This is a genomic window from Burkholderia sp. MSMB2157WGS (genome assembly GCF_001532755.1).
In the GTDB taxonomy this organism is placed as follows: domain Bacteria; phylum Pseudomonadota; class Gammaproteobacteria; order Burkholderiales; family Burkholderiaceae; genus Burkholderia.
Window position 1 is genome coordinate 115,343 of sequence record NZ_LPJG01000029.1, and the last position, 57,101, is coordinate 172,443.

At 67.4% G+C, this 57,101-nt stretch carries 52 protein-coding genes and 1 other RNA gene (2 of these 53 running past the window's edge); 38 read left to right on the plus strand and 15 right to left on the minus strand.

Translation table 11 applies throughout. The features are described from left to right. On the plus strand, positions 1-46 hold the final stretch of the coding sequence (locus WT53_RS18330) for a molybdenum cofactor biosynthesis protein MoaE (protein WP_034207473.1). It extends 431 nt beyond the left edge of the window; only the last 46 of its 477 coding nucleotides appear in the window; its start codon lies beyond the left edge, outside the window; it ends in the stop codon at positions 44-46. Between the two features lie 62 nt (positions 47-108). Here WT53_RS18330 and WT53_RS18335 read toward each other — a convergent pair whose 3' ends face one another. Then, a complete protein-coding gene (locus tag WT53_RS18335) occupies positions 109-669 on the minus strand; it encodes a group III truncated hemoglobin (protein ID WP_060260962.1) in 561 nt (186 codons plus the stop codon). A 241-nt stretch (positions 670-910) separates the two neighbouring features. Between WT53_RS18335 and WT53_RS18340 the strand changes: the two genes are divergently transcribed. Together WT53_RS18340 and clpB are read left to right on the plus strand one after the other, a co-directional pair. Continuing rightward, complete coding sequence (locus WT53_RS18340) at positions 911-1,429, plus strand: Rrf2 family transcriptional regulator (protein ID WP_060260966.1); 519 nt, start codon at positions 911-913, stop codon at positions 1,427-1,429. Positions 1,430-1,588: 159 nt separating this feature from the next. After that, positions 1,589-4,186, plus strand: a complete 2,598-nt coding sequence (clpB, locus tag WT53_RS18345; RefSeq protein ID WP_034207470.1) for an ATP-dependent chaperone ClpB — start codon at positions 1,589-1,591, stop codon at positions 4,184-4,186. Between the two features lie 122 nt (positions 4,187-4,308). On the opposite strand, the gene WT53_RS18350 is transcribed toward clpB, so the two are convergent. Both WT53_RS18350 and WT53_RS18355 read right to left on the minus strand, forming a co-directional pair. Further along, positions 4,309-4,740: a YidB family protein gene (locus WT53_RS18350; RefSeq protein WP_034207469.1), complete on the minus strand. Its 432-nt coding sequence runs from the start codon at positions 4,738-4,740 to the stop codon at positions 4,309-4,311. Positions 4,741-4,828: 88 nt separating this feature from the next. After that, positions 4,829-5,437 carry a helix-hairpin-helix domain-containing protein gene (locus tag WT53_RS18355; protein ID WP_034207468.1) on the minus strand — a complete coding sequence of 203 codons (609 nt, stop codon included), beginning with the start codon at positions 5,435-5,437 and terminating at the stop codon, positions 4,829-4,831. A gap of 275 nt (positions 5,438-5,712) precedes the next feature. Here WT53_RS18355 and WT53_RS18360 point away from each other — a divergent pair, with 275 nt between their 5' ends. Together WT53_RS18360 and WT53_RS18365 are read left to right on the plus strand one after the other, a co-directional pair. Next, positions 5,713-6,174 (plus strand): MerR family transcriptional regulator, encoded by a 462-nt coding sequence (locus WT53_RS18360; RefSeq protein ID WP_034207467.1) that lies wholly within the window; start codon positions 5,713-5,715, stop codon positions 6,172-6,174. Beyond that, entirely contained in the window at positions 6,158-6,592 is a 435-nt protein-coding gene (locus tag WT53_RS18365) for a carboxymuconolactone decarboxylase family protein (protein ID WP_034207466.1), read from the plus strand. The genes WT53_RS18360 and WT53_RS18365 overlap by 17 nt, the downstream gene beginning before the upstream one ends. A 19-nt stretch (positions 6,593-6,611) precedes the next feature. Here WT53_RS18365 and WT53_RS18370 read toward each other — a convergent pair whose 3' ends face one another. Further along, entirely contained in the window at positions 6,612-8,531 is a 1,920-nt protein-coding gene (locus WT53_RS18370; protein WP_034207465.1) for a sigma-54-dependent Fis family transcriptional regulator, read from the minus strand. Between the two features lie 520 nt (positions 8,532-9,051). Here WT53_RS18370 and WT53_RS18380 point away from each other — a divergent pair. From WT53_RS18380 to lipA, 5 genes are all read left to right on the plus strand, one after another. Then, the gene (locus WT53_RS18380; RefSeq protein ID WP_034207463.1) at positions 9,052-10,110 is read left to right on the plus strand and encodes an ATP-NAD kinase family protein; all 1,059 of its coding nucleotides are present in this window, start codon (positions 9,052-9,054) and stop codon (positions 10,108-10,110) included. 68 nt (positions 10,111-10,178) lie between these two features. Beyond that, positions 10,179-11,162, plus strand: coding sequence for a thiamine pyrophosphate-dependent dehydrogenase E1 component subunit alpha (locus WT53_RS18385; protein ID WP_034207462.1), 984 nt, complete (start codon positions 10,179-10,181; stop codon positions 11,160-11,162). Between the two features lie 54 nt (positions 11,163-11,216). After that, positions 11,217-12,221, plus strand: a complete 1,005-nt coding sequence (locus WT53_RS18390) for an alpha-ketoacid dehydrogenase subunit beta (protein ID WP_034207461.1) — start codon at positions 11,217-11,219, stop codon at positions 12,219-12,221. 4 nt (positions 12,222-12,225) lie between these two features. Further along, entirely contained in the window at positions 12,226-13,341 is a 1,116-nt protein-coding gene (locus tag WT53_RS18395) for an acetoin dehydrogenase dihydrolipoyllysine-residue acetyltransferase subunit (protein WP_034207460.1), read from the plus strand. A gap of 2 nt (positions 13,342-13,343) precedes the next feature. Next, positions 13,344-14,309 carry a lipoyl synthase gene (gene lipA, locus WT53_RS18400; RefSeq protein ID WP_034207459.1) on the plus strand — a complete coding sequence of 322 codons (966 nt, stop codon included), beginning with the start codon at positions 13,344-13,346 and terminating at the stop codon, positions 14,307-14,309. Between the two features lie 11 nt (positions 14,310-14,320). Here the strand turns inward: lipA and WT53_RS18405 are convergent, their stop codons facing one another. From WT53_RS18405 to trxA, 8 genes are all read right to left on the minus strand, one after another. Continuing rightward, entirely contained in the window at positions 14,321-15,676 is a 1,356-nt protein-coding gene (locus tag WT53_RS18405; RefSeq protein WP_034207458.1) for an MATE family efflux transporter, read from the minus strand. Positions 15,677-15,678: 2 nt separating this feature from the next. After that, a complete protein-coding gene (locus WT53_RS18410) occupies positions 15,679-17,511 on the minus strand; it encodes a glycosyltransferase family 39 protein (RefSeq protein WP_034207457.1) in 1,833 nt (610 codons plus the stop codon). A gap of 142 nt (positions 17,512-17,653) precedes the next feature. Then, positions 17,654-17,920 carry a type B 50S ribosomal protein L31 gene (locus WT53_RS18415; protein ID WP_011549676.1) on the minus strand — a complete coding sequence of 89 codons (267 nt, stop codon included), beginning with the start codon at positions 17,918-17,920 and terminating at the stop codon, positions 17,654-17,656. A gap of 157 nt (positions 17,921-18,077) precedes the next feature. Then, positions 18,078-18,911 (minus strand): zinc-dependent peptidase, encoded by an 834-nt coding sequence (locus tag WT53_RS18420; RefSeq protein WP_034207456.1) that lies wholly within the window; start codon positions 18,909-18,911, stop codon positions 18,078-18,080. A 38-nt stretch (positions 18,912-18,949) separates the two neighbouring features. Next, positions 18,950-20,506 carry an MFS transporter gene (locus tag WT53_RS18425; RefSeq protein WP_034207455.1) on the minus strand — a complete coding sequence of 519 codons (1,557 nt, stop codon included), beginning with the start codon at positions 20,504-20,506 and terminating at the stop codon, positions 18,950-18,952. Beyond that, entirely contained in the window at positions 20,503-21,003 is a 501-nt protein-coding gene (locus tag WT53_RS18430) for a MerR family transcriptional regulator (protein WP_034207454.1), read from the minus strand. The genes WT53_RS18425 and WT53_RS18430 overlap by 4 nt, the downstream gene beginning before the upstream one ends. A 127-nt stretch (positions 21,004-21,130) precedes the next feature. Beyond that, positions 21,131-22,393 carry a transcription termination factor Rho gene (gene rho / locus WT53_RS18435; RefSeq protein WP_006478662.1) on the minus strand — a complete coding sequence of 421 codons (1,263 nt, stop codon included), beginning with the start codon at positions 22,391-22,393 and terminating at the stop codon, positions 21,131-21,133. 195 nt (positions 22,394-22,588) lie between these two features. Beyond that, on the minus strand, positions 22,589-22,915 hold the full coding sequence (trxA, locus tag WT53_RS18440) for a thioredoxin TrxA (protein WP_006402348.1): 327 nt from the start codon (positions 22,913-22,915) through the stop codon (positions 22,589-22,591). 387 nt (positions 22,916-23,302) lie between these two features. Here trxA and ffs point away from each other — a divergent pair. From ffs to WT53_RS18495, 10 genes are all read left to right on the plus strand, one after another. Further along, positions 23,303-23,401: signal recognition particle sRNA small type (gene ffs, locus WT53_RS18450), an RNA gene on the plus strand. Between the two features lie 127 nt (positions 23,402-23,528). Further along, positions 23,529-25,895, plus strand: a complete 2,367-nt coding sequence (locus WT53_RS18455; RefSeq protein ID WP_034207453.1) for a DNA polymerase III subunit gamma/tau — start codon at positions 23,529-23,531, stop codon at positions 25,893-25,895. 95 nt (positions 25,896-25,990) lie between these two features. Further along, positions 25,991-26,317: a YbaB/EbfC family nucleoid-associated protein gene (locus tag WT53_RS18460; protein ID WP_006482124.1), complete on the plus strand. Its 327-nt coding sequence runs from the start codon at positions 25,991-25,993 to the stop codon at positions 26,315-26,317. A gap of 31 nt (positions 26,318-26,348) precedes the next feature. Next, complete coding sequence (gene recR / locus WT53_RS18465; protein ID WP_034207452.1) at positions 26,349-26,945, plus strand: recombination mediator RecR; 597 nt, start codon at positions 26,349-26,351, stop codon at positions 26,943-26,945. 48 nt (positions 26,946-26,993) lie between these two features. Beyond that, complete coding sequence (locus tag WT53_RS18470) at positions 26,994-28,199, plus strand: CaiB/BaiF CoA-transferase family protein (RefSeq protein ID WP_034207451.1); 1,206 nt, start codon at positions 26,994-26,996, stop codon at positions 28,197-28,199. Positions 28,200-28,416: 217 nt separating this feature from the next. Further along, positions 28,417-29,178: a 5'/3'-nucleotidase SurE gene (gene surE / locus WT53_RS18475; RefSeq protein ID WP_034207450.1), complete on the plus strand. Its 762-nt coding sequence runs from the start codon at positions 28,417-28,419 to the stop codon at positions 29,176-29,178. Further along, positions 29,175-30,107, plus strand: a complete 933-nt coding sequence (locus WT53_RS18480) for a protein-L-isoaspartate(D-aspartate) O-methyltransferase (protein ID WP_034207919.1) — start codon at positions 29,175-29,177, stop codon at positions 30,105-30,107. Before surE ends, WT53_RS18480 begins: the two co-directional genes overlap by 4 nt. Positions 30,108-30,112: 5 nt before the next feature. Further along, entirely contained in the window at positions 30,113-31,015 is a 903-nt protein-coding gene (locus tag WT53_RS18485) for a peptidoglycan DD-metalloendopeptidase family protein (protein WP_034207449.1), read from the plus strand. An 11-nt stretch (positions 31,016-31,026) separates the two neighbouring features. After that, positions 31,027-32,115, plus strand: a complete 1,089-nt coding sequence (gene rpoS, locus WT53_RS18490; RefSeq protein WP_034207448.1) for an RNA polymerase sigma factor RpoS — start codon at positions 31,027-31,029, stop codon at positions 32,113-32,115. Positions 32,116-32,118: 3 nt separating this feature from the next. Further along, positions 32,119-32,895 carry a 3'-5' exonuclease gene (locus WT53_RS18495; RefSeq protein WP_034207447.1) on the plus strand — a complete coding sequence of 259 codons (777 nt, stop codon included), beginning with the start codon at positions 32,119-32,121 and terminating at the stop codon, positions 32,893-32,895. Positions 32,896-32,926: 31 nt separating this feature from the next. On the opposite strand, the gene WT53_RS18500 is transcribed toward WT53_RS18495, so the two are convergent. After that, positions 32,927-33,781 carry an endonuclease/exonuclease/phosphatase family protein gene (locus tag WT53_RS18500; protein ID WP_034207446.1) on the minus strand — a complete coding sequence of 285 codons (855 nt, stop codon included), beginning with the start codon at positions 33,779-33,781 and terminating at the stop codon, positions 32,927-32,929. Between the two features lie 221 nt (positions 33,782-34,002). Between WT53_RS18500 and rlmD the strand changes: the two genes are divergently transcribed. Then, positions 34,003-35,400, plus strand: a complete 1,398-nt coding sequence (gene rlmD, locus WT53_RS18505; protein ID WP_080747776.1) for a 23S rRNA (uracil(1939)-C(5))-methyltransferase RlmD — start codon at positions 34,003-34,005, stop codon at positions 35,398-35,400. 64 nt (positions 35,401-35,464) lie between these two features. Here the strand turns inward: rlmD and WT53_RS18510 are convergent, their stop codons facing one another. Then, positions 35,465-36,163, minus strand: a complete 699-nt coding sequence (locus WT53_RS18510; protein WP_034207445.1) for a Bax inhibitor-1/YccA family protein — start codon at positions 36,161-36,163, stop codon at positions 35,465-35,467. Between the two features lie 249 nt (positions 36,164-36,412). On the opposite strand from WT53_RS18510, the gene ndk reads away from it, so the two are divergent. The 17 genes from ndk (at position 36,413) to WT53_RS18595 (ending at position 55,126) form a co-directional block, all read left to right on the plus strand. Further along, positions 36,413-36,838 (plus strand): nucleoside-diphosphate kinase, encoded by a 426-nt coding sequence (gene ndk / locus WT53_RS18515; protein WP_034207444.1) that lies wholly within the window; start codon positions 36,413-36,415, stop codon positions 36,836-36,838. Between the two features lie 55 nt (positions 36,839-36,893). Continuing rightward, complete coding sequence (gene rlmN / locus WT53_RS18520; protein ID WP_034207443.1) at positions 36,894-38,033, plus strand: 23S rRNA (adenine(2503)-C(2))-methyltransferase RlmN; 1,140 nt, start codon at positions 36,894-36,896, stop codon at positions 38,031-38,033. Positions 38,034-38,196: 163 nt separating this feature from the next. Next, the gene (locus tag WT53_RS18525) at positions 38,197-39,213 is read left to right on the plus strand and encodes a helix-turn-helix domain-containing protein (protein WP_034207442.1); all 1,017 of its coding nucleotides are present in this window, start codon (positions 38,197-38,199) and stop codon (positions 39,211-39,213) included. A gap of 112 nt (positions 39,214-39,325) precedes the next feature. Then, positions 39,326-40,630 (plus strand): flavodoxin-dependent (E)-4-hydroxy-3-methylbut-2-enyl-diphosphate synthase, encoded by a 1,305-nt coding sequence (gene ispG, locus WT53_RS18530; protein ID WP_034207441.1) that lies wholly within the window; start codon positions 39,326-39,328, stop codon positions 40,628-40,630. 20 nt (positions 40,631-40,650) lie between these two features. Further along, positions 40,651-41,991, plus strand: coding sequence for a histidine--tRNA ligase (gene hisS / locus WT53_RS18535; protein ID WP_034207440.1), 1,341 nt, complete (start codon positions 40,651-40,653; stop codon positions 41,989-41,991). A 55-nt stretch (positions 41,992-42,046) separates the two neighbouring features. Then, the gene (locus WT53_RS18540; RefSeq protein ID WP_059504921.1) at positions 42,047-42,676 is read left to right on the plus strand and encodes a tetratricopeptide repeat protein; all 630 of its coding nucleotides are present in this window, start codon (positions 42,047-42,049) and stop codon (positions 42,674-42,676) included. Positions 42,677-42,717: 41 nt separating this feature from the next. Continuing rightward, positions 42,718-43,863, plus strand: coding sequence for an outer membrane protein assembly factor BamB (gene bamB, locus WT53_RS18545; RefSeq protein WP_034207438.1), 1,146 nt, complete (start codon positions 42,718-42,720; stop codon positions 43,861-43,863). A 247-nt stretch (positions 43,864-44,110) separates the two neighbouring features. After that, a complete protein-coding gene (gene der, locus WT53_RS18550) occupies positions 44,111-45,448 on the plus strand; it encodes a ribosome biogenesis GTPase Der (protein ID WP_052100298.1) in 1,338 nt (445 codons plus the stop codon). Between the two features lie 141 nt (positions 45,449-45,589). Then, complete coding sequence (gene hfq, locus WT53_RS18555; RefSeq protein ID WP_006399927.1) at positions 45,590-45,829, plus strand: RNA chaperone Hfq; 240 nt, start codon at positions 45,590-45,592, stop codon at positions 45,827-45,829. A gap of 72 nt (positions 45,830-45,901) precedes the next feature. Then, complete coding sequence (hflX, locus tag WT53_RS18560; protein ID WP_179949028.1) at positions 45,902-47,074, plus strand: GTPase HflX; 1,173 nt, start codon at positions 45,902-45,904, stop codon at positions 47,072-47,074. A gap of 47 nt (positions 47,075-47,121) precedes the next feature. Further along, the gene (gene hflK, locus WT53_RS18565; protein ID WP_034207435.1) at positions 47,122-48,468 is read left to right on the plus strand and encodes an FtsH protease activity modulator HflK; all 1,347 of its coding nucleotides are present in this window, start codon (positions 47,122-47,124) and stop codon (positions 48,466-48,468) included. Positions 48,469-48,483: 15 nt separating this feature from the next. Beyond that, entirely contained in the window at positions 48,484-49,383 is a 900-nt protein-coding gene (gene hflC / locus WT53_RS18570; RefSeq protein WP_034207434.1) for a protease modulator HflC, read from the plus strand. Positions 49,384-49,419: 36 nt separating this feature from the next. After that, the gene (locus WT53_RS18575; protein WP_034207433.1) at positions 49,420-49,611 is read left to right on the plus strand and encodes a DUF2065 domain-containing protein; all 192 of its coding nucleotides are present in this window, start codon (positions 49,420-49,422) and stop codon (positions 49,609-49,611) included. A gap of 111 nt (positions 49,612-49,722) precedes the next feature. After that, on the plus strand, positions 49,723-50,871 hold the full coding sequence (locus tag WT53_RS18580; RefSeq protein ID WP_034207432.1) for an ATP phosphoribosyltransferase regulatory subunit: 1,149 nt from the start codon (positions 49,723-49,725) through the stop codon (positions 50,869-50,871). A gap of 113 nt (positions 50,872-50,984) precedes the next feature. Continuing rightward, positions 50,985-52,331, plus strand: coding sequence for an adenylosuccinate synthase (locus tag WT53_RS18585; protein ID WP_034207431.1), 1,347 nt, complete (start codon positions 50,985-50,987; stop codon positions 52,329-52,331). A gap of 7 nt (positions 52,332-52,338) precedes the next feature. After that, complete coding sequence (locus tag WT53_RS18590; RefSeq protein ID WP_006485899.1) at positions 52,339-52,935, plus strand: phosphoribosyltransferase; 597 nt, start codon at positions 52,339-52,341, stop codon at positions 52,933-52,935. A gap of 274 nt (positions 52,936-53,209) precedes the next feature. Further along, a complete protein-coding gene (locus WT53_RS18595; protein WP_034207430.1) occupies positions 53,210-55,126 on the plus strand; it encodes a potassium transporter Kup in 1,917 nt (638 codons plus the stop codon). A 113-nt stretch (positions 55,127-55,239) separates the two neighbouring features. On the opposite strand, the gene WT53_RS18600 is transcribed toward WT53_RS18595, so the two are convergent. Beyond that, positions 55,240-57,101: the 3' portion of a Tex family protein gene (locus WT53_RS18600; protein ID WP_034207429.1), read on the minus strand. Its footprint extends 463 nt past the window's final position; only the last 1,862 of its 2,325 coding nucleotides appear in the window; its start codon lies off the right edge, out of view; it ends in the stop codon at positions 55,240-55,242.

A 57,101-nucleotide genomic window follows, 5' to 3' on the forward strand; every position in this document is an offset into this window, starting at 1 on the left:
CGCGCTCGCGCGCTGGGGCATCGAGTCGGGCAACGCGCCGCGCTGAGCGCGGCACCCGGGCGATGCGGCGAGGTGCCGCATGCGCGCCATCGTCGTGCGTGACGGGCGTTACGCGTCCGGGTCGACGCCGCGCCCGATGATCTTCGCCGGAAACGGCTCGCCGCGGGCGCGCGACGGCAACCCATGCGGATCGTCGCCCGTATCGCGGCGGCGCGGCGCGATCGCGTCGAGAAGCGCCTGCTGCTCGGGCGGAATCCGGTAGTCCCAACCGAACCGGCTCAACTGCAGGCTCTGCGCGATCCGCAATGCAGGCTCCATGAAACGGATCGCCGCGGGCGGCGCGTAGCGCGCGTCGACGGTCTTCAGGAACAGCGACAGCCAGCGGCTGAAATGGGCCGGCTCGATCCCGTCGAGCGGCTGGTGCGCTTGCTGCACGTTGCCGCGATAGCCCTTGGTGCCGAGCACGAGGCTCGACCAGAACGTCACCATCTTCGGCAGATGATCGTCCCAGCGCCCGGCCAGCTTCGCGTCGAACACGGGCCCGAGCAGCGGATCGGCGCGCACGCGGTCGTAGAACGCGTAGACGAGGTCGCGGATGTTGTCTTCGGTCGGCTCGGCGTCGCGAGGGCGGGCCGGTGCGGGTTCGGGTGAGGCGGGCAGGGCAGTCATGACAAAAAAGGGGCCGGTGGATCGGGGCGGCGGCGCGGGCGACGAGCAGGACGCCGGCCGGATTTTGACGCAAAATAGCGTCCTGTAGCCCCTGAAAACGTGTAGATACTGCGCATCTTATTGCGCGCACGCGCTTCCGGCAACCCGCGGCCGCGCCACGGCACCGTCATCGGCCCTGCACGCATCGAGAGCCGCCCGGCTGAGGTAATCGGGGCGCGATCGATCTTTCCCGTATTCGCTCATGAGACTCACCGACTACACCGACTATTCGCTACGCGTGATGCTGTACCTGGCCGTGCGCGGTGAAGGGCTCGCGACCATCCAGGAGATCTCGGACGCGTACGACATCTCGAAGAACCATCTGATGAAAGTCGTCCAGCGGCTCGGCGAACTGGGCTGGGTCGACACCGTTCGCGGCCGCAACGGCGGGTTGCGGCTGTTTGCCGATTCGCTGGAACTGACGGTCGGCCAGGTCGTGCGGGCGACCGAGAACGACTTCGCGCTGGTCGGCTGCTTTTCGCCCGACGGCAGCGAGTCGCGCGGCTGCGTGATCGAGCCGCAGTGCCGGCTGAAGGGTGTGCTGGCGGCCGCGCGCGATGCGTTCTTCGCGGAACTCGATCGTCACACGCTGGGCGACCTGGCCGAGCCCGCGTCACCGCTCATGGCGCTGCTCGGCATCCGTCCGGTCGCGCTCGTGCGTGCCGCGCCGGAGCCGGACGACGCGCCGGCCGCCGCCGAGCCGTCGTCGAAGGCCCACTGACACACGGGCGCCGCGCGCCGACTCCGCCCCCCTCATCACACCGCTGGACCGTTTTCAGGCTATCCGGCAATTTTTGCGCTGAATCAACCCGAATTTCGCTTGAAAGCCGCATGACCATCCTCATCTTGGTGGTAATCGAAAATTGGAGGTCTCGACTAAATGAGAATCGACAAGCTCACCACCAAGTTCCAGGAAGCACTCGCGGACGCGCAAAGCCTTGCGGCCGGCCGCGACAATCAATACATCGAACCCGTTCACGTGCTGGCGGCGCTCGTCGCGCAGCAGGACGGCTCGGCCCGCTCGCTGATGTCGCGCGCGGGCGTGCACGTGCAGGCGCTGCAAGGCGCGCTGAACGAAGCGATCTCGCGCCTGCCGCAAGTGACGGGCACGGGCGGCGACATCCAGATCGGCCGTGAATTGGCCGGGCTGCTGAACCAGGCCGACAAGGAAGCGCAGAAGCTCAACGACACGTTCATCGCGAGCGAGATGTTCCTGCTCGCCGTGTCCGACGACAAGGGCGAGGCCGGCAAGCTCGCACGCCAGCACGGCCTCACGCGCAAGTCGCTCGAAGCCGCGATCGCCGCGGTGCGCGGCGGTTCGCAGGTGCACAGCCAGGACGCGGAAAGCCAGCGCGAGGCGCTGAAGAAATACACGGTCGACCTGACCGAGCGCGCCCGCGCGGGCAAGCTCGATCCGGTGATCGGCCGCGACGACGAAATCCGCCGCTCGATCCAGATCCTGCAGCGCCGCACCAAGAACAACCCGGTGCTGATCGGCGAGCCGGGTGTCGGCAAGACCGCGATCGTCGAAGGGCTCGCGCAGCGGATCGTCAACGGCGAAGTGCCCGAGACGCTGAAGGGCAAGCGCGTGCTGTCGCTCGACATGGCCGCGCTGCTCGCCGGCGCGAAGTATCGCGGCGAGTTCGAGGAGCGCCTGAAGGCGGTGCTCAACGACATCGCGAAGGACGAAGGGCAGACGATCGTGTTCATCGACGAGATCCACACGATGGTCGGGGCAGGCAAGGCCGAAGGCGCGATGGACGCGGGCAACATGCTGAAGCCGGCGCTGTCGCGCGGCGAGCTGCACTGCATCGGCGCGACCACGCTCGACGAATACCGCAAGTACATCGAGAAGGACGCCGCGCTCGAGCGCCGCTTCCAGAAGGTGCTCGTCGACGAGCCGAGCGTCGAGGCGACGATCGCGATCCTGCGCGGGCTGCAGGAGAAGTACGAACTGCACCACGGCGTGGACATCACCGACCCGGCGATCGTCGCCGCGGCCGAGCTGTCGCATCGCTACATCACCGACCGCTTCCTGCCCGACAAGGCCATCGACCTGATCGACGAAGCCGCTTCGAAGATCAAGATGGAAATCGATTCGAAGCCCGAAGAGATGGACAAGCTCGACCGTCGTCTGATCCAGCTGAAGATCGAGCGCGAAGCGGTGAAGAAGGAGCAGGACGAAGCGTCGCAGAAGCGCCTGCAGCTGATCGAGGAAGAGATTGACCGCCTCGGCCGCGAATATGCGGACCTGGAGGAGATCTGGACCGCCGAGAAGGCCGCGGTGCAGGGCAGCGCGCAGCTCAAGGAAGAGATCGAGAAAGTGCGGGCGGACATCGCGCGCCTGCAGCGTGAAGGCAAGCTGGAAAAGGTCGCCGAGCTGCAGTACGGCAAGCTGCCGCAGCTCGAGTCGCAACTGAAGCAGGTCACGCAGGCCGAAGAGCAGGAGCAGCACAACCCGACCCGCCCGCGCCTGCTGCGCACGCAGGTCGGCGCCGAGGAAATCGCGGAGGTCGTGTCGCGTTCGACGGGCATTCCCGTGTCGCGGATGATGCAGGGCGAACGCGAGAAGCTGCTGCACATCGAGGAAAAGCTGCACGAGCGCGTGGTCGGCCAGGACGAAGCGATCAGCGCGGTGGCCGATGCGATCCGTCGCTCGCGCGCAGGTCTCGCCGATCCGAACCGTCCGTACGGCTCGTTCCTGTTCCTCGGCCCGACGGGTGTCGGCAAGACCGAGCTGTGCAAGGCGCTGGCGTCGTTCCTGTTCGATTCGGAAGAGCACCTGATTCGCATCGACATGAGCGAGTTCATGGAGAAGCACAGCGTCGCGCGGCTGATCGGCGCGCCGCCGGGCTATGTCGGCTACGAGGAAGGCGGCTACCTGACGGAAGCCGTGCGTCGCAAGCCGTACAGCGTGATCCTGCTCGACGAGATCGAGAAGGCGCATCCGGACGTGTTCAACGTGCTGCTGCAGGTGCTCGACGACGGCCGCATGACCGACGGGCAGGGGCGCACGGTCGACTTCAAGAACACGGTGATCGTGATGACGTCGAACCTCGGCTCGCAGGTGATCCAGGCGATGACGGGGGCGCCGCAGGAAGAGATCAAGGACGCCGTGTGGCTCGAGGTGAAGCAGCACTTCCGTCCCGAGTTCCTGAACCGGATCGACGACGTCGTCGTGTTCCATGCGCTCGACCGCAGCAACATCGAGTCGATCGCGAAGATCCAGCTCGCGCGCCTGCACGACCGGCTCGCGAAGCTCGACATGGCGCTCGACGTGTCGCCCGCGGCGCTCGAGCAGATCGGGAAGGTCGGCTACGATCCGCTGTTCGGCGCCCGGCCGCTGAAGCGCGCGATCCAGCAGGAGATCGAGAACCCGGTCGCGAAGCTGATCCTCGCCGGCCGCTTCGGCCCGAAGGACGTGATCCCGGTCGACGTCAACGACGGCCAGTTCGTGTTCGACCGCGTCGTTCACTGACACTGATCGCCTGCCGATCGGCAGCGTGCCCGGTTCGCACCGGGCGCAAAAACGAACACCCCGCCTCGGCGGGGTGTTTGCTTATGGAGCGGCCGAACGGGCCGCCCGGTCGCGGCGGGCGCTCAGGCCTGCTTGTTGCCGCCGAACATGCCGGCGAGCTGCGTGAGCGTGCCGAGCACGTTCGCCGTGTCGACCTGGCCGCCGGCCGGGACTTCGCCGTTCGGCGTCGCATGGTTCACGACGTGCGGCAGCACCTGCGCGAGGATCGACGAGGCCTGCGCCGGATCGATGCCGACCTTGCTCGCGAGCGAGCCGACGACGTCCGAGCCCAGCACGTTCTGCAGCGTGTCCGGCGAGATCGGCTGGTTTTCGCCGTTGCCGACCCACGAACCGATCACGTCGCCGGCGCCGCCGGCCTTGAACTTCTCGATCAGCCCGTTCAGGCCGCCCGGCTGGTTGTTGATGAATTCGAGCGCGGTCGCGATCAGCGCGCTTTGCGAATTGCCGCCGGCCTGGCCGCCGATCAGACCGCCAACGATGTCGAGGAGACCCATGGTTCTTCACCTTCACTGAAAAGGGCGCCGTGACGACGGCGCCCGTTGAACGAATGCCGCGCGCACGCCGTCGCGCGCGCGGCGCACATCAGGCGCCCGACGCCGCGGCGGCGGAGGCTGCCTTGTCCTTCTTGCTCTTCTTCTTACCCTTCGTCGCCTTCGTGGACGACGCGGCCGCCGGTGCGCTCGCACCCGCGTCGGCGGATGCCGCGGCAGCCGCTGCCGCCTTTTCCTTCTTCGATGCACGCTTGGTCTTGGCCGGCTTGGCCGCCGCTTCCGGTGCGCTCGCCGTCGGCGCGGGCGCCGCGGTCGTCGTGCCGGCCGTCGCGGTCGTGGACGTCGATGCGGTGCCTGCCGACGTCGTGGTCGACGTGGTCGCGGACGTCGTCGCGGCCGGCTTCGACAGCTTCACGCCCTTCGGCGGCGTCGACGCGCCGCCGATCGTCAGGCCGTTTTCCTCGAGATGCCCGACCGACTTCGTGCCGAGGCCCTTCACGCGATTCGCGAGATCGTCGGCGTCCTTGAACGGGCCGTTCTTGGTGCGTTCGTCGATGATCGCCTTCGACTTCACGGGCCCGAGACCCTTCACGGATTCGAGCGCGGCCTGGTCGGCCGTGTTGACTTCGACGGCCGCGGCAAGGCCGGCGGCGAGCGACAGCGATAGCGCGACGAACAGCATCAGCAGCTTTTTCAGCATGGCAAGGGCTCCCTGGTTCTGACGGATGAATGGCTGTTGCAACGGACGACGGGGCGCGAGATGGCCGGGCGTCGCCGTTAAGCATAGGACAAATGCGTGCCCTTTTTAAGACAAGCTGACCGAATCTTGCTGAAGGCTTGCGGTGCTGTAAAGGCCGAAACCGATGCCATGCGCCGATTTTGACCATTCTTTACGGTGTCGCCGGTTGTCGCGACGCTGGCTGTTCGACAACGCTTGACTTAGAGTGAACTCTAACTCCTAACCTTGTTCCTGCCATGTCGAAAACCGTTTCCCAACCCACCGCCGCCGGTCCGCTGACGATCGGGCAAGTCGCCGAACTGACGGGCGTGTCGACGCACACCTTGCGGTATTACGAGCAGGCCGGCCTGCTGCGCGCGATTTCGCGCACGGCGGCCGGGCACCGGCTCTATGCGCCGGCCGACCTCGACTGGCTGGACTTCGTGATGCGCCTGAAGGCGACCGGCATGCCGATCGCGCAGATGCAGGCGTTCGCGGTGCTGCGCGAGCAGGGCGAATCGACGTTCGGCGCGCGGCGCGACTTGCTGGTCGCGCATCGCGACGCGGTGCGCGCGCATATCGCGGAGCTGCAGGCGAGCCTCGATGCGATCGGCGAGAAGATCGCGTACTACGAGGCGCGGGAACGGGAAACGGCACGACGGGCGAATCCTTCTCACGCTTTATCGGAACAGGACGGACACGATGGAACAACTCGTTGAGGATCGCTACACGCGCGGCTGGAACAAACTCAAGGAAATCGACGGCGAAGTGGGCGAACGCGTGATCGCGGCGCTTGCGCCGATCGCGCCGGACTTCGCGCGGCTGCTGGTCGAATTCAGCTTCGGAGACATCTACAGCCGGCCGCAACTCGACCTGAGGGCGCGCGAAATCGCGACGATCGCCGCGCTGGCCGCGCTCGGCAACGCGCAGCCGCAATTGAAGGTGCATATCGAGGCCGCGCTGAACGTCGGCTGCACGCGCGACGAGATCGTCGAGGTGTTCATGCAGATGGCCGTGTACGCGGGGATGCCGGCCGCGCTCAACGCGCTGTTCGCCGCGCGCGAAGTGTTCACGCGCCGCGACGAGGCGGCCGGCGTGGCGGACGACGCGAACGAAGTGGCCGGGCAGCCCGCCTGACGAAGCGTGCGCGCGTGCGTCACGCACGGTGCGGCGCGACGATCCGGTACTTCGCGATGCGCCGGTACAGTGTCGCGCGCGACATGCCGAGCGCGCGGGCGGCCGCGTCGGGCCGCCAGCGATGCGCGGTGAGCGCGGCGACGATGCGGCCGCGCTCGTCGTCCGGCAGCGCGCCCGCCGGGGCGCCGCCGAGTTGCGCGGCGAGGTCGGCCGGCAGGTCGCGCCGCGTTACGCGCGCGGCGTCGCATACCGCGCACGCATAGCGCAACACGTTGCGCAGTTGGCGCACGTTGCCCGGCCATGGGTACGCGGCGAGCTGTTCGGCGAGCGTCGCGTCGAGCGTGAGCACGTGGCCGGTCGCCTGCGCTTCCTCGGCGAATACGGCGGCGATCACGTCGCGCACGTCCGCGCGTTCGCGCAACGGCGGCAGGTCGAACGTCGCGCCGCTCAACCGGTAGTACAGGTCTTCGCGGAACGTGCCGTCGGCCACCATCCGGGGGAGATCGCGGTGGGTCGCGCAGATCACGTCGAGGTCGACGCGCACGGGCGTATCGCTGCCGAGCGGCACCACCTCGCCGTCGGCCAGTACGCGCAACAGACGCGTCTGCAGCGCGAGCGGCATGTCGCCGATTTCATCGAGAAACAGCGTACCGCCGTCGGCGAGCGCGATCTTGCCGCGCGCGCCGTGCTTGCGTGCGCCGGTGAACGCGCCGGCCGCATAACCGAACAGTTCGCTCTCGATCAGCGCTTCCGGCAGCGCGCCGCAGTTGACGGCGATGAACGGCCGCGCGCGCCGTGCGCCGGCGTCGTGGATCGCGCGGGCGAACACTTCCTTGCCCGCGCCGGTTTCGCCGAGCACGAGGATCGGCAGCCGCTTGCTCGCGACCCGCAGCGCGAGTTCCGCCTGTTGCGCGATGTGCGGGTCGCTGCTGTTCAGGAACGGCGTGAGCGCGCCGACGTGACGCGGCGCGGCGGTGCCCGGGCGGCGCGATGCCGCGCCGGGTTCGCGGCCGGCGCGCCGTAGCGGCGCACGCAGCCGCGCGTAGAGCGGCGCGCCGGTCGCGCGCAGCCGCAGCGCGACGATCGCATCGAGCCGCGCGGCGTCGCGCAGCGGCATCTCGGTCGCATCGAAGATCTCGTCGATATGGCGCGGCTCGCGCAACGCCGGCAGCGCGTCGCGCGCGTGCCGGTTCGCGGCGACGATGTTGCCGCATTCGTCGAACGCGATCAGCCACTCGGGCTGCGCCTCGACGTAGTGACGGTTCGGATGCCCGAACAATATCCAGTGCTGCGCGGTGCTGTGCACGAAGTAGCCGTCCTCGATCAGCGCCGCGCTCTGCCGCACGAGCTGGTAGACGAGGCGCTGGCTGTCGCGGCCGTCCGGCGAGTGCACGGCCGACGCGTCGAGCACGCCGATCAGTTCGCCGCCCGGCGAGAAGATCGGCGCCGCGCTGCACGTGAGCGTCGTGAACGCCGCGCGAAAGTGATCGGTCTTGTGCACGGTGATGGGTGCGAGATCGGTCAGCACGCTCGCGACGCCGCAGGTGCCTTCCTCGCTTTCCGACCAGCACGAGCCGATGTGCAGCCCCGCGTGACGGAAGTCGTTGCGGCGTTCGCGGTCGATCCGGTAGTCGATCGTCACGCCGTGCGCGTCGGTCAGCATCACGCAGTAGTCGGCGACGCGGACCATGTCGTGCAGCCGCGTCAGGCACTGGCCCGACGCGCGCAGGAAGGCTTCTTCCTTGTCGCGTACTTCGCGCAGCTCCGCCGCGGTCAGCACGCGCGGGCCGATCGACGAAGCGGGGTCGAGACGGTAGCGCTCCAGCGACCGCTGCCACGACGACACGAGGCGCGCGGAATCCGCCGGCGCGGGCAGGCGTCCGGCGAGCGCGCCAAGGACACGGTCGGCGTGCTGGGCCTGGGGGACGGCGTAGGGCATGGTCGGCTCCGGTTCCGTACGGCGGGATGTCGCCGTTCTTGTAGCACATCCGGTCCGGCGGATCACATTGCATCGCAGCACGCGATGCGCGTGAGACGGTCGTCTCACCGATATCGCAGCACGTCTCGCGTCATTGAGACGGCCGGATGCATGGGGTGCGGCCCGACGCCGCCTGCGCGACGCCGCGCGAACGCTGGGTTTGCGGCGGAACGTCGCGCAGGCGCGAGCGCCGCGACGATCGCGTTCGCCGTATCGGCGACGTGAGACGTCCCGGCGAATTCGATGCGCGCCGTGTCGTCACGGTCGCGCATTCCGAACCCGCGCAGGCCCGCCGCGCCAGTGCGGACGCGGGTTTCGCGGCCGTCGCACGCACGATGGCACGCCGCTTGCAGAGATGAGGGCAAGCCGGCGCGATCGCATCGGCGACGGCGATCCGCCGCCCGTCGATGGCGGCGGACGAAACAGGCGGAGCCGGCGCGCGCCAATGCGCGGGCCCTGCCGACTGGATGGAGACAAACCCGTGACGACGCCCGTTACCGTCGGCGTGATCGCGAACCCCGCGTCGGGGCGCGACATCCGCCGCCTCACGACGCATGCATCCGTGTTTCCGACCGCGGAGAAGGCGAACATGATCGTGCGCCTGCTGGCCGGCCTCGGCGCGATGGGCGTCGAGCGCGTGCTGACGCTGCGCGACCGCACGGGCATCGCGACGCTGCTGCTGCGCGCGATCGACACGCATCGCGCGGTCGCGCCGCACGAGCGCTGGCCCGAGGTCGAATTCGTCGACCTGCCGATCACCGATACCGTCGCCGACACGCAGGCCGGCGCGGCCTATCTGCACCGGATGGACGTGTCGCTGATCGTCGTGCTCGGCGGCGACGGCACCCATCGCGCGGTGGCCGCGCATTGCGGCGCGACGCCGCTCGTCGCGCTGTCCACCGGCACCAACAACGCGTTCCCCGAACATCGCGAGGCGACCGTCGCCGGCGTCGCGGCAGGGCTCGCCGCGAGCGGCGCGGTGCCGGCCGAGGTCGCGTTCGTGCGCAACAAGCGGCTCGTCGTGCGCTGTGTCGCGGGCGCGCAGCCGGGGCGCGAAGAGATCGCGCTCGTCGACGTGTGCGCCGCGCGGCAGCGCTTCGTCGGCGCGCGCGCGATCTCCGGCTCCGACGACATCGACTCGCTCTACCTGACGTTCGCGGAACCGGACGGCATCGGCCTGTCCGCGCTCGGCGGCGCATGGGCGCCGTTGGAACGCAGCGCGCCGCACGGGCTTGCAATGCGCTTCGCGCAAGCCGGCAACGCGGCCGGCACGCCGCTCGTCGCGCCGATCGCGCCGGGGCGCGTCGACCGTGTCGTGATGCGCAGTTGCGAGCGGCTCGAGCCGGGTGCGTGGCACGCGATTCCGTTCGAGCGCGGCACGCTCGCGTTCGACGGCGAGCGCGAGATCGAGGTCGCGCGCGGCGATCGCTACGAGATTTCGCTCGATTGGCGCGGGCCGTTGACGGTCGACGTCGGCCGCACGCTGCGCTACGCATCGTCGCGGCAATTGCTGCGCGACGCCGGTGCGCGGCACGAGTGAACGCCAAAGTCCGCCGTCGCGGCTTGGCCGGGGCGGCATTCGCAGTCAGACCTACCCAGGAGACACACATGACCGCTTCGACACAGCTCAGCAGGGACACGCTGCTGGACGCCTACCGGCTGATGCGCACGATCCGCGAATTCGAGGAACGTCTGCACGTCGAATTCGCGACCGGCGAGATTCCCGGCTTCGTTCATCTGTACGCGGGCGAGGAGGCGTCCGCCGTCGGCACGATGCTGCACCTCGGCCTCGACGACTACGTGGCCACCACGCACCGCGGCCACGGCCATTGCATCGCGAAGGGCGTCGACGTGCACGGGATGATGGCCGAAATCTACGGCAAGAAGACGGGCGTCTGCCACGGCAAGGGCGGCTCGATGCACATCGCCGACCTGTCGATGGGGATGCTCGGCGCGAACGGGATCGTCGGCGCGGGCGGCCCGCTCGTGTGCGGCGCGGCGCTCGCGGCCAAGCACAGGAAGACGGGTGGCGTCGGCGTGTGCTTCTTCGGCGACGGCGCGTCGAACCAGGGCGTGATCTTCGAATCGATGAACCTCGCGTCGGTGTGGCGGCTGCCCGCGATCTTCGTCGCCGAAAACAACGGCTATGCGGAAGCGACGTCGTCGAGCTGGTCGGTTGCGACCGACAACATCGCCGATCGGGCGAACGGGTTCGGGATGCCGGGCGTGATCGTCGACGGCTTCGACTTCTTCGCGGTGCACGAGGCGCTGGGCGAGGCCGTCGAGCGTGCGCGCAACGGCGGCGGCCCGACGCTCGTCGAGGTGAAGTTCACGCGCTACTTCGGCCATTTCGAGGGCGATGCGCAAACCTACCGCGCGCCAGGCGAAGTGCAGAAGCTGCGCGACGAGAAGGACTGCCTGAAGCATTTCGAAACGCGCGTCGTGCGTGCCGAAGCGCTGACCGCCGACGACCTGCGCGCGATCGACGCCCAGGTGAAGGCGCTGATCGACGACGCGGTCGCGCAGGCGAAGGCGGCGCCGCTGCCGGATGCCGCCGACCTGCTCGCCGACGTCTACGTGTCGTATCCGTGAGCGCGGGTTGACCCGGCGGCCGACATGGCGAACCGAACATTCCAGGAGACAGACATGGCAAGGAAGATCACTTATTCGCAGGCGATCAACGAGGCGCTCGCGCAGGAAATGGCGCGCGACGACAGCGTGATCGTGATGGGCGAGGACAACGCGGGCGGCGCGGGCGCGCCGGGCGAGGATGACGCGTGGGGCGGCGTGCTCGGCGTGACGAAGGGGTTGTTCCACAAGTTTCCGGGCCGCGTGCTCGATACGCCGCTGTCGGAGGGCGGCTACATCGGCGCGGCGGTCGGCGCGGCCGCGTGCGGGATGCGGCCCGTCGCGGAACTGATGTTCGTCGACTTCATGGGCGTGTGCTTCGACCAGATCTTCAACCAGGCCGCGAAATTCCGCTACATGTTCGGCGGCAAGGCCGTGACGCCGGTCGTGATCCGCGCGATGTACGGCGCCGGCCTGCGCGCGGCCGCGCAGCACTCGCAGATGCTCACGTCGCTGTTCACGCACATCCCGGGGCTGAAGGTCGTGTGCCCGTCGACGCCGTACGACGCGAAGGGGCTGCTGATCCAGGCGATCCGCGACAACGATCCCGTGATCTTCCTCGAACACAAGCTGCTTTATACGCGCGAGGGCGATGTCCCGGAGGAATCCTATGCGATTCCGTTCGGCGAGGCGAACGTGACGCGCGACGGCGACGACGCGACGATCGTCACGTACGGCCGGATGGTGCATCTCGCGATGGACGCGGCCGCGACGCTCGCGAAGGACGGCATCCAGTGCGACGTGATCGACCTGCGCACGACGTCGCCGCTCGACGAGGAAACGATTCTCGAGAGCGCCGGGCGTACCGGGCGCGTGGTGGTCGTCGACGAAGCGAACCCGCGCTGCTCGATCGCGACCGACATCGCCGCGCTCGTCGCGCAGCGCGCGTTCCGCTCGCTGAAGGCGCCGATCGAGCTCGTCACCGCGCCGCATACGCCCGCGCCGTTCGCCGGCGTGCTGGAAGACCTGTATATCCCGTCCGCCGATGCGATTGCGCAGGCGGTCCTGAAGACGAGGAGCTGACACGATGTCGATTCACATGATCACGATGCCCAAGTGGGGGCTGTCGATGGAGCAGGGGCAGGTCAACGGCTGGCTGAAGGCGATCGGCGAACGCGTGACGAAGGGCGACGAGGTGCTCGACGTCGAGACCGACAAGATCTCGTCGGGCGTCGAGTGCGCGTTCGACGGCACGCTGCGCCGGCAGGTCGCGCAGGAGGGCGAGACGCTGCCCGTCGGCGCGCTGCTCGGCGTCGTCGCGGCCGCCGATGCGAGCGACGCCGACATCGATGCGGCGATCGCCGACTTCCAGCGCGATTTCGTGCCGAGCGCGGCTGCCGACGAGGCGGCCGGCCCGCAGCCGGAGAAGGCGCAGATCGGCGGCCGCACGATCCGCTTCCTGAAGCTGGGCGACGGTGCGGGCACGCCGGCCGTGCTGATCCACGGCTTCGGCGGCGACCTGAACAACTGGCTGTTCAATCACGCCGATCTCGCCGCGCACCGGCCGGTGTGGGCGCTCGATCTGCCCGGCCACGGCGAGTCGGGCAAGGCGGTCGAGACCGGCAGCCTCGACGAGCTGGCCGACGCGGTGTTCGCGCTGCTCGATGCGCAGCACATCGAGCGCGCGCACCTGATCGGCCATTCGATGGGCGGCGCGGTCGCGATGACGGCGGCCGAGCGTGCGCCGCAACGCGTCGCATCGCTCACGCTGATCGCGAGCGCGGGGCTCGGCGCCGACATCAACCGCGCGTACATCGACGGCTTCGTCGCCGGCAACAGCCGCAACACGCTGAAGCCGCACCTCGGCGCGCTGTTCGCGGACAACGCGCTGGTCACGCGGCAGCTCGTCGAGGATCTCGTCAAGTACAAGCGGCTCGAAGGCGTGCAGGCCGCGCTCGAGAAAATCGCGCATGCCGCGTTCGACGGCGCCACGCAGCGGCGCGTGTTCCGCGACCGGCTCGCGACGCTTGCGCCGCGCACGCTCGTGATCTGGGGCGAGCGCGACCAGGTGATTCCCGCGCAGCATGCGCAGGGTTTGCCGGACGGCGTGCGCGCCGAGGTGATCGCCGGCAGCGGCCACATGGTGCAGATGGAGGCGGCCGCCGACGTGAACCGCCTGATCGTCGCGTTCCTCGGAGACTGACGATGGCCGCCGCGCTCGAACGACCCAGCCTCACGGCGCTCGGCCAGCCCGGCGCGCGAAGTCGCGACAAGCTCGCGCGCATTCCGGTGCGCGTCGAGCCCGCGGCCGGCGCGGTCTTGCCGAAGCCGTCGTGGCTGCGCGCACGGCCGATGATGAGCGCGGCGGTGGCCGACATGGCCGCCGTGCTGCGCGAGCATCGGCTGCATTCCGTCTGCGAGGAGGCGATGTGTCCGAACATCGGCGAATGCTTCGCGCAGCGCACCGCGACCTTCATGATCATGGGCGGGCTGTGTACGCGGCGGTGCGCGTTCTGCGATGTCGCGCACGGCCGTCCCGAGCCGCTCGATCCCGGCGAGCCCGCGCGGCTGGCCGACGCGGCGGCGTCGCTCGGGTTGCGCTACGTCGTGATCACGTCGGTCGACCGCGACGACCTGCGCGACGGCGGCGCCGCGCATTTCGCCGCATGCATCGCGGCGGTGCGCGCGCGCGTGCCGGGCATCGGCGTCGAGGTGCTGACGCCGGACTTCCGCGGCCGCGCGGCCCGTGCGCTCGACGCGTTGTCGTCGGCGTGGCCCGACGTGTTCAATCACAACCTCGAGACGGTGCCGTCGCTGTACCGGGCGGCGCGGCCGGGCGCCGACTATCGCGGCTCGCTCGAGCTGCTCGCGCAGGCGAAGGCCGCGCGGCCGACGCTCGTGACGAAATCGGGACTGATGCTCGGGCTCGGCGAACGCGACGACGAGGTGCGCGACACGCTGCGCGACCTGCGCGCGCACGAGGTCGACGTGCTGACGCTCGGCCAGTATCTCGCGCCGTCGGCGCACCATCTGCCGGTGCGGCGCTACGTGAGTCCGGACGCCTTCGCCGCCTGGCGCGACGAGGCGCTCGCGCTCGGTTTCAGGGAAGTCGTCGCCGGCCCGCTCGTGCGGTCGTCGTATCACGCGGCCGACGTGCTGGAGCGCGCGTAGCGCGCCGTACGTCAGGCCGCGGCGGTGGCGGGCGCGCGGCCGATGTGGCGCAGGTACAGCACGAGCCCCGCGCCCGCCAGCATCAGGCTGACCGTGTTCGCGAACCAGAAGCCGCGCGCGCCGGTCAGCCACGCGGGCGCGATGCCGCCGACGTCGAAGCCGAGCACGTAGCCGCCGCTGAGTCCGACGCCCCACAGCGCGACCGCATAGATCACGGTCGGCACGACCGCCACCTTGTATGCGCGCAGCACGAACGCCGACGTGACCTGCAGCGCATCGAACACGTGGTAGCACGCGACGATCGCGACGAGCGGCATCGCGGCCGCGGCGACGGCCGGGTTCGGCGTATAGCCGCCGATGATCAGCGGGCGCAGCGCGAACACGAGCACGCCGTAGGCGGCCGCCACGCCGCACGCGAACATCACGCTGTGCCGGCCGAGCAGCCGGGCTTCCTCGACGCGTCCGGCGCCGAGCGCGCGCGCGACCAGCGTCGACGCCGCCACGCCGATCGACAGCGGCGTCATGTACAGCACCGCGCCGATGTTGCCGGCGATCTGGTGGCCGGCGAGCGTCGTCGTGCCGAACTGCGCGATGAACAGCGCCATGCATGTGTAGGACGTGACTTCGATCAGGTACGACAGACCCATCGGCACGCCGAGTTTCAGGATCGCCTTCTGGCGCGCCCACACGGGCCAGCAGAAGCGCGAGAAGATCGCGAGCGGCGCGAACACGTCGAGCTTCGCGAGCAGCGCGTAGCCGATCAGCGCGAGCGCCCAGTTGATCAGCGTGCTGGCGAGGCCGCAGCCGGGGCCGCCGAGCGCCGGTACGCCGAAGCCGCCGAAGATGAACCACACGTTCAGCGGAAACTTGAGCAGCAGCGCGCCGATCTGCAGGATCATCGCGAGCCGCGGCTTGCCGGCCGCGTTGGTCAGCGCGTTGTAGATGCGGAAGACGAGGCTGGCGGGCAGCCCGTACGACAGGATGCGCAGGTAGTCGACGGTACGGTCGTGCAGCGCGGCGGGTGCGTGCGCGACGCGCAGCAGCGGTTCGGGAAAATGCAGCAGCAGGAAGCCCGGAATCGAGAGCAGCAGCGCGAGCCACAGCGCCTGGCGCACTTCCTCGCCGATCTCGGCATAGCGCCGCGCGCCGTACAGCTGCCCGGTGATCGGCTGCAGCGCGGACAGGATGCCGGTCAGGCCGATGTAGATCGAGACGTAGATCGACGAGCCGAGCCCCAGCGCGGCGAGATCGACGGCCGAGTAGCGGCCGACCATCGCGGTGTCGATCACGCCGAACGCGATGATCGCGAGCTGGCCGACCAGCACCGGCCACGCGAGACCGACGATCCGGCGGATGTCGCCGAGCATCGTCAATCGGCCGCCTGGCGGCGCGGCGGACGCCGCTTGACGGGCGTCTTCGGCCGTTCGATGCGCTCGTACAGGCGGAAGCGCTCGTCGCGGTCGGCGACGCGGCGGCCTTCCCAGACGAGACGCCACACGTATTGCGACATCGCGCTCGGCTCGCCGAAGTCGGCGCGGTCCTGGCGCAGGATCACGTCGCAGTCGCCGGAGAAATCGAAGTGCATGTTGCCGAAGTACGCGAAGGTCGCGATCTGCGCGTCGCCGAGCCGCACCGGCGAAATGCACTCGTAGTCGGACGGTAGGTGTACGGCGATCTGTTGCGCGACGTCGCGATAGGTGCGGCCGTAGTTGACGATCGGCAGCCACAGCGTCATCAGCAGCACCCACATCAGCGTGGTGCCCGCGCTCGACAGCACGACGCTGCGCCACAGCACCTTCGGCTGTCGCGAGACGCGCCAGCGCACGAGGAAGCACCAGCACACGGTGACGATCACCGCGCAGACGAACGACAGGATCTTGAAATGCGGCTCGTAGCCGGGCACGAGGCGCGCGAGGTTGCGCGCGAGCGGATGCGGGAAGCCGGTGAGCGACGCGAGCCATACGAGCCACACGAAGGTGCCGAGGATCGTGAAGCTCAGCACCGCGAACCAGTCGATCGCGTTGATCGCGCCGCGCTTGAGGGTCGGCAGCGCGAACGTCGCGAGCACCGCGAGCGGCGGCAGCAGCAGCATGTACATGCGGTTCGACTGCTGGCTTTGCAGGATCACGAGCGCGACGAGCGGCACGGCAACCGACAGCGGAATCGCGATGTGCGCACGGCGGCGCATGCCGGCCCAGCTCCACCACGCCCAGATCGCGAGCGGCCACGCGGGCCACGTGAACAGCGGCAGGTTCTTCGCCGCATAGCCGAGCACGGCCGTCGGCGGGCCCGAAAAGCGCATCAGGCTGCCGTGAATCCACTGGTTGAAGAACCAGGCGGCGTCGTCCGGCGCCGCGACGAAGGCGGCGAGCGGCCAGAGCGCGAAGATCGCGGCCGCGAGCGGCACGCCGACCAGCGGCAGGCGCAGGTTGCGCATCTCGGGCGTCACGAGCCACAGCGCGGCCGTGCCCGCGAGCAGCGCGACGACCAGCACCGGGTTGCCGGACAGCGCGACGAGGCCGATCGCGAGGCCCCACCACAGTGCGCCTTGCAGCGGCTTGTCGATGCCGCGCACGATCCCGTAGACGAGCATCGCGATCCACGCGAACTGCGCAAGCTGCGGCGTCGTTTCGTGCCCGCGTTCCGCGAGGCCGAAGCAGGCGACGAGCACCAGCAGCGCGCCGTCCGCGAGCGTGCGGCCGTAGTCGCGCGGCTCGGGTTCGCCGCCGAATGCGTATTTGAACGGTTGAACCTCGGCGCGCCGGCCGAGGAGGTAGGCCGCGTACCAGACGAACGCGCACGCGACGCAGAACAGCACACCGGTGTCGACGCGCGACGCGTTGCTCGCGTCGACCCACGGGCCGAGGCCGCGGATCGACAGCGCGCCGAGCCAGTAGCCGAGCGGCCCGTCGGTCGTGATGAACTTGCCGACCAGGTTCGGCAGCAGCCAGTCGTGCCAGCCGCCCTTGGCCATCGTCCACATCACGCCGAAGCCCGCCGCATCCTCGTTTTTCCACGGGTCGCGACCGAACAGGCCGAACGCCGCGTAAACGCAGCAGAGCGTGAGCAGCAGCCAGCGCGGCAGCGCACGCGTGGCGGAGGCGGTGAGACGGACGACAGGCTTCATGCAGATGAGCGATTTGTTATGGGCGGGCGGCCGGCGCGGTGGCGCGCGGTCGAGCCGGTTTCGAGCATCCGGCATTGTAGTCGCGCCCGCTGTTGTGCGTCAGGTCGTTGCCCGGGCGCGGGATGGCGCTTCCCGGCGAGCAGAGACAAAAAAGGGCAGCCTGGGCTGCCCTTTCGTGCGGTACCGGTGCGTTGCAACCACCGGATCGGTGCAAAGCTTACTTTGCTGCAGCCTTGCCGTTCGCGCGTGCGCCGAACTTGTTCTTGAACTTCTCGACACGGCCTGCCGTGTCCATGATCTTTTGCTGACCCGTGTAGAACGAGTGCGATTCCGACGACACTTCGATCTTGGCGAGCGGGTAGGTCTTGCCTTCGTGTTCGATGGTTTCACGCGTCTGGATCGTCGAGCGCGTGATGAACTTGAAGCCGTTCGACATGTCTTGGAAGACGACTTCGCGGTAGTCCGGGTGAATGCCAGGTTTCATGATTTTCCTTGGTGATAGCGGTAGCCAACCCGCCGCTTGCCGTGTCGAGCCGCCCCGATGGGAGCGATTCGGCCGCCGTCAAGCCCGGCGCGAGCCACTTGCCTAAGGTCGAAAAACGGCGATTATGCCAGAAAATCAGACGGTTGACGAATAATTTTCATCGCGCGTCGAGTGCGCCGGTGCCGGCCGGATCCTGCCGGTAGTAGCGCGCGAGCAGCCGGTACAGCTCCGGAAATTCGGACTCGAACGCTTTCGGCCGCACGAACAGCGCCTCGCTGCACACCGCGAAGAATTCCGACGGGTGATCGGCCGCATAGGGATCGATCAGCGAGTCCCGCTCGAAGCGCGCCCACGCGCGGTCCGGCACCGCGTCGACGCGCGCGCAGAACTGGTCGTACGCGTGTTCGAACACGTCGGCCCACGCCTGCGCGTCGAGATGCGGCGCATGCCAGCGGCGAAAAAGGGGCGGATAGCCGTCGGCCGCGCCGTTGACCATGTCGATCTTGTGCGCGAACTCGTGGATCACGACGTTGTATGCGTCCCGACCGTCCGTCATCTGCGCGTCTTCCCACGACAGGATCACGGGGCCGCCTTCCCAAGCCTCGCCGCTCGCATCCTGCTCGACTTCGTGGACGACGCCGTCCTCGTCCTGCACGGTCTTGCGGATCACGAATTCGCCCGGATACACGACGACGCCGACCCAGCCGTCGTACAGCGACAGGTCGAGATTCAGCACGGGCAGGCAGGCCTGCGCGGCGATCGCGACGATCATCGCGTCGGTCAGCTCGAGCCCGTGCGCGGTCGAAAACGACTTCCTCGCGATGAACAGGCTCGTCAGCTCTCGCAGCCGGGCCAAATCGGCGGGCGGCAGCGCGTCGAGAAACGGCAGCCGCGCGACGGTGTCCTGCCACAACGCATCGGAAATCGGGTGGCTGCGCAGCGCGCGGTCGCGGCGGCGGTCGTCGAACCAGCGGGTCAGTTTCGAAAGCATGGAGGCGGCGGACGAAAATCCAAAGCCTGTCTTTTAACTCAATCGATCTGTTTTTGCCATGCCGCGAAGAGGCCGCCGACGAGCGCCACGCCCGCGAGGAAGTAAAAGCCGTCGAGCGACGTGAGGAACGACGCCTGTTGCGCCACCATCCGCGCGATCGACGCGATCGCGAGGCCGTGCGCATCGTTCGGCGCGTGGCCGGCGGCCGCAAAGCTGCGCGTCAGCGCATCGACGGTCTGCTGGAACAGCGGATCGAACGCGTTCGCGCGCTCGACGAGCCGTGTCTGGTGCACGGCCAGCCGGTGCTGCTCGACGATGATCACCGACGACGTCGCGAACGAGATCGTCAGTTGCCGCACGATGTTCTTCAGCCGGTAGCCGTGCGTGTATTCGTCGATCGCGAAAATCCGGAACGTGAGGTTCGCGACCGGCAGCACGATGAACAGCAGCAGCAACCCGCGCAGCAGCAGCGGGACGATCAGCGCGGCTTCGCCGACCTGCGGCGTCATCCGCGTCATCCACAGCGCGGCCGTGACGGCGATCGCGAACCCCGGCACGACGAACCACTTCTTGTGCGTGACGAATTTCGCGTAGCGCAGGTAGGCGAACAGCGCGGTGGCCGAGATCAGCGACATCGTGCCCACCAGGCGCCCGGCGTTCTCGACCGGATAGCCGAGCCCGCCCTCGAGGAACCGCGACGTCAGATAACTGAAGCCCGTCGTCTCGTAGTAATAGAACATGTAGAGCAGCAGCCCGATCTGGAACGTCCGCTCGCGAAACGCGTGCAGCCGCACGAGCGGCGTCGGGTGATGCCACTGGTGATACGCGAACCACGCGAGCGCGCCGAGCCCCGCGATCGTCAGCACGATCAGCATCGGCGAGCCGCTGTAGAGCTGGTAATGCACCTGCTGCAGCACGATCTGCAGCGCCCCTTGCGCGAGCGCGAACACGACGTACGGCCAGAAGTGTCCGGAGCCGCGTTCGTCGTCCGGCGTGCGGCCCGAATCGGGCAGCGTGAGCAACGCGAGGATCGCGAACGCGATGCCGGCCGGCGCGGTGCACGCGAACAGGGCGCGCCACGTCGAATGCGCGACCAGCAGCCCGCCGACGATCGGTGCGAGCGCGCTGCCGAGCAGGATCATGATCAGGAAAGCGCGCGTCGCGGGCGGCCGTTCCTGCGGCTTGAAGCTGATCTGGATCAGGATCCGGCACGCGCCCATCATCGGGCCGATGAAATAGCCCTGGAAGCCGCGCGCGAACGCGAGCGCCAGCGACGTGTCGGCCAGCGCCGCCGCGATCGCGCCGAGCGAGAACATCAGCATGCAGCCCGCGACGTAGCGGCGATGGCCGAGCCGGTCGACCCACCATTGCTGCTGCAGGATGCCGAGCACGGCCGCGACCGCGTAGGCGCTCGACGACCAGACGAGTTCGTCGGGCGACGCGTTGATGCCGCCCGCGATGTAGCTCGCGAAGAACGAGAACACGGCGTTGTCGAAGTAGTCGATGCCGGTGACGAGCGCGAGGGCCCACGGGAACAGATCCCCGCGCAGGTTCGCGCGGCTCCACAGCGGCGGCCGGCCAGGCACCGCGTTCATTCGCGATCCTTGCGTGCGGCCCGCGTACCGGCTTCGGCCTGCCGCTGCGCGATCAGCGCGTCGGCGTTTTCGCCGGCGAGGCGCCGTTCGACGTAGTCGACGTCGTGTTGCAACTCCTTGCGCAGCGCGACGGCCTCCTTCAGCTCGCGCTGAACGGCCGCGATCCGTCGGTCCAGCGTATCGATCTGCCCGGCGAGGCCGGCGCGGATCTCGCGCAGCGACGCCTCCGAATAGCGGCGCCGGCCGTCGCCTGTTTCTTCCAGCGGGCGCTTCAGCATTTCGGTGATGCCGTGCAGCGAGAAGCCGAGCGCACGCAATCGCAGGATGCGCGCGAAGCGCTCCAGGTCAGCTTCGTCGTAAAGGCGGTAGCGGCCTTCGCTGCGCGACGGCGTAACGAGCCCGCGCTCTTCGTAATATTTGAGCGTGCGCGGCGTGACGCCGAGCCGCGACGCGGCGTCGCTGACGGTCAATAGCGTGGTGGAGGCATCGTTCGGCATCGGTCGGGGAGGTTCGACAGGGACAATGACGCGATTATAGATCAACCTGTACGTTCACGTTCAGGTTGGGATCGAAAAACGGCCGCCGGCAGGATGCACGGGCGGCCGTGTCGCGGAGCGGGGCCGATCAGCCGCCGCGGCGCATCAGGTCGAAGAACTCGGAATTGCTCTTCGTTTGGCGGATCTTGTCGAGCAGGAATTCCATGGCCTCGACTTCGTCCATGTCGTGAATGAACTTGCGCAGCACCCAGATCTTCTGAAGGATCTCGGGCTTGATCAGCATTTCCTCGCGACGCGTGCCCGACTTGTTCAGATTGATCGACGGGTAGACGCGCTTTTCCGCGAGGCGGCGCTCGAGGTGCACTTCCATGTTGCCGGTGCCCTTGAACTCTTCGTAGATCACGTCGTCCATGCGGCTGCCGGTTTCGATCAGCGCGGTGCCGATGATCGTCAGCGAACCGCCTTCCTCGATGTTGCGCGCCGCGCCGAAGAAGCGCTTCGGACGCTGCAGCGCGTTCGCGTCGACACCGCCCGTCAGCACCTTGCCCGATGCCGGAATCACGGTGTTGTACGCGCGCGCGAGACGCGTGATCGAGTCGAGCAGGATCACGACGTCGTGCTTCATTTCGACGAGGCGCTTGGCCTTCTCGATCACCATTTCGGCGACCTGGACGTGACGCGTGGCCGGTTCGTCGAACGTCGACGCGATCACTTCGCCGGCGACCGAGCGCTGCATTTCGGTCACTTCTTCCGGGCGCTCGTCGATCAGCAGCACGAACAGGATCACGTCCGGGTGGTTCTGCTTGATCGCGTGCGCGATGTGCTGGAGCATCACGGTCTTGCCCGACTTCGGCGACGCGACGAGCAGGCCGCGCTGGCCCTTGCCGATCGGCGCGATCATGTCGATGATGCGGCCGGTGACGTTCTCTTCGCCGCGCATTTCGCGCTCGAGCGACAGCGGCTTGTTCGGGTGCAGCGGCGTGAGGTTCTCGAACATGATCTTGTGTTTCGAGGCCTCGGGCGGCTGCCCGTTGACTTTGTCGACCTTCACCAGCGCGAAGTAGCGCTCGCCGTCCTTCGGCGTGCGGACTTCACCTTCGATGGTATCGCCGGTGTGCAGGTTGAAGCGACGGATCTGCGACGGGCTGATGTAGATGTCGTCGGTGCTCGCGAGGTACGACATTTCCGGCGAGCGCAGGAAGCCGAAGCCGTCCGGCAGCACTTCGAGCGTGCCGTCGCCGAAGATCGTCTCTCCCGTCTTGGCGCGCTTTTTGAGAATGGCGAACATCAACTCCTGCTTGCGCAGGCGGTTCGCGTTTTCGATCTCCAGGCCATTGGCCATTTCGATCAGTTCGGACACGTGCAGAGACTTGAGCTCGGATAAATGCATACGGAGAACCCGCCAGGGAGGAGATGCGACGAAAGAAAATAAGGGAGGAGGGCGAGCGGAAGCGCTCAGAGACTTAAATGCGTCTTGCCGACGTTTTTTAATTCTAGCATAGGCCGATTCGCGCTTGAGCGAGCGATCGGCGGCTTGCCGACGGACGTGTTGCCGACTGACAACACGTCCGCGGAACGGCCGGTATTACAGGTGGCTGTCCAGGAATGCGGTGAGCTGCGACTTCGACAGCGCGCCGACCTTCTGCGCGGCGGCCGCGCCGTTCTTGAACAGGATCAGCGTCGGGATGCCGCGCACGCCGAATTTCGCCGGCGTGGCCTGGTTGTCGTCGACGTTGATCTTCGCGATCTGCAGCTTGTCGCCGTAGTCCTTCGCGACTTCGTCGAGGATCGGGGCGATCATCTTGCACGGGCCGCACCATTCGGCCCAGAAATCGACGAGAACGGGCTTGTCGGACTTGACGACGTCCTGTTCGAACGATGCGTCGCTGATGTGTTTGATCTGTTCGCTCATTGGGTCAATACCTCTTACGGTTCGGGGACTGCCTGCTTGCGCGTTGCGGCGTACCGGCCGCCGTAGGCTGCCGGCCGCTGCGGCAGGTCACTCCGCCTTCCGGAAAGAGGGCGTAAGCGCTGCATGCCGCGGCTCGCGGGTCGTTCGGGCGTCATATTAGCCTAAATTGCTATCTGCTGCGGGCGGCGATAGTAGCCGCTACGCGAGTAGGGGTACGACGCGACGTTCGACCGTCGTGCCACGCAGGTGGAGGCCGGTCCGCGAATTACAAGGGGCGCGCCGCATTCAACGTGTCCGGTTGAACGACGCGCCGGTTTGCCCGGCGAGATTCGCATTGATGCGAACAAACGGTCGCATTCGTCCGGAAGCGGTGATAGAATGTGCCGTGACGGGCCTCCTCGCATGGTGGGGCGGTGAACCTGGTCAGGTCGGGAACGAAGCAGCCACAATCGTTTTCCGCCAGTGCCGAGGGTTGGGCTCGTCACCTTCCTTCTCGCCCCGTTCGCCGGGCGTTTTTTATTTCTGCGTCACACTCCGTTCGACCTGCGCGTTGCCCGCGGTCCGCACCGTTTCGCGTGTCGGCGCGACGCAGCGTTACTGATACAATTTCCCGATGACCTATCAAGTTCTCGCACGCAAGTGGCGTCCGAAGGATTTCGCTTCGCTCGTCGGCCAGGAGCACGTCGTCAGGGCGCTCACGCACGCGCTCGACGGCGGGCGTCTCCATCACGCCTATCTGTTTACCGGAACGCGCGGCGTCGGCAAGACGACGCTGTCGCGGATCTTCGCGAAGGCGCTCAACTGTGAAACCGGCGTCACGTCGCAACCGTGCGGCGTGTGTCGCGCCTGTCGCGAGATCGACGAGGGCCGTTTCGTCGATTACGTCGAGATGGACGCGGCGAGCAACCGCGGCGTCGACGAGATGGCCGCGCTGCTCGAGCGCGCGGTGTACGCGCCCGTCGATGCGCGCTTCAAGGTCTACATGATCGACGAAGTGCACATGCTGACGAACCACGCGTTCAACGCGATGCTGAAGACGCTCGAAGAGCCGCCGCCGCACGTCAAGTTCATCCTCGCGACGACCGATCCGCAGAAAATCCCCGTTACCGTGCTGTCGCGCTGCCTGCAGTTCAACCTGAAGCAGATGCCGGCCGGGCACATCGTGTCGCATCTCGAGCGGATCCTCGGCGAAGAGCGGATCGCGTTCGAGCCGCAGGCGCTGCGCCTGCTCGCGCGCGCCGCGCAGGGCAGCATGCGCGACGCGCTGTCGCTGACCGACCAGGCGATCGCCTATTCGGCGAACGAGGTGACCGAGTCGGCGGTGTCAGGCATGCTCGGCGCGCTCGACCAGACTTACATGGTGCGCCTGCTCGACGCGCTCGCGGCCGGCAGCGGCCCGGAAATCCTCGCGATCGCCGACGAGATGTCGCTGCGCAGCCTGTCGTTCTCGACCGCGCTGCAGGATCTCGCGAGCCTGCTACACCGGATCGCATGGGCGCAGTTCGCGCCGGGCTCGGTGCTCGACGAATGGCCGGAAGCGGCCGACCTGCGTCGTTTTGCGCAGACGCTGAGCCCCGAACAGGTTCAATTGTTCTATCAGATCGCGACCGTCGGGCGCGCCGAACTCGGCCTGGCGCCGGACGAATACGCCGGTTTCACGATGACGCTGCTGCGGATGCTCGCGTTCGAGCCGGCCGTCGGCGCCGGCAGTGCGCCGGGCGGCCAGCCGTCCGTGCCGCCGCGTGCGGTGCCGGCGCCGGCGCCGCGCGCGGCCGCGGCGTCCGCCGCCGCTGCGGCGAAGCCGGTATCGGCCGCGCCCGCTGCCGCAGCACGGCCGCCCGCCGCGGCGCCGGCTGCGCCGGTCGCACGTTCGGCGTCGGCGCAATCAAGCGACGAAGCCGAGCGGCCGGCCGCCAAGCCGGCTGCCGTCCCGTCATCGGCAGAGTCGGCAGCACCGGCAGCGTCCGACGCACCAGCGATCGAGCCGCCGCAGCCGGAAGCGAAGGCGGCGCCCGCAGGCGACATGCCGCCTCCCACGCGCAAGGAACCCGAGCCGCCTGCCGTTGCCGCCGTGCAGCGAAACGACGAACCGGCTCCAGCGGCCGAACCGGCGCCGCGCGCCGCATCGCCCGAGCCCGCCGCCGCGCGGTCGACGGCACGCGCAGGCGGTGCGGCCGCCGCGCTCGACGTGCTGCGCAATGCAGGGATGCGCGTGTCGTCGGACCGCGGCCGCGCAGGCGCTGCCGCCAAGCCGGCGGCAGCCCAGCCGGCTGTCGACAAGCCGGCCGCGCCGCGTCCGGCCGTCCAGGTGCCGACGCCGCGTGCCGTTGCCCGTGCGCCGCAGGCAGCCGATTCGCGTCAGCCGTCGCCGCCTTGGGAAGACATCCCGCCCGACGACTACGTACCGCTCAGCGCCGACGAGATGTTCGGCGGTTCCGACGACGGCTTCGTGCCGGCATTCGACAGCGGTCCCGACGATGTGCGCGTGACGCCGAAGCCGGCGGACGCGCGTCCGGCCGCGCCGATCGACTCGCGCCCGTTGCCGCCGGCGATCGCGCTCGATCCGATCGGCTTCGACGGCGAATGGCCGGCACTGGCCGCGCGGCTGCCGCTGAAGGGTGTCGCGTACCAGCTCGCGTTCAACAGCGAGCTGACGGCCGTCGATGCGACTGCATTGAAATTGTCCGTGCCGGTGCCGCAGTATGCGGACGCCGCGCAGGTGGCGAAGTTGAAGGCGGCATTGGCTGATGCGCTCGGCAAGCCGGTCGAGGTGAGCGTCGAGGTCGGGCCTGCGCGGCGCACCGCGGCGGCGCTCGATGCGGCCGCCCGCGCGGCGCGCCAGCGCGAAGCCGAACAGGAGATTCACGGCGATCCGTTCGTCCAGCAGCTCGTGCGCGAGTTCGGTGCACGCATCGTCGACGGCTCGGTGCGCCCGCTCGCCGATTCGGCGCCGGACGGCGCGCCGCCGACGCTGCATTGAACCGAGCGCCCCGCGACTGGCACAATCACGCCCCGCACACAATGGCCGGCACGCGCCGCGTGCCGGTTTTCACACGATCCAGAAGGAGTATCCCCATGTTGAAAGGCAACCTCGCCGGACTGATGAAGCAAGCGCAGCAAATGCAGGAAAACATGAAGAAGATGCAGGAGCAGCTTGCACTCATCGAAGTCGAAGGGCAGTCGGGCGCCGGCCTCGTCAAGGTGACGATGACGTGCCGCAACGAAGTGCGCCGCGTGTCGATCGACCCGAGCCTGCTCGCGGACGACAAGGACATGCTCGAGGATCTCGTCGCCGCTGCGTTCAACGACGCGGTGCGCAAGGCCGAAGCAACGTCGCAGGAAAAGATGAGCGGGATGACGTCGGGCCTGCCGCTGCCCCCGGGCTTCAAGCTGCCGTTCTGAGCGCAGCGTCCTTGTCACTGTTTGCCGCCGTATGAAACAGCCGTCCGCCTTGTCCGCGCTCGTCGAAGCGTTGCGTGTGCTGCCCGGCGTCGGGCCGAAATCCGCGCAGCGCATGGCGGTTCACCTGATGCAGCACGACCGTGAGGGCGCCGAGCGGCTCGGCCGCTCGCTGCTGTTCGCGACCGAGCACCTGCAGCACTGCGAGAAGTGCAACACGTTCACCGAAGCGCGGATCTGCGAGGTCTGCAGCGACGAGGAGCGTGATCCGACGCTGCTGTGCGTCGTCGAGACGCCTGCCGACCAGATCATGCTCGAGCAGACGATGACCTACCGCGGGCTGTATTTCGTGCTGATGGGGCGACTGAGCCCGCTCGACGGAATCGGCCCGAAGGAAATCCATTTCGACCGCCTCGTGCGGCGCGCGTCCGACGGCGTCGTCAAGGAGGTCGTGCTCGCGACCAACTTCACGAACGAAGGCGAAGCCACCGCCCACTACCTCGGCCAGACGCTCAAGGCGCGCGGGCTGGCGGTTACGCGCCTCGCGCGCGGCGTGCCGGTGGGCGGCGAGCTCGAGTACGTCGACGCGGGCACCATCGCCCGCGCGATGCTCGACCGCCGCACGATGTAAGCCGGGCGCCGCCTGCCGGCGGCGCCGTTCCTCATGCCAGGGAGACACATGAGCGTCAGCCAGGGCCCGCTCGCGGGCGTCAAAGTGCTCGAATTCGGAACGCTGATCGCGGGGCCGTTCGCGTCGCGGCTGTTCGCCGAATTCGGCGCGGAAGTGATCAAGATCGAGGATCCGAACGGCGGCGACCCGCTGCGCAAGTGGCGCAAACTCCACCCGGAGCAGGGCGGCACATCGCTGTGGTGGTCGGTCCAGGCGCGCAACAAGAAATCGGTCACGCTCAATCTGAAAGCCGACGCCGGCAAGGCGATCGCGCGGCAGCTCGCGAGCGAGGCCGACATCGTGATCGAGAATTTCCGTCCGGGCCTGCTCGAAAAGCTCGGGCTCGGCTACGACGTGCTGTCGGCCGACAATCCGGGCCTCGTGATGGTGCGCCTGTCCGGCTACGGGCAGACGGGCCCGTACCGCGATCGGCCCGGCTTCGGCGCGATCGCCGAATCGATGGGCGGGCTGCGCCACATCACCGGCTATCCGGATCTGCCGCCGCCGCGCATCGGCATCTCGATCGGCGATTCGATCGCCGCGCTGCACGGCGTGATCGGTGCGCTGATGGCGCTCCATCACCGCAAGGTCAACGGCGGCGCGGGGCAGGTGGTCGACGTTGCACTGTATGAAGCCGTCTTCAACATGATGGAAAGCGTGGTGCCCGAGTACGGCGTGTACGGGATGGTGCGCGAGCGCACCGGCGCGTCGCTGCCGGGCATCGTGCCGTCGAATACGTATGCATGCCGCGACGGCAGCATCGTGATCGGCGGCAACAGCGATCCGATCTTCAAGCGGCTGATGAAGGCGATCGAGCGCGACGACCTCGCCGACGATCCCGCGCTCGCGCAAAACGACGGGCGCGTGCCGCGCACGCAAGAAATCGACGACGCGATCGCCGCGTGGCTCGCGCCGCGCACGATCGACGAGGCGCTCGCCGTGCTCAACGCGGCCGACGTGCCGGCCGGGCGCATCTACAGCGCCGCCGACATGTTCACCGATCCGCAGTTCGTCGCGCGCCAGATGATCCAGCATTTCAAGCTGGTCGACGGCACCGACATTCCGCTGCCGAACATCACGCCGAAGTTGTCGGACACGCCGGGCGAAACGCGCTGGCTCGGGCCCGCGCTCGGCGAGCACACCGACGAGGTGCTGCGCGGCCTCGGCTACGACGGGCAGGCGATTGCCGCACTGCGCGAGGCGGGCGCGATCTGAGCGCAACCGGTCTGGCGCTTCGCGCCGGGCTTCTCGGCGATGGCATCTCCGAGGAGATTTTCTCCGGGCGGAAAAGCCGGCGGCCCGGCGTTTTCCCCGGTGCGCAGAACGCCGCCGCGCAGCGCGGCGGCGCATCGCGTGCCCATGCGTATACCCGCCCGTCCACGGTGGCCGGACTGTCGCTCTCGCGCCATCTTTCCTCGGTTACAATCGCCGGATGCGAATCCTACTCAGCAACGACGACGGCTATCTCGCCCCCGGTCTCGCCGCGCTCAGCGAAGCGTTGCAGCCGCTGGCCGAGCTTACGGTGATCGCGCCCGAGCAGAACTGCAGCGGCGCGTCGAATTCCCTCACGTTGTCGCGGCCGCTGTCGGTGCAGCGCGCAGCGGGTACGGGTTTCTTCTACGTGAACGGCACGCCGACCGATTCGGTGCACGTCGCGCTGACCGGGATGGCCGATGCGAGGCCGGATATCGTCGTGTCGGGCATCAACAACGGCCAGAACATGGGCGAAGACACGCTCTATTCGGGGACGGTTGCAGCCGCGACCGAAGGCATCATGTTCGGTGTGCCGGCCATCGCGTTCTCGCTGGTCGACAAGGGCTGGGCCCATCTGGCCGACGCCGCGCGCGTCGCCGCGGAAATCGTCGCGCACTACCTCGCGCACCCGCTGCCCGGCCAGCCGCTGCTGAACGTCAATATTCCGAACCTGCCGTACGACCAACTGAAGGGCTGGCAAGTCACGCGCCTCGGCAAGCGTCATCCGTCGCAGCCGGTGATTCGCCAGACCGACCCGCGCGGCGAGCCGATTTACTGGATCGGCGCCGCGGGCGAGGCGCTGGACGCCAGCGAGGGCACCGATTTCCATGCCGTCGCAAACGGTTTCGTGTCGATCACGCCGCTGCAGCTCGATCTCACGCATACGCAGATGCTACCTGCGACGCGCGAATGGGCGCGCGCCGGAGGGCGGGCTTCATGAGCGGCGAGCGCGCGAAGCGGTTCCCGCTCGCGCTCGAAGATCTCAAGCGAGCGCCACGCAAGTCGGAAGGTCGGGCCGGTGAACGTCAGGCGGCGGGCGCGATGTCGAAGGCCGCCGACAAACCCGCAGCCGTGCTGAAACCGGTTGCGGTGAAGCCGGCCGCCGCGCGGGCGCCGCTGCCGGGTGTCGCCGCCGCGAAGCCGGCCACCGCACCGAAGCCGACCGTGCTGAAGCCGGCGCTGCCGAAGCCGGCTGCGCCGAGCGTCGCGCCGGCCGGCGCATTCGCGCTCACGTCGGAACGTGTGCGCGAGCGGATGGTCGAACGCCTGCGCGCGAACGGCGTGACCGATGCGCGCGTGCTGGACGCGATGGCCGCGGTGCCGCGCCACATGTTCGTCGATCCCGGCCTCGCGACACAGGCCTACGAGGATTCGGCACTGCCGATCGGCCACCAGCAGACCATTTCAAAGCCGTCGGTCGTCGCGCGCATGATCGAGCTCGCGATGGCCGGCCGCACGCTCGAGCGCGTGCTCGAGATCGGCACCGGTTGCGGCTATCAGGCCGCCGTGCTGAGCCACGTGGCACGCGACGTGTATTCGATTGAACGCATCAAGCCGCTTTACGAGCGCGCGAAGCTGAACCTGCGGCCGTTGCGCGTGCCGAACATCCGTCTGCACTACGGCGATGGGCGTGTCGGCCTGCCGTCCGCGGCCCCGTTCGACGCGATCGTGATCGCGGCCGCGGGGCTCGACGTGCCGCAGGCGCTGCTCGAGCAGCTCGCGATCGGCGGGCGGCTCGTCGCGCCGGTCGGCGCGCAGAGCGGGCAGCACCAGGTGCTCACGCTCGTCGAGCGCGTCGCGCACGCGCAATGGCGGGAGTCCCGGCTTGATCGCGTTTTCTTTGTCCCTTTAAAATCCGGAGTGATTTGAAACCGATGAGTATGTTGCGCGCGATGCAAAACAACCGATCCAGGGAACCGCTCACGCTCGCCCAGCGCGCGATCTGTGTGGCTGCGTTCTCCACGTTACTGGCCGCCTGTGCGACGCGGCTCGACAACGCGCCCGTCGTCGACCGCTCCGGGTCGCTCGGCACGACCGCCGCCGCACAGCCCGCGGTGCCGCTCGGCCCGCCGCCGCCGGGCTTCTACCGCGTGAAGCCGGGTGACACGCTGTACCGGATCGCACTCGAGAACGGGCAGAACTATCGCGACATCGCGTCGTGGAACAATCTGGCGAACCCGAACCAGATCGAAGTCGACCAGTTGCTGCGCGTGGCGCCGCCGGGCGGCGCTGCGGTCGCGGGCGTACCGGCTGCGGGCGCGCCGGCCACCGCGCCGATCGTCGGCGGTGCGGTCGCGACCGCACCGCTGAGCAGCGGTCCGGCCACGCCGGCCGGCACGTCGTCCGCGCTCGCCGCCACGCCGCCGGCTGCGGCCACGGGCTCGAGCGATACGGCGGCCGCGCCGAGCGGCCCCGTGACGTTCGCATGGCCCGCGCGCGGCCCCGTGCTGAACGGGTTCGACGATGCGAAGAACAAGGGCGTCAATATCGGCGGGACGGCCGGCGAGGCCGTGAAGGCGGCAGCAGACGGCCGCGTCGTTTACTCCGGCAACGGTCTGCGCGGCTACGGCAACCTCATTATCATCAAACACGATGCAACTTACCTCACGGCGTATGCACACAATCGCGCTTTGATGGTAAAAGAGGGGGACGCGGTAACGAAGGGGCAGAAGATCGCCGAGATGGGTAACAGCGATGCCGACCGCGTGATGCTGCATTTCGAGGTTCGCCGACAGGGTAAGCCTGTCGATCCGCTGAAGTATTTGCCGCCTCAATAACCGAGACGACCATGCCGAAATCGAAGCGCCACGAGCCGCAAGCCGAGTCTGAGAAGATCAGTCGTGCCACGCAAGCATCGGTGGGGCGAGTAGCTGCTTCGACGGACGACGAAGACGACGTCGCGGAAAACGAACGTGAGCTCGAGGTACGCGACGGCGAAGCGGACGGTGGCGACGACGAGCGCGAAGGCCGCCCGGAAGCGGCGCCCGACGTCGACGATTTCCGCACGCTGCTGCAGGCCGAGCTCACGGCCGATACGATCCAGCATTACCTGAACCGCATCAGCGTGAAGCCGTTGCTGACCGTCGAGGAAGAGCAGCGCTATTCGCGCCTCGCGAAGGCCGGCGAATTCGAGGCGCGGCAGGTGATGATCGAGCGCAACCTGCGTCTCGTCGTCAGTATCGCGAAGGGGTATCTGAACCGCGGCGTGCCGCTGCTCGACCTGATCGAGGAAGGCAACCTCGGCCTCATGCACGCAATCGAGAAATTCGACCCGACGCGCGGTTTCCGTTTCTCGACCTACGCGACGTGGTGGATCCGGCAGAGCATCGAGCGCGCGATCATGAACCAGGCGCGCACGGTGCGCCTGCCCGTGCACGTGATCCGCGAACTGAATCAAGTGCTGCGCGCGAAGCGCCATCTCGAAAAGAATTCGATGTCGACGGGCGAGGCGGCCGAGCGCCGCGAAGCCAGCATCGACGACATCGCTTATCTCACCGGCAAGACCGCCGAGGAAGTCACCGATATCCTCGCACTCAACGAACACACGGCGTCGCTCGACGCGCCGCTCGACCTCGATCCGGCGAGCAGCCTGCTCGACCTGCTGCCCGACGACCAGAGCCAGTCGCCCGACGCGGAGGTGCAGCACCGCGAGCTCGAAACGTTGACGCGCGCCTGGCTGTCACGGCTGTCCGACAAGCACCGGCACGTGATCGAGCGCCGCTTCGGGCTGAACCACATCGAACCGGCGACGCTCGAGGAGCTGGCCGACGAGATGGGGCTCACGCGCGAGCGCGTGCGGCAGATCCAGCAGGAAGCGCTGGTGCGCCTCAAGCGGTTCTTCGCCTCCAACGGCGTGCGCAAGGACGCCGTTCTGTAACCGATGACTCCGATTCTCGTTTTTGACATCGAGACGATTCCCGATGTCGACGGCATTCGCCGTCTGGAAGACCTGCCTGCGACGCTCGACGATGCCGCGGTGGCCGAACACGCATTCGCCGCCCGCCGCGAGAAGACCGGCAGCGATTTCCTGCCGCACCATCTGCAGCGGATCGCGGCGATCTCGTGCGTGTTCCGCGACAACAACGGTTTTCGCGTGCGCTCCCTCGGGACGCCGCAGGACAGCGAAGCCACGCTGATCCAATCGTTCTACCGCGTGATCGAGAAATACACGCCGCAGCTCGTGTCGTGGAACGGCGGCGGTTTCGATCTGCCGGTCCTCCATTACCGCGCGCTCGTGCACGGCATTCCCGCCACCCGCTACTGGGATCTCGGCGAGGACGACCGCGAATTCAAATGGAACAACTACATCTCGCGCTATCACTCGCGGCATACCGACCTGATGGACGTGCTCGCGATGTATCAGGCGCGCGCCAACGCGCCGCTCGATGCGCTCGCGAAGCTGTGCGGCTTTCCGGGCAAGCTCGGGATGGACGGCAGCCAGGTATGGCCGGCGTTCCAGGACGGGCGGATCGACGAAATCCGCAACTATTGCGAAACCGACGTCGTCAACACCTACCTGCTGTATTGCCGGTTCCAGTTGATGCGCGGCGGCCTGACGCCGAGCGAGTACGCGGACGAGATCCTGCTCGTGAAGAACGCGCTTGCGCAGGAGCCGGCCGCGCACTGGGTCGAATACCTGGCGGGCTTCGACGGATAGCGCGGGCCGCTCGTGCCCGCAACCGGCGCGATCAGGCCAGTTCGAGCAGCACCGGCTGGTGATCGGACGCGCGTACGTTGCCGTCGACTTCGCAGCCGATGACGCGCGGCAACAGCGTGTCGGTCACGAACACGAAATCGCACGCGAGCGGCCCGTCCGCCCATTGCGCCGTATCGTAGACGCCGGCCGTCGGCGGCGGTGTACGACCGGGATGCCGTGCGACCCACGCGTCGACGAAACCCGGCGTGTCGGCAATCGGCTCCAGGAAGCGCCGGTACGCGTCGCCGTCGAATGCACTGTTGAAATCGCCGCAGACGATCGCATCGCGCGGTTGCCCGGTCGCGCTGAAAGGCCCGTCGGCGGTTTCGGCGGGAGCGGGGTGGTTCGCGTGCGCGCAAGCCTCGCGATGCCGGTCGCGCAACGCATCGACCTGCGCGAGCCGCTGGCGCGCCGAGTAATACTCCAGATGCGTGGTGACCACGCGCAATGCCCCGAAGGGCGCCTGCAACTCGACATCGAGCGCGACGCGCGGCATCGACGGCGCGCCGGCGTCGGCCGGCCACGGCAGCGATTGGCGCAGCACGCGCCCGACCGGCAGCCGCGTCGCGATTGCATTGCCGAACTGGCGGCGCGGTGCGCCCGGCCGGACGGCCGGCAGGTCGGCGCCGATGGCGTCGACGATCGTATAGCCGGGCAGCAGCGTCGCGAGTTCGGCGAACTGGTCGGTGCGTGGCCGGCCGGGCAGTGCGTCGAAGCCGCGCGTGACTTCCTGCAGGCACAGCACGTCGAAATCGCCGAGCTGGCGGATGGCCGCGACGGTACGGGAAAGATCGACGACGCCGTCCGCGTCCCGACCCCATTGGATGTTCCAGTCGATCAATCGCATGGTCGAATCTCCTGTTGGGCGGACTGTCGGGGCGTGGGCGTTGCCCCGGCGCGATTTGCGGCCAGGTTCGCCGCAGGTGCATCCCGAAGCCGCATCGCATGGACCGGGCGCACCACAGCGCTGTCCGTGCGCAAGTTCGACGCCTGCCTCATCCAAAGCGCGCGGCGGGGGCCTTCGTCGTCTACAATCTCGCCTTCTTCAACGTTTGTCAGGAAAAGCTGGTGTCCGAAGCCGTCCCCACTTCTGCGCGCAAATCGAAAAACGCGCCCGTCGCGCCCGGGCCCGCCCCGGTTCTCGAGATCGAATCGCTCGACATGGAAGCGCGCGGTGTCGGCCGCACGATGACCGAGGACGGTCAGCCGGGCAAGGTGATCTTCGTCGAAGGCGCGCTGCCGGGCGAGCGCGTGACCTATTCGAGCTATCGCCGCAAGCCGAGCTACGAACAGGCGACGGTAGTCGACATTCTGCGCCCGAGCGTGCTGCGCACGCAGCCGAAGTGCGAATTCTTCGGCACCTGCGGCGGCTGCTCGATGCAGCATCTCGACATGCGCGCGCAGGTGGCGGTCAAGCAGCGCGTGCTCGAAGACAATTTGTGGCATCTGGCGAAGCTGCGTGCGGAAACGATGTTCGCGCCGATCCACGGTCCGTCGTGGGGTTATCGCTACCGAGCGCGCCTGACCGTGCGCAACGTGGCGAAGAAGGGCGGCGTGCTGGTCGGCTTCCACGAGAAGAAGAGCAGCTACGTCGCCGACATGACGAGTTGTGAAGTGCTGCCGCCGCACGTGTCGGCAATGCTCGTGCCGCTGCGCCGGCTCGTCGAAGGGCTGTCGATTCGCGACCGGATGCCGCAGATCGAACTCGCGGTCGGCTCGTCGGTCACCGCGCTCGTGCTGCGCGTGCTGGAGCCGATCAACGCGGACGACGAAGCGCTGCTGCGCGCGTTTGCGGACGAGCACAACGTGCAGTTCTGGCTGCAGCCGAAGGGTCCCGACACGGTGACGCCGTTCTATCCGCTCGACGTCTCGCTCGATTACACGCTGCCGGAATTCGGCATCCGCATGCCGTTCAAGCCGACGGACTTCACGCAGGTCAACCACCAGATCAACCGCGTGCTGGTGGGGCGGGCGCTGCGCCTGCTCGCGCCGTCGCGCGACGATCGCGTGCTCGACCTCTTCTGCGGGATCGGCAACTTCACGCTGCCGCTTGCGCGGCTGTCGCGCGAAGTGATGGGCATCGAGGGCAGCGACACGCTGACCACGCGCGCGCTGGCGAACGCACGCGAGAACGGTGTCGACGGCCACACGACGTTCGCGTGCCGGAACCTGTTCGAAGTGACGGGCGACGACCTCCGCGCACTCGGCGCCTTCGACAAGTTCCTGATCGACCCGCCGCGCGAAGGCGCGCTCGCGGTATCGAAGGCGCTGGCCGAGATCGCGCAGAGTGGCACAGGCCCGCTGCCGAAGCGCATCGTCTACGTGTCGTGCAACCCGTCGACGCTCGCGCGCGATGCGGGCCTGCTCGTGCACGAGGCCGGTTACCGGCTGAAGGGCGCCGGCGTCGTGAACATGTTCCCGAATACGTCGCACGTCGAATCGATCGCGCTGTTCGAGCGCGACTGAGCCGGGCGCCGGACGTAAAAAAAACCGGCCCGAGGGCCGGTTTTTTCATGGTGCGCCGCGAACGTCAGTTGCGGTTGCCGCCGAAGATGCCGAGCAGCGCGAGCAGGTTCGTGAACACGTTGTACAGGTCGAGGTAGATCGCGAGCGTGGCCGAGATGTAGTTCGTCTCGCCGCCGTTCACGACGCGCTGGACGTCGAACAGCATGTAAGCCGAGAAGATCGCGATCGCGAGCACCGACACGGTGAGCATCAGCGCCGGCAGTTGCAGGAAGATGTTCGCGACCGACGCGAGCAGGATCACGATCACGCCCATGAACAGCCACTTGCCGAGCCCGGAGAAGTCGCGCTTGCTGACGGTGGCGATCGTCGCCATCGCGGCGAAGATGATGCCGGTGCCGCCGAACGCGAGCATGATCAGCGACGGGCCGTTCGAGAAGCCGAGGATGAAGCTCAGCAGCCGCGACAGCATCAGGCCCATGAAGAACGTGAAGCCGAGCAGCACGAACACGCCGGCCGCGCTGTTCTTGGTCCGCTCGATCGCGAACATGAAGCCGAACGCGATCGCGAAGAACGCGAGCAGGCTCATCATCGGGCTCGTGGCCGCGAACAGCGAGAAGCCCGTCGCGACGCCGACCCAGGCGCCCAGCACGGTCGGCACCATCGACAGCGCGAGCAGCCAGTACGTGTTCCGCAGCACGCGGTTGCGCACCGCGGCGGTGCTGACGGAACCGCCGCGGCCGAAATTGTACGGATAGTCGTTCATGGTTTCTCCTAACATTGAACGCGTGGGCGTCCGGGGCCGGTCCGGCGCGCGGGATGTGCGGCGCAGCAAACCGGGGCAGCTATGGCTAAGATACGTTCCGTGCCGCGAGGTTTCAATGGATCGACGGCACAAAACATATGGATTCTGAACCTTTCATTCGTGTAAGGGTTCAATCGCAATGATACACGGGATCGTGCTACAATAGCGGATTCATTTGAACCTGTAACTTCTTAATTTTTTGGAGTTTTTATGGCAATCGAGCGCACCCTGTCGATCATCAAGCCGGATGCGGTGGCAAAGAACGTGATCGGCCAGATCTACAGCCGTTTCGAAGGCGCCGGCCTGAAGATCGTCGCAGCGCGCATGGCGCACCTGTCGCGTGCCGACGCAGAGAAGTTCTACGCAGTTCACGCAGCGCGTCCGTTTTTCAAGGACCTCGTCGATTTCATGATCTCGGGCCCGGTGATGATCCAGGTTCTGGAAGGTGAAGGCGCGATCCTGAAGAACCGCGACCTGATGGGCGCAACGGATCCGAAGAAGGCGGAAAAGGGCACGATCCGCGCCGACTTCGCCGACAGCATCGACGCGAACGCCGTGCACGGCTCGGACGCTGCGGAAACGGCAGCGATCGAAATCGCGTTCTTCTTCCCGGAAATGAACGTTTACTCGCGTTAAGCCCTGGCTGACAGCAAGTAGGCAGGATTCAGCGCACGCGGCAAGGCAGCACATCATGACGAGCGAAACTTCCGTCAATCTTCTCGACTTCGACGCCGAGGGTCTTGTCGCGTACTGCGGCAGCCTGGGCGAGAAGCCGTTCCGCGCCAAGCAGTTGCAGCGCTGGATCCACCAGTACAACGCCGGCGATTTCGACGGCATGACCGATCTCGCGAAGTCCCTGAGGGAGAAGCTCAAGGGCCGCGCATCGATCGTGATGCCGGACATCGTCAGCGATCACGTTTCCACCGACGGCACGCGCAAGTGGCTGATCGACGTCGGAAACGGCAATGCGGTCGAAACCGTGTTCATCCCGGAGGAGACGCGCGGCACGCTGTGCGTGTCGTCGCAGGCCGGGTGCGCGGTGAACTGCCGCTTCTGCTCGACGGGCAAGCAGGGCTTCTCCCGCAACCTGTCGACAGCCGAAATCGTCGGCCAGCTCCGGATGGCCGAATTTGCATTGCGAGCGTCGCTGGGCCGCGCGCCCGGTCCGAACGGCAAGGCCGAACGGGTCGTGACCAACGTGGTGATGATGGGCATGGGCGAGCCGCTCCTGAATTACAGTGCGGTCGTGCCCGCGATGCGGTTGATGCTCGACGACAACGCGTACGGCCTGTCGCGCCGTCGCGTCACGCTGTCGACGTCCGGCGTGGTGCCGATGATGGACCGCCTCGGCGCCGAGTTGCCGGTCGCGCTGGCCGTTTCGCTGCATGCGCCGAACGATGCGCTGCGCGACGAGCTGGTGCCGCTCAACAAGAAGTATCCGCTTCGCGAGCTGATGGCTGCGTGCCAGCGCTATCTGCAAGTCGCGCCGCGCGACTTCATCACGTTCGAATACTGCATGCTCGACGGCGTCAACGACACCGAAGCGCATGCGCGCGAACTGCTGGCCGTCACGCGCGACGTGCCGTGCAAGTTCAACCTGATCCCGTTCAATCCGTTTCCGGAATCGGGCCTCATCCGCTCGAAGCCGGAGCAGATCAAGCGCTTTGCGCAGATCCTCATCGACGCGGGTGTCGTCACGACCGTGCGCAAGACGCGCGGCGACGACATCGACGCCGCGTGCGGGCAACTGGCCGGCGCGGTGAAGGATCGTACACGCCTCGCGGAACGAACGGGCGCAGCAGGAAAAATCATCGAAGTTCGGGCAGTTTGACGGGGGCGCCTGGCCGGGGTGCCCGAACCCTTTGGCGGTGCAACACGCGAATAGCGATCGGTCGCGGCGCCTCGGCGCCGCGCATGGCATGAACCGTTGCGGATGCCGGCCGGCAGGAGCCGGCGGCAGCCGCCAGTGAAGAAGAATCGACGCGAGGACAAGGATGAGTGAGCCGCAGCCGTCTAACGGCGCAGAGACGAATGCCGCGAAGCCGGCACCGGCGGGACTGGAATCGCTGGCGGCGGTCGGCAGCCGGCTGGCGCAGCTTCGGGAGGCGAAGGGCTGGTCGGTCGACGACGTGTCGGCGCGACTCAAGGTCGCTCCGCAAAAGCTCCGGGCGCTCGAGGCCGGCGACATCAGCCATTTGCCCGGCGTGACGTTCGCGCTCGGGGTCGTGCGCAGCTACGCGAAGATGCTCGGCGTCGATCCGGAACCGTTCGCGCAGGCGTTGCGCCGCGAGCGCGGGGTGCCGGAAGTCGACCTGTCGATGCCTGCGTCGTCGGGCACGGATCTGCCGCGCGGCCGCGTGTCGATTCCGCTGGGCGGCTCGTCGCGCCACCATCCGTGGCTGTGGGGAACGGGGATCGTCATCGTCGCGGTGGTCGCCGTACTGATGTGGCACACTGGCGGCGATTCGTCGAGTCTGCTCGCACGCTTGAAGGGCAGCGACGCCGAACATGCATCGGCCGCGAGCGCGGCGGCGGCATCGTCGTCCGCCGAAGAAGCGGCCGCGAATGGCGCGTCGGCGGCGGTTGCGAATGAGGTTCCGGCCCCGGCTGCCGCATCGGCTGCCCCGGCGCAGCCGATCGCGTCGGCTGTCCCGGCGCCCGCGGCCCCGGTCGCGACGGTTGCCGCATCGCAGCCCGTGGCGGCAACGGCGGCGGCAAGCACGGCCGCGCCGGCCGAGCCGGCGAGCGTCGTGGTGGCGGCAGGCCAGTCGATGGTCGAACTGAAGGTCAAGCAGGATTGCTGGTTCAGCGTGCGCGACAAGAACGGCAAGGAGCTGTTCTCGGCGCTGGTGCGCGCCGGCGAAACGAAGCAGGTTGCCGGTGACGGGCCGTTCAAGGTCACGATCGGCAACAAGGCCGGTCTCGACGCGGTTGCGTTCGACGGAAAACCGGTCGATCCGGCAAAATATTCGGCAGCGCGGGGTAACGTGGCGCGGTTCACGTTGCCCTGATGTCAAGCGCCGTGGCGAAGGCTTGCCGTCGATATCGGCAGGCCGTGAGGGCACGGCGCTTTTTCAATTCATGCGCCGTGTCGCGGCGCATTCCGCGTAAATGGATCTATCGATGCAATCCGAAGCTCAATCCCCACGCAGCAGTCAGATTTGTTCAACCGAACCGGTGTTCGGCGGGCATCAGCCGCGCCGTGTATCGCATGCGGTGGATGTCCGCTGGGGCGGGCAACTCGTGACGATCGGCGGCGACGCGCCGGTGCGCGTGCAGTCGATGACGAATACCGACACGGCCGATGCGATCGGTACGGCGATCCAGATCAAGGAACTCGCGAACGCGGGCTCCGAACTGGTGCGCATCACGGTCAACACACCCGAAGCCGCGGCCGCCGTGCCGGCGATTCGCGAGCAACTCGACCGGATGGGCGTGACCGTGCCGCTCGTCGGCGATTTCCACTACAACGGCCACCTGCTGCTGCGCGACTACCCGGGCTGCGCGGAGTCGCTGTCGAAGTACCGGATCAACCCCGGCAACGTCGGTCAGGGCGCGAAGCGCGACACGCAGTTCGCGCAGATGATCGAGGCGGCGGCGAAGTACGACAAGCCGGTGCGGATCGGCGTGAACTGGGGCAGCCTCGACCAGGACCTGCTCGCGCGCATGATGGACGAAAACGGCGCGCGCGCGCAGCCGTGGGACGCGCAGAGCGTGATGTACGAGGCGCTGATCCAGTCGGCGATCGGCTCGGCCGAACGCGCGGTGGAGCTGGGCCTCGGCCGCGACCGCATCGTGCTGTCGTGCAAGGTCAGCGGCGTGCAGGACCTGATCGCCGTGTACCGCGAACTCGGCCGCCGCTGCGGCTTCGCGCTGCACCTCGGGCTGACCGAGGCCGGCATGGGCTCGAAGGGGATCGTCGCGTCGACGGCGGCGCTCGGCGTGCTGCTGCAGGAAGGGATCGGCGACACGATCCGCATCTCGCTGACGCCGGAGCCGGGCGCGCCGCGTACGGGCGAAGTGATCGTCGGCCAGGAAATCCTCCAGACGATGGGCCTGCGCTCGTTCGCGCCGATGGTGATCGCGTGCCCGGGCTGCGGCCGCACGACGAGCACGCTGTTCCAGGAACTCGCGATGCAGATCCAGACCTACCTGCGCGAGCAGATGCCGGTCTGGCGCAAGGAATATCCGGGCGTCGAGAAGATGAACGTCGCGGTGATGGGCTGCATCGTCAACGGCCCGGGCGAATCGAAGCACGCGAACATCGGCATCAGCCTGCCGGGGTCGGGCGAGAACCCGGCCGCGCCCGTCTTCATCGACGGCGAGAAGGTCAAGACGCTGCGCGGCGAGCGGATCGCCGAGGAATTCCAGCAGATCGTCAGCGACTACGTCGCACGCAATTACGGCCGCACCGAGGCCCTGAACTAATTCGTCCACACACACGAACGATGACTGAACAGAAACGCAAGATCGAGAAGCTCACCGGCGTCAAAGGCATGAACGACATCCTTCCGCAGGATGCCGGCCTGTGGGAATTCTTCGAAGCTACCGTGAAATCGCTGCTGCGCGCGTACGGCTACCAGAACATCCGCACGCCGATCGTCGAACATACGCAGCTCTTCACGCGCGGCATCGGCGAAGTCACCGACATCGTCGAGAAGGAGATGTACAGCTTCACCGACGCGCTGAACGGCGAGAACCTGACGATGCGCCCGGAAAACACCGCGGCGGTCGTGCGCGCATCGATCGAGCACAACATGCTGTACGACGGCCCGAAGCGCCTGTGGTACATCGGCCCGATGTTCCGTCACGAGCGTCCGCAGCGCGGCCGCTATCGCCAGTTTCACCAGGTCGGCGTCGAGGCGCTCGGCTTCGCGGGTCCCGATGCGGATGCCGAGATCATCATGATGTGCCAGCGCCTGTGGGACGACCTCGGCTTGACCGGCATCAAGCTCGAGATCAATTCGCTCGGCCTTGCCGAGGAGCGCGCCGCGCACCGCGTCGAGCTGATCAAGTACCTCGAGCAGTTCGCGGACGTGCTCGACGAGGACGCAAAGCGCCGCCTGTATACGAACCCGCTGCGCGTGCTCGACACGAAGAATCCCGCGCTGCAGGAAATCGCGCAGAACGCGCCGAAGCTGATCGACTTCCTCGGCGACGAATCGCGTGCGCACTTCGAAGGGCTGCAGCGCCTGCTGCTCGCGAACAACATTCCGTTCAAGATCAACCCGCGTCTCGTGCGCGGCCTCGATTACTACAACCTGACCGTGTTCGAATGGGTGACCGACAAGCTCGGCGCGCAGGGCACGGTCGCGGCCGGCGGCCGCTACGATCCGCTGATCGAGCAGCTCGGCGGCAAGCCGACCGCCGCGTGCGGCTGGGCGATGGGCATCGAGCGCATCCTCGAGCTGTTGAAGGAGGAGGATCTGGCGCCCGAGCAGGAAGGCGTCGACGTGTATGTGGTGCATCAGGGCGAAACCGCGCGCGAACAGGCGTTCATCGCGGCCGAACGCCTGCGCGACACGGGCCTCGACGTGATCTTCCACTGCAGCGCCGACGGCGCGCCGGCGAGTTTCAAGTCGCAGATGAAGCGGGCCGATGCAAGCGGCGCCGCGTTCGCGGTGATCTTCGGCGAAGAAGAGGTCGCGAACGGCACGGTGGGCGTGAAAGCGTTGCGCGGCGCGGGTGCGGAAGGGGAAAAGAACGTTCAGCAGACCGTACCGGTCGAAAGCTTGACCGAATTCCTAATCAATGCGATGGTTGCATCCGCCGAAGACGGCGACGACTGATCGCGCTCGCATTCGCTCGACAAGAAAAGCCTGAACAGGAAGGAATCGCTCGCCGATGAGTTATCACGACGAACAAGAATCGATTGAAAATCTCAAGGCGTGGTGGGCCCGCTGGGGCAACCTCACCACGTGGATCGTGCTCGCGGCGCTCGTCGTCGCGGCCGGTTTCAACGGCTGGAACTATTGGCAGCGCCGTCAGGCTGCCGAGGCGTCCGGGCTGTACGAGCAAGTCCAGAAGGCTGCCGCCGCGAACGACAAGGCAACGATGGCCCGCGCGGCTGCCGACATGGAAGACAAGTTCGGCAGCACGCCGTATGCGCAGATGACGGCGCTTGCGGCCGCGAAGACGCTGTATGCGGCCGGCGACGCGGCAGGCGCGAAGGCGCAACTGCAATGGGCCGTCGATCATGCCAAGGACGACGAGTACAAGCAGATCGCGAAGCTGCGCCTCGCGTCGCTGCTGCTCGACGAGAAGGCGTACGATGCAGGCCTCGCGCTGCTCTCGGGTACGCCGGTCGATGCATTCAAGGGCCTCGTGGCCGATCGTCGCGGCGATCTGCTGGCCGCGCAAGGCAAGACCGACGATGCGCGCGCGGCTTACAAGCTCGCGCTCGACGGCCTGTCGAAGGACGACCAGTCCGCGCGCCAGCTCGTGCAGTTCAAGCTGGACGCGCTCGGCGGCTGAATCCCGGTCCCCTCAACCTCTTAACTCTGCTTCGCTAACCGATGAATTTGCTGAAACGTTACGCTGTGCCCGTTGCCTGCGCGGCGGCTGTCCTCGCTCTGGCGGCTTGCTCGTCGTCGAAGGACGCGCGCCGCGTGCCGACGCCGCTCACCGAGTTCAAGCCCGTCCTGGACGTGCAACAGGTCTGGAAGGCGAGCGTCGGCAAGGGCGGACGCTACCTGTTCTCGCCGGTGGCCGTGGGCGACGCCGTTTATGCGGCGGGCGAAAACGGTTCGGTCGAGAAGATCGACGCGAAGACGGGGCAGACGCTCTGGCGCTCGAAGGTCGGTTCGGACCTGTCGGCCGGTGTCGGCAGCGATGGCAACCTGACCGCGGTCGGCGCGTTGAAGGGCGGCGTGTTCGTGCTGGGCCCGGACGGCAAGCAGCTGTGGAAGACCAGCGTGCAGGGCGAGATCTTCTCGCCGCCGCTCGTCGGTAACGGTCTCGTGATCGTCCGCACGATCGACGGCCAGGTGATCGCGTTCAACGCGCAGACGGGCGAGCAGAAGTGGGCCTACCGCAACCGTGCGGTGCCGCTGAACCTGCGCGTGTCGGCCGGCATGACGTTCGCGGGCGACGCGGCCGTGCTGGCGGGCTTCCCGGGCGGCGGGCTGGTCGCGATCAACCTGCAGACGGGCGAGCCGTTCTGGCAGACCCCGGTGTCGTTCCCGAAGGGCGTGACCGAGGTCGAGCGCATCAACGACGTCAGCGGCCCGCCGACGCTCGTGGGGGCGGAAGCCTGCGCGGTGACGTTCCAGGGTCAGCTCGGCTGCTTCGATGCGAACTCGGGCCGTCCGCTGTGGGAAAAGCCGTTCTCGAGCCGCAGCGGCCTCGCGCAGGACGATTCGGTGGTCGCCGGCGGCGACGACTGGTCGGTCGTCACCGCATACGACGCGGCCACGGGCAACCAGCTCTGGCGCAACGACAAGCTGAAGAGCCGCGACGTCGGCGTGCCGTATCTGCTCGGGCATGCGGTCGTGATGGGCGATTACAAGGGCTTCGTGCACTTCCTGTCGCGCGAGGACGGCAGCTTCATCGCGCGGATGAAGACCGACGGCAGCGCGATTACGGCGGCGCCGGTCCTCGCGGGCAATACGCTCGTCGTGCAGACGAAGGACGGCGGCCTGTACGGGTTCCGTCCGCGCTGACACGCAGGAAACCGGCGTGGCCGTGGCGTGGCGGGCAGGGCCCGCGCGTCGCGGCCGCGCGACTTGACGGCGGCCGGTGTTCCCGGCCGCTCGGTATTTGAAAGGCAGTTCGAGACGAAAGACGACGGCGCGCAACGCGCGCCGGGCGCGCGCATCCGGCGCGGCGCGAATTCGTGATATTTTCATTCAGCGCAGCCGCCCGCAGCAGCGGGCCTCCCGCTGCTGCGCTTCACCGTAGAAAACACAGATGAAACCGGTCATTGCCCTCGTTGGGCGCCCCAATGTGGGGAAATCCACGCTGTTCAACCGGCTCACGCGCTCGCGCGATGCGCTGGTCGCCGACTTGCCGGGCCTCACGCGCGATCGCCACTACGGCGAAGGGCGCGTCGGCGCGCGGCCGTACCTGGTCGTCGATACCGGCGGCTTCGAGCCCGTCGCGAAGGACGGCATCCTGCACGAGATGGCGCGCCAGACGCGGCAGGCCGTCGAGGAAGCCGACGTCGTCGTGTTCATCGTCGACGGCCGCAACGGGCTCGCGCCGCAGGACAAGTCGATCGCCGACTACCTGCGCAAGACCGGCCGGCCGATCTTCCTGGTCGTCAACAAGGCCGAGGGGATGAAGTACACGGCGGTCGCGACGGATTTCTACGAGCTCGGGCTCGGCGATCCGCGCGCGATCTCGGCCGCGCACGGCGACGGCGTGACCGACATGATCAACGAGGCGCTCGAAGTCGCGTACGCGGGCCAGCCCGAGGAAGCGGACGAGGACGATCCGTCGCGCGGCATCAAGATCGCGATCGTCGGCCGTCCGAACGTCGGCAAGTCGACGCTCGTCAACGCATTGATCGGCGAAGACCGCGTGATCGCGTTCGACATGCCGGGCACGACACGCGATTCGATCTACGTCGACTTCGAGCGTAACGGCAAGAAATACACGCTGATCGACACGGCGGGCCTGCGGCGCCGCGGCAAGGTGTTCGAGGCGATCGAGAAGTTCTCGGTCGTGAAGACGCTGCAATCGATTTCCGACGCGAACGTCGTCATTCTTCTGCTGGATGCGCAGCAGGACATTTCCGACCAGGACGCGCACATCGCCGGCTTCGTCGTCGAGCAGGGCCGCGCGCTCGTGATCGGCGTCAACAAGTGGGATGGCCTCGACGACCACGCGCGCGACCGCGCGAAAGCGGATTTGACCCGCAAGCTGAAATTCCTCGACTTCGCGAAATCGCACTTCATTTCCGCCGCGAAGAAGACGGGTATCGGCGCGCTGATGCGCTCGGTCGACGACGCCTACGCGGCGGCGATGTCGAAGCTGCCGACGCCGAAGCTCACGCGCGCGCTGATCGAGGCCGTCGAATTCCAGCAGCCGCGCCGTCGCGGCCCGGTGCGTCCGAAGCTGCGCTACGCGCACCAAGGCGGCCAGAATCCGCCGATCATCGTGATCCACGGCAACGCGCTCGATGCGGTGACGGAAACCTACAAGCGCTACCTCGAAAACCGATTCCGCGAAACTTTCTCGCTGACCGGGACTCCATTGCGCATAGAGTTCCGTTCGTCGAACAACCCGTACGCGGACAAGGGCTGAAGCATGTCCCGCAACGGCCAGGCCGCATGGCCTATGCCCGGGCGGGGCAGGCAAAATCGGCTATAGTGTAGCGATTGGCGCCGGATCTCTTTTTCTTCGCCGCCAATCCAGATCAACCTGCAAAAAAAGATGGAGTACGCCATGAGCAACAAAGGGCAATTGTTACAAGACCCGTTTTTGAACGCACTGCGCAAAGAGCACGTTCCCGTTTCGATCTACCTCGTCAACGGCATCAAGCTTCAAGGGAACATTGAATCGTTCGACCAGTACGTCGTGTTGCTCCGTAATACGGTGACCCAGATGGTTTACAAGCACGCCATCTCGACGGTCGTGCCGGCGCGCCCGGTGAATTTCCACCCGGACGCGGAAGCCTCGTCCTAACCTATCGCAGCGGCCGGCATCCGGTCGCCGCGAGCGACCGATGCCAGCCGCCTTATCTTGACACCCGATAATTTGATCAACGCAGCGCTCGTCGGCATCGATTTCGGCAAGACCGATTTCGAAGCCAGTCTCGAAGAACTCAGTCTTCTCGCCTCCAGTGCGGGGGCCCGTCCCGCCGTCACCCTCACGGGTCGTCGCTCAAGTCCCGATGCCAAGATGTTCATCGGCAGCGGCAAAGCCGAAGAGCTGCGGCTTGCCTGCGACGCCCACAACGTCGAAATCGTCATCTTCAACCATGCGCTGGCACCCGCCCAGCAACGCAATCTGGAGCAGGCGCTTAACAGGCGCGTGGTCGATCGCACGAGCCTCATCCTCGACATCTTCGCGCAGCGTGCCCGCAGCCATGAAGGCAAGCTGCAGGTCGAGCTCGCGCAGCTTCAATACCTGTCGACCCGGCTCATTCGCGCATGGACCCACCTCGAGCGGCAAAAGGGCGGTATCGGCCTGCGCGGCCCCGGCGAAACCCAGCTCGAAACCGACCGCCGGCTGATCGGCGAACGCATCAAGATGCTGAAGTCGCGGCTCGACCGGCTGCGCCGCCAGCACAGCACGCAGCGCCGGCAGCGCGCGCGCAGCGGCACGATGTCGGTGTCGCTCGTCGGCTATACGAACGCGGGCAAGTCGACGCTGTTCAATGCGCTGACGAAAGCGCAGGCGTACGCGGCCGACCAGCTGTTCGCGACGCTCGATACGACGTCGCGGCGCGTGTACCTCGGCGACGAGGTCGGGCAGATCGTCGTGTCCGATACGGTCGGATTCATCCGCGAGCTGCCTCACCAGCTCGTCGCGGCGTTTCGCGCGACCCTCGAGGAAACGATCCATGCGGATCTGCTGCTGCATGTGGTCGATGCGTCGAGCGCGGTCAGGCTCGAGCAGATCGAGCAGGTCAACGGCGTGCTGCACGAGATCGGCGCGGACACGATCCGGCAGGTGCTGGTGTTCAACAAGATCGACGCCGTGCCCGAGCTGGCGGCCCGCGGCGACGCGGTCGAGCGGGACGAGTATGGTAATATTTCGCGCGTCTTTTTGAGCGCGCGCACCGGTCAGGGTCTCGATACGTTGCGTGCCGCCATCGCCGAAATCGCCTCCGCGGAACACCTTTCCAGCGCGACGTTGTCCGACGCGCTCGATGGCACGTCCGCTGAATCGCACGAAGACCACACGATTTCCGAACACGGGCGCTAACCGGTCCCGGCCGGTTCGCCGGCGTCCAATCTGGTGAACAAACTCTGGTGAACGAATACAACGAGCGGAGTACCTGGCGGCGGATGCGCGCCTTGCTGTCGATCAACGATCCCCGCTGGGGACGCGGCGAAGGCAATGGCAAGGACGGATCCCGCCCCCGCGCGAACGAATCGAAGCGTCCGCCAGGCGGCGACGGCGACGGTCCGCCCGATCTCGACGAGATGTGGCGCAATTTCAACCGGCGCCTGAGCGGCCTGTTCGGCGGCAAGGGCGGCAACGGCTTCCGTCCCGACAACGGCCGGGCCGCACGGGTCGGCGTCGGCATCGTGATCGGCGTGCTGGTCGCGATTTATGCGGGCAGCGGGCTGTTCGTCGTACAGGAAGGCCAGACGGGCGTCGTGCTGCAACTCGGCAAGGTGTCGGGCACGGTCGGCCAGGGCGTGCACTGGCGCGCGCCGTATCCGTTCGCGTCGCACGAGATCGTCGACACGTCGCAGGTCCGCTCGATCGAGATCGGCCGCAATAACGTCGTGCGCCTCGCGAACGTCAAGGAAGCCGCGATGCTGACGCGCGATGCCGACATCGTCGACGTGCGCTTCATCGTCCAGTACCGGATCCGTTCCGCCACCGATTACCTGTTCCGCAGCGTCGATCCCGAGCGCAGCGTGTCGCAGGCCGCGCAGGCCGCGGTGCGCGCGATCGTCGGCACGCGCAGCGCGGCCGACATGCTGAACCAGGACCGCGATGCGCTGCGCGAGCAGCTTTCGAGCGCGATCCAGCGCGATCTCGACCGCTACCAGTCGGGGCTCGAGGTGACGGCCGTCACGATGCAGAGCGTCGCGGCGCCCGAGCAGACCCAGGCCGCCTACGCCGAAGTCGCGAAGGCGCGCGACGAGCGCGAGGCCGCGAAGCGCGCCGCGCAGGCGTATGCGAGCGACCTGCTGCCGAAGGCGCAGGGCGATGCGGCGAAGCTCGTCGACGAAGCGAAGGCATATGCCGATCGCGTGGTCACGGAAGCCGAGGGCGACGCGGACCGCTTCAAGCAGGTCTACGCGCAGTACTCGAAGGCGCCCGCGGTCATTCGCGAGCGCATGTACCTCGAGACGATGCAGGAAATCTATTCGAACGCGACGAAGGTGTTCGTCGGCAACAAGGGCGGTAACAGCGTCGTGTACCTGCCGCTCGACAAGCTCGTCGAGCAGGGCCGGCAAAACGCCGCGACGTCGGCCGGCGCGTCCGCCGCCGAGGCGGCGTCGGCACCGGCGGCCACGGCGCCGTCGGCGGCTGCAGCCGTGCCGGCGAGCGCCGCATCGGCCGCCGCCGCGTCAGGTGTCGACGTGTTGCGATCGCGCGACGCGTTTCGCAGCCGGTCGCGTGAAGACGATACGAAGTAACGGGGAGCGCAGAACATGAACCGAATCATTGCGCTCGTCGTCGCAATCGTGATCGTTGCCTTCGCGGCGTCGTCGACGGTCCTCACCGTCGATCCGCGCCATACGGCCGTGCTGTCGGGCCGCGACGGCACGCAGCCGGAACTCGCGGGCCCCGGCGTCCATTTCAAGCTGCCGCCGCCGCTGCAGACGGCGACGCTGATCGACACGCGCCTGCAATCGCTCGAGTCGTCCGATCCGCTGCAACTGGCAACCGAAGACAAGCACGACCTGCTCGTCGCGTATGCGGTGAAGTACCGGATCAGCGATCCGATGAAATATTTCACCGCGACGGGCGGCGACCCGGCGGCGGCGAGCGAACGACTGTCCGGCACGCTGAAGAGCGCGCTCGGCGATGCATTCGGCAAGCGCGCGCTCGACGACGCCCTCGGCGGCCAGCGCGCGATCGCGGATGCGGCCCGCGATGCGGCGAAGGCGAGCGCGGCCGGTTTCGGCGTCGACGTGGTCGACGTCCAGCTCACGCGTGTCGATCTGCCGGCCGCGCAGACGGACGCCGTCTATCAACGGATGATCGGCGCGTTGCGCGATCAGGCGGCCCAGGTGCGTGCGCAAGGCGCGGCCGACGTCGAGCAGATCAAGGCCGATGCCGAACGCGAGCAGCAGGCCGTGCTCGCGAACGCGTACAAGTCCGCGCAGGCGATCAAGGGCGAGGGCGACGCGAAGGCCGCGACGATCGCCGCCGATGCGTTCGGCCGCGATCCGCAGTTCTATCAGTTCTACGCGAGCCTGCAGGCCTACCGGAATACGTTCAAGCGCAACGACATCATCGTCGTCGATCCCGACAGCGAGTTCTTCCGCTTCATGCGCAGCCCGACGGGCGGCGCGGCACCGGCGGCGCCTGCTCCCCGCAAACATTGACCTTGGGGCGCCGCGTCGAGCGGCGCCGTCGCTCGCATGGACCTGGCTGGCTCGTTGTTGCTCGCAGTAGCGCTGATGCTGATCATCGAGGGGGCGTTCCCCTTCGTGTTTCCCGTCGCCTGGCGCGACACGTTTCGTAGAATAGCCGAGCGGCCGCCGCATCATATCCGGATCGGCGGGCTGATCGTGATGGTGCTCGGGCTCGCGCTGCTGCTGCTCGCGACCTGACCGGCGCCCCGATCCGGACGGCGCATCCGCCGTTCGTTCCGCCCGATTTCGAAGTTTCGATTCAACTCGCGGCGCGCGTGTCGCGCCGTTTCCCGTCGTAGGACCGTACCGATGTCGACCTGGTTACTTCCCGAGAATATCGCCGACGTACTGCCGTCGGAAGCGCGCAAGATCGAGGAGCTGCGCCGCAGGCTGCTCGACCGCTTCCGTTCGTACGGCTACGAAATGGTGATGCCGCCGTTGCTCGAGTATCTCGAGTCGCTGCTGACGAGCGGCGGCGCCGATCTGCGCCTGCGCACCTTCAAGCTGGTCGACCAGCTGTCGGGCCGCACGCTCGGCCTGCGCGCGGACATCACGCCGCAAGTCGCGCGGATCGACGCGCACCTGTTGAACCGTCAGGGCGTGACGCGCCTCTGCTACGCGGGCCACGTGATGCATACGCGTCCGCGCGGCCTGCACGCGACGCGCGAGCAGATCCAGATCGGCGCTGAAATCTACGGCCACGCCGGGCTCGAAGCCGATCTCGAGATCCAGCAACTGATGCTCGACGCGCTGCATCTCGCGGGCCTGTCGCGCATCCGCCTCGACCTCGGCCACGCGGGCGTGCTCGCGGCGCTGCTGGCGCGCGACGCGCAGGCCGCCGAACGTGGCGAGTCGCTGTACGACGCGCTGTCGGGCAAGGACGTGCCGCTGCTGAACGAACTCACCGACGATCTCGGCGCCGATACGCGCGCCGCGTTGCGCGCGCTGCCGAACCTCTACGGCGACGCGAGCGTGCTCGCCGAGGCGCGCACGCGCCTGCCGGTGCTGCCCGAAATCACGCAGGCGCTCGACGATCTCGCGCAGCTCGCGTCGCAGGCGAAGGGCGTCGAAGTCGCGATCGATCTCGCCGACCTGCGCGGCTACGCGTATCACAGCGGCGCGATGTTCAGCGCCTACATCGACGGCGTGCCGAACGCGATCGCGCGCGGCGGCCGTTACGACCATGTCGGGCAGGCCTATGGCCGGGCGCGGCCGGCGACCGGCTTCTCGCTCGACCTGCGCGAGCTCGCACGAATTTCGCCGGTCGAGGCGCGCGGCACCGCGATCCTCGCGCCGTGGGCGCAGGACGATGCGCTGGGCGCGGCCGTCGCGGCGCTGCGCGATGCGGGCGAGGTCGTGATCCAGGCGCTGCCGGGCCACGATCATGTGCTCGACGAATTCGCGTGCGATCGTTCGCTCGTCGAGCGCAACGGCGCGTGGGTGGTCGAACCCCGATAAAGAGGTGCTCGCGGGCCGTGCTTCGGCGTGCATATCGTTGAAGCGAAACGGAAAAATTCGGAATCGCCCGCGAACATAGGTAGAATACGTTTTTAACCAGCTAACGAATCAACATGTCTGCCAGCGCAGTGAACGTGACTCCCGGGCGCAATGTCGTCGTCGTGGGAACGCAATGGGGTGATGAAGGCAAGGGCAAGATCGTCGACTGGCTGACGGACCACGCTCAAGGCGTCGTGCGTTTCCAGGGCGGTCACAACGCCGGCCACACCCTCATCATCGGCGGCAAGAAAACGATCTTGCGCCTCATTCCGTCGGGCATCATGCGTGAAGGCGTCGCCTGCTACATCGGCAACGGCGTCGTCCTGTCCCCCGAAGCACTGTTCAAGGAAATCGGCGAGCTCGAAGAAGCCGGCGTGAACGTGCGCGACCGCCTGTTCATCTCCGAAGCCACGACGCTGATCCTGCCGTACCACATCGCGATCGACCAGGCGCGCGAAGCGCGCAAGGGCGCAGGCAAGATCGGTACGACCGGCCGCGGCATCGGCCCCGCGTACGAAGACAAGGTCGGCCGCCGCGCGCTGCGCGTGCAGGACCTGTTCGACGCGAAGACCTTCGCCGATCGCCTGCGCGAAAATCTCGATTTCCACAATTTCGTGCTGACCCAGTATCTGGGCGGCGCGGCCGTCGATTTCCAGGCCACGCTCGACACGATGCTCGGCTATGCCGACCGCCTGAAGCCGATGGTGGCCGACGTGTCGCGCCGCCTGTACGACGCGAACAATGCGGGCCAGAACCTGCTGTTCGAAGGCGCGCAAGGCACGCTGCTCGACATCGACCACGGCACCTATCCGTTCGTCACGTCGAGCAACTGCGTCGCAGGTGCGGCGTCGGCCGGCGCGGGCGTCGGTCCGCAGAAGCTCAACTACATCCTCGGCATCACGAAGGCGTATTGCACGCGCGTCGGTTCGGGCCCGTTCCCGAGCGAACTGTACGATGCGGACAACCCGCAGCGTCAGGACCAGATCGGCGTCACGCTCGCGAACGTCGGCAAGGAATTCGGTTCGGTCACCGGCCGTCCGCGCCGCACCGGCTGGCTCGATGCGGCCGCGCTGCGCCGCTCGATCCAGATCAACGGCGTGTCGGGCCTGTGCATGACGAAGCTCGACGTGCTCGACGGCCTTGACGAAGTCAAGCTGTGCGTCGGCTACCAGGTCGACGGCAAGGACGTGGACATCCTGCCGCGCGGCGCGGTCGATGTCGCGCGTTGCGAACCGGTGTACGAGACGTTCGCCGGCTGGAAGGAAAGCACCGTCGGGATCAATACGTGGGACGCGCTGCCGGCGAACGCGCGGGCATACCTCGCCCGCGTCCAGGAAGTGGCCGGCGTGCCGGTCGACATGGTGTCGACGGGCCCGGATCGCGACGAAACGATCCTGCTCCGCCATCCGTTCAAGGTGTAATTCCCAGATGACGCAGCAAATCACGATGACGGCGGCAGACTTGATGACCGATCCGCGCAACGACGACAAGAACCTGTGGGTAGGCTGGGACGAGTATCACCGGCTGATCGAGCTGCTCGCGCTCCAGGTGCATGCCTCGGGCTGGAAGTTCGACCAGATCCTGTGCCTCGCGCGCGGCGGCCTGCGCGTCGGCGACCAACTGTCGCGCATCTACGACGTGCCGCTCGCGATTCTCGCGACGAGTTCGTACCGGGAAGCGGCCGGCACCGAGCAGGGCGAGCTCGACATCGCGCAGTACATCACGATGACGCGCGGCAACCTGGCGGGCAACGTGCTGCTGGTCGACGATCTCGTCGATTCGGGCGTCACGCTCGCGCGCGTGCAGGAGCACCTGAAGGAGCGCTATCCGTCCGTGACGGCCGTGCGTTCGGCCGTGCTCTGGTACAAGGGCTGCTCGAAGGTCAAGCCCGACTATCACACGCAGTTCCTGCCGACGAATCCGTGGATTCATCAGCCGTTCGAGGAGTGGGATACGGTCCGGCCGCACAACCTCGAGGCGTGGATCAAGCGCGGTCGCGCACAGCGCGACGGTTCGGGCGCGTAAGCGGCCGGCCGGATCGAAGGAAAGCCTTGTACGGCGCCGCTTGCGGCGCCGTTTTTCATTGGCGCGCCGGGGCGCAGCGCGGGCCGCGCTGTGCACCCGATAGGCAGGCGGCGCGGCGCCGGCTATGATGGCAGCCCTGCCACAGGTCGCGCCGGATTGCATGCGCAGCGTGGATCACGTGGCTCCACGGCAACACGGCAGGGCGGTGTTTCACGGGGGCGCGAGTAGAATAGCGCTCGTTTTGTCCGACCCGGACCCGATTATTACGTTTCATATGAACGACACGACTCACGCGACCGACGCCGCACACGCGCCGCATTCGACGCAACAACACTCGATGCGGGCGCTAGCGATAGCAGCCATCGGCGTCGTGTTCGGCGACATCGGCACCAGCCCGCTGTATTCGCTCAAGGAGGCGTTCAGCCCCGCGCACGGCATTCCGCTGACCGAAGGGTCGATTCTCGGCGTGATCTCGCTGCTGTTCTGGGCCATCGTGCTGGTGGTCGGCGTCAAGTACCTGCTGTTCGTGATGCGGGCGGACAACAACGGCGAAGGCGGCGTGCTCGCGCTGATGGCGCTGTCGCTGCGGCCGCTCGACTCGAAAACGCGGGTCGCGGGCGCGCTGATGGCGCTCGGGATATTCGGCGCGTGCATGTTCTACGGGGACGCGGTGATCACGCCGGCGATCTCGGTGATGTCGGCCGTCGAAGGCCTCGAGATCGCGACGCCGCACCTGTCCCATCTCGTGCTGCCGATCACGATCGTGATCCTGATCGCGCTGTTCTGGATCCAGCGGCACGGCACCGCGCTGGTCGGCAAGCTGTTCGGCCCGATCATGGTGCTGTGGTTCGTCGTGATCGCGGCGCTCGGCGTGTACCACATCGTTCGCGTGCCGGGCATCATCGCGGCAATCAATCCGTATTACGCGGCGTCGTTCATGGCCGACCACCTGCTGCAGGCGTACGTCGTGCTCGGCTCGGTCGTGCTGGTGCTGACCGGTGCGGAAGCGCTCTACGCGGACATGGGCCATTTCGGTGCAAAGCCGATCCGGTTGGCCGCGTACGGGCTCGTGATGCCGTCGCTCGTGCTGAACTACTTCGGTCAGGGCGCGCTGCTGATCCAGAATCCGAAAGCGATCGAAAACCCGTTCTTCCTGCTCGCGCCCGAATGGGGGCTGCTGCCGCTCGTCGTGCTGTCGACGGTCGCGACCGTGATCGCGTCGCAGGCCGTGATCTCCGGTGCGTATTCGCTGACGTCGCAGGCGATCCAGCTCGGCTACGTGCCGCGCATGAAGGTGCTGCATACGTCCGAGCTCGCGATCGGCCAGATCTACGTGCCGGTCGTGAACTGGCTGCTGCTGTTCGTGATCCTCTGTATCGTCGTCGGTTTCAAGAGTTCGGACAACCTCGCGGCCGCGTACGGTATCGCGGTGACGGCGACGATGGTGATCACGACCGTGCTAGCGTGCGTCGTGATGGTGAAGGTGTGGAACTGGAACCGGCTGCTGGTCGGCGCGATCATCGCGGTGTTCCTCGCGATCGACCTCGGCTTTTTCGGCGCGAACCTGCTGAAGGTCGCGCAGGGCGGCTGGTTGCCGCTCGGCATCGGCGCGCTGCTGTTCTTCCTGCTGATGACCTGGTACAAGGGGCGTCACATCGTCAAGGAGCGCACGGCGGCCGACGGTATTCCGCTCGAGCCGTTCCTGCAGGGGCTGCTCGCGCATCCGCCGCACCGCGTGTCGGGCACCGCGATCTACCTGACCGGCAACGACAAGCTCGTGCCCGTCAGCCTGCTGCACAACCTGAAGCACAACAAGGTGCTGCACGAGCGGACCATTTTCCTGACGTTCGTCACGCGCGACATTCCGTACGTGCGCGACGACAGGCGCCTGAGCTCGCGTGATGCGGGCGGCGGACTGTACATCGTCAAGGCCGAGTACGGCTTCAACGAGACGCCGGACGTGAAGGCCGTGCTCGAGGAATTCGGCCGCACGCACGACATGACGTTCGAGCTGATGGACACGTCGTTCTTCCTCGCGCGCGAAACGGTCGTGCCGACGCATCTGCCCGGCATGTCGATCTGGCGCGAGCGCGTGTTCGCGTGGATGCATCAAAACGCGGCGAAGCCGACCGATTTCTTCTCGATTCCGGCGAATCGCGTCGTCGAGCTCGGGACGAAGATCGAGATCTGACGGGCGCGAGCGGGCTGCGTATGCGGCCCATGCCGAATCCGGGCTGCGCGCTTCGCCGAAGCAATAAAAAACCCGCCTTTCGGCGGGTTTTTTTGTGCGTCGACGCCTTCGACTCAGCGTTTCAGCTTCGCGAATGCCGCGGCCATCGCGCCGGCCGGTTCCGGCTCGCGCGTCCGCTGCGGGCGGGCGGCGCCGCGCCCCGCGTTGCCGCGATCCTGGCCGCCGCGCGACGACGTGCCGGGGGCTGCCGCGTCGTCGTCGAGGCGCATCGTCAGCGCAATGCGCTGGCGCTTCACGTCGACGTCGATCACCTTCACCTTGACGACCTGGCCGGCCTTCACGATTTCGTGCGGATCCTTGATGAACTTCGTCGACATCGCGGACACGTGGACGAGGCCGTCCTGGTGCACGCCGATATCCACGAACGCGCCGAATGCGGCGACGTTCGTCACGACGCCTTCGAGCGTCATGCCCGGCACGAGATCCGAGACCTTCTCGACGCCTTCGCGGAACGTGGCCGTCTTGAATTCCGGGCGTGGATCGCGGCCCGGCTTTTCCAGTTCGGCCAGGATGTCGCGCACGGTCGGCAGCCCGAAACGTTCGTCGACGAATTCCATCGGCGACAGGCCCGCTAGCGCCTCGCGGTTGCCGAGCACGTCGTCGATGCGCTTGTTGATCTTCGCGAGCATCCGTTCGACGACCGGATACGCTTCCGGGTGCACCGACGAGCGATCGAGCGGATTCTCGCCGCCGTTGATGCGCAGGAAGCCGGCGGCCTGTTCGAAGGTCTTGTCGCCGAGGCGCGGCACCTTGCGCAGGTGCTCGCGCGACGGGAACGGGCCGTTCGCGTCGCGATAGTCGACGATGTTGCGCGCGAGCGTCGCGTTCAGGCCCGACACGCGGGCGAGCAGCGGGGCCGACGCCGTGTTCGCGTCGACGCCGACCGCGTTCACGCAATCCTCGACGACCGCGTCGAGCGAGCGGGCGAGTTCGCGCTGGTTCACGTCGTGCTGATACTGGCCGACGCCGATCGCCTTCGGCTCGATCTTCACGAGCTCGGCGAGCGGGTCCTGCAGGCGACGGGCGATCGACACGGCGCCGCGCAGCGACACGTCGAGCTCCGGGAATTCCTTCGCGGCGAGCTCGGACGCCGAGTAGACCGACGCGCCGGCTTCCGACACGACGATCTTCTGCAGCCGCAGCTCCGGGTGTTTCGCGATCAGTTCGCTCGCGAGCTTGTCGGTTTCGCGCGACGCGGTGCCGTTGCCGATGCTGATCAGTTCGGCCTGCGTCTGCGCGGCGAGGCGCGCGAGTTTCGCGATCGAGCCGTCCCAGTCGCGGCGCGGTTCGTGCGGGTAGATCGTGTCGGTCGCGAGCACCTTGCCGGTGCGATCGACGACCGCGACCTTCACGCCGGTGCGCAGGCCGGGGTCGAGACCGATCACGGCCTTCGGGCCGGCCGGGGCGGCCAGCAGCAGGTCGTTCAGGTTGCGCGCGAACACGCGGATCGCTTCGGTTTCGGCCGTTTCGCGCAGTTGCGTGAGCAGTTCGTTTTCGATATGCGGCTGCACCTTCACGCGCCAGCACCAGCGGCAGACGTCGGACAGCCATTTGTCGGCCGGGCGATTCTGGTTCGCGATGCCGAAATGGCGCGCGATCATCGCCTCGCCGGGATGCGGCACCTGCGCGTCGAGCTCTTCGCCGAGGCCGAGCTTGATCGTCAGCACGCCCGCGTTGCGGCCGCGGAACAGCGCGAGCGCACGGTGCGACGGCACCGTCTTGATCGTTTCCGCGTAGTCGTAATAGTCGCGGAATTTCTCGCCTTCCTCGTTTTCCTTGCCCTCCACGACCGCCGACGACACGACGCCCTGGTTGTGCAGGTAGTCGCGCAGCTTGCCGAGCAGCTCCGCCGTCTCGCCGAACTGTTCGGACAGGATGTCGCGCGCGCCGTCGAGCGCGACCTTCACGTCGGCGA

Bases quoted from the DNA above. Each gene is read 5' to 3' on its own strand.
- WT53_RS18350 (WP_034207469.1), bottom strand. From the start codon at position 4,740: ATGGGTCTCCTCGACATCGTTGGCGGTCTGATCGGCGGCCAGGCCGGC.
- WT53_RS18425 (WP_034207455.1), bottom strand. From the start codon at position 20,506: ATGAACGCGGTGCCTGGCCGGCCGCCGCTGTGGAGCCGCGCGAACCTG.
- rlmN (WP_034207443.1), top strand. From the start codon at position 36,894: ATGACGAGCGAAACTTCCGTCAATCTTCTCGACTTCGACGCCGAGGGT.
- bamB (WP_034207438.1), top strand. From the start codon at position 42,718: ATGAATTTGCTGAAACGTTACGCTGTGCCCGTTGCCTGCGCGGCGGCT.
- WT53_RS18370 (WP_034207465.1), bottom strand. From the start codon at position 8,531: ATGCCCTACGCCGTCCCCCAGGCCCAGCACGCCGACCGTGTCCTTGGC.
- WT53_RS18355 (WP_034207468.1), bottom strand. From the start codon at position 5,437: ATGCTGAAAAAGCTGCTGATGCTGTTCGTCGCGCTATCGCTGTCGCTC.
- WT53_RS18390 (WP_034207461.1), top strand. From the start codon at position 11,217: ATGGCAAGGAAGATCACTTATTCGCAGGCGATCAACGAGGCGCTCGCG.
- WT53_RS18540 (WP_059504921.1), top strand. From the start codon at position 42,047: ATGAGTTATCACGACGAACAAGAATCGATTGAAAATCTCAAGGCGTGG.
- WT53_RS18595 (WP_034207430.1), top strand. From the start codon at position 53,210: ATGAACGACACGACTCACGCGACCGACGCCGCACACGCGCCGCATTCG.
- der (WP_052100298.1), top strand. From the start codon at position 44,111: ATGAAACCGGTCATTGCCCTCGTTGGGCGCCCCAATGTGGGGAAATCC.
- trxA (WP_006402348.1), bottom strand. From the start codon at position 22,915: ATGAGCGAACAGATCAAACACATCAGCGACGCATCGTTCGAACAGGAC.
- WT53_RS18480 (WP_034207919.1), top strand. From the start codon at position 29,175: ATGAGCGGCGAGCGCGCGAAGCGGTTCCCGCTCGCGCTCGAAGATCTC.
- WT53_RS18585 (WP_034207431.1), top strand. From the start codon at position 50,985: ATGTCTGCCAGCGCAGTGAACGTGACTCCCGGGCGCAATGTCGTCGTC.
- WT53_RS18365 (WP_034207466.1), top strand. From the start codon at position 6,158: ATGGAACAACTCGTTGAGGATCGCTACACGCGCGGCTGGAACAAACTC.
- hfq (WP_006399927.1), top strand. From the start codon at position 45,590: ATGAGCAACAAAGGGCAATTGTTACAAGACCCGTTTTTGAACGCACTG.
- WT53_RS18575 (WP_034207433.1), top strand. From the start codon at position 49,420: ATGGACCTGGCTGGCTCGTTGTTGCTCGCAGTAGCGCTGATGCTGATC.
- WT53_RS18470 (WP_034207451.1), top strand. From the start codon at position 26,994: ATGAGCGTCAGCCAGGGCCCGCTCGCGGGCGTCAAAGTGCTCGAATTC.
- rpoS (WP_034207448.1), top strand. From the start codon at position 31,027: ATGCCGAAATCGAAGCGCCACGAGCCGCAAGCCGAGTCTGAGAAGATC.
- ndk (WP_034207444.1), top strand. From the start codon at position 36,413: ATGGCAATCGAGCGCACCCTGTCGATCATCAAGCCGGATGCGGTGGCA.
- lipA (WP_034207459.1), top strand. From the start codon at position 13,344: ATGGCCGCCGCGCTCGAACGACCCAGCCTCACGGCGCTCGGCCAGCCC.
- surE (WP_034207450.1), top strand. From the start codon at position 28,417: ATGCGAATCCTACTCAGCAACGACGACGGCTATCTCGCCCCCGGTCTC.
- WT53_RS18485 (WP_034207449.1), top strand. From the start codon at position 30,113: ATGAGTATGTTGCGCGCGATGCAAAACAACCGATCCAGGGAACCGCTC.
- WT53_RS18495 (WP_034207447.1), top strand. From the start codon at position 32,119: ATGACTCCGATTCTCGTTTTTGACATCGAGACGATTCCCGATGTCGAC.
- WT53_RS18335 (WP_060260962.1), bottom strand. From the start codon at position 669: ATGACTGCCCTGCCCGCCTCACCCGAACCCGCACCGGCCCGCCCTCGC.
- WT53_RS18460 (WP_006482124.1), top strand. From the start codon at position 25,991: ATGTTGAAAGGCAACCTCGCCGGACTGATGAAGCAAGCGCAGCAAATG.
- WT53_RS18455 (WP_034207453.1), top strand. From the start codon at position 23,529: ATGACCTATCAAGTTCTCGCACGCAAGTGGCGTCCGAAGGATTTCGCT.
- WT53_RS18415 (WP_011549676.1), bottom strand. From the start codon at position 17,920: ATGAAACCTGGCATTCACCCGGACTACCGCGAAGTCGTCTTCCAAGAC.
- WT53_RS18590 (WP_006485899.1), top strand. From the start codon at position 52,339: ATGACGCAGCAAATCACGATGACGGCGGCAGACTTGATGACCGATCCG.
- WT53_RS18430 (WP_034207454.1), bottom strand. From the start codon at position 21,003: ATGCCGAACGATGCCTCCACCACGCTATTGACCGTCAGCGACGCCGCG.
- rho (WP_006478662.1), bottom strand. From the start codon at position 22,393: ATGCATTTATCCGAGCTCAAGTCTCTGCACGTGTCCGAACTGATCGAA.
- WT53_RS18510 (WP_034207445.1), bottom strand. From the start codon at position 36,163: ATGAACGACTATCCGTACAATTTCGGCCGCGGCGGTTCCGTCAGCACC.
- WT53_RS18340 (WP_060260966.1), top strand. From the start codon at position 911: ATGAGACTCACCGACTACACCGACTATTCGCTACGCGTGATGCTGTAC.
- WT53_RS18580 (WP_034207432.1), top strand. From the start codon at position 49,723: ATGTCGACCTGGTTACTTCCCGAGAATATCGCCGACGTACTGCCGTCG.
- WT53_RS18500 (WP_034207446.1), bottom strand. From the start codon at position 33,781: ATGCGATTGATCGACTGGAACATCCAATGGGGTCGGGACGCGGACGGC.
- hisS (WP_034207440.1), top strand. From the start codon at position 40,651: ATGACTGAACAGAAACGCAAGATCGAGAAGCTCACCGGCGTCAAAGGC.
- WT53_RS18405 (WP_034207458.1), bottom strand. From the start codon at position 15,676: ATGCTCGGCGACATCCGCCGGATCGTCGGTCTCGCGTGGCCGGTGCTG.
- hflC (WP_034207434.1), top strand. From the start codon at position 48,484: ATGAACCGAATCATTGCGCTCGTCGTCGCAATCGTGATCGTTGCCTTC.
- clpB (WP_034207470.1), top strand. From the start codon at position 1,589: ATGAGAATCGACAAGCTCACCACCAAGTTCCAGGAAGCACTCGCGGAC.
- recR (WP_034207452.1), top strand. From the start codon at position 26,349: ATGAAACAGCCGTCCGCCTTGTCCGCGCTCGTCGAAGCGTTGCGTGTG.
- WT53_RS18410 (WP_034207457.1), bottom strand. From the start codon at position 17,511: ATGCCGGATGCTCGAAACCGGCTCGACCGCGCGCCACCGCGCCGGCCG.
- WT53_RS18395 (WP_034207460.1), top strand. From the start codon at position 12,226: ATGTCGATTCACATGATCACGATGCCCAAGTGGGGGCTGTCGATGGAG.
- WT53_RS18360 (WP_034207467.1), top strand. From the start codon at position 5,713: ATGTCGAAAACCGTTTCCCAACCCACCGCCGCCGGTCCGCTGACGATC.
- WT53_RS18385 (WP_034207462.1), top strand. From the start codon at position 10,179: ATGACCGCTTCGACACAGCTCAGCAGGGACACGCTGCTGGACGCCTAC.
- ispG (WP_034207441.1), top strand. From the start codon at position 39,326: ATGCAATCCGAAGCTCAATCCCCACGCAGCAGTCAGATTTGTTCAACC.
- WT53_RS18525 (WP_034207442.1), top strand. From the start codon at position 38,197: ATGAGTGAGCCGCAGCCGTCTAACGGCGCAGAGACGAATGCCGCGAAG.
- WT53_RS18420 (WP_034207456.1), bottom strand. From the start codon at position 18,911: ATGCTTTCGAAACTGACCCGCTGGTTCGACGACCGCCGCCGCGACCGC.